The sequence below is a fragment of the Colwellia psychrerythraea genome, from assembly GCF_000764225.1.
In the GTDB taxonomy this organism is placed as follows: domain Bacteria; phylum Pseudomonadota; class Gammaproteobacteria; order Enterobacterales; family Alteromonadaceae; genus Colwellia; species Colwellia psychrerythraea_D.
Map to the genome: position 1 here is coordinate 1 of NZ_JQED01000031.1, position 57,671 is coordinate 57,671.

The following is a 57,671-nucleotide window of genomic DNA, read 5'->3' on the forward strand; positions in this document are numbered from 1 at the left end:
ATGCGAAAAAAACTAAATTCCTTGACTGATGCCGATCACTCAAGTTAGATTTTACTGAGGTCTACTGGCAGACAAAAAAGTGATCGGCTTGAATGGTATTGAGCGATCGGCATCATAGTATTACGCAGCTTTAGGTTTTGTGACTCCAGTCAAAACAAATGAAAGTAAAGTTCTTTCATTCATGAAGCATATAATTTTTCGGCGATCTTGAATGAAAATATTTGCCATCCAATTGCCAAGTGATGATTCTCTTTCTGAAACTTTACATAGGTTTTCTTTTTTAACACCGATGAAATCTTGAACCTTTTTAGTACACCGTAATTGAATCATAATTCTACTTTATCGACACATACGCCCAAATAACGGGCAATAAATAGTTGGTTATAAAAAGCGACGAAAGAACAAAAACCAACTGTTTTTTGTCCTGCTTTAACTACTTATTATATTTTTGAATCAAATTTTATCAACTGTGAATTTGAGATACTATGACTAACCTTTCGACTTTCTTTTTGAAAATATCAAGCAAAAAGTATGTTGAATTGATATTTCTAGACATAACATTTTTTTTACTTGTAGAGGTCCACATAATGAAGCCCCCACCATTAGAAGAAGTTATTTCACAAGGAGTCAGCTTACCTTCAATATGAGACATAAAAGATGGTCCACCTAAAGTCAAAACTGTCACAGAGCAAAAATAAGTGTTTTCAGTTTCAATATAGTTATTTATTTCATAATTAAAACTGAAACTATATTCTTCCCTCTGAGATTCGTTTGATTTTTTAATGGAAATGTCAGATATTTTTGCAGAACTTAACACGAAAGGAATACGCTCTGTAGTGGAACAACCACTAAGGATTATGAAAAATATTAAAAGGATAACTCTTATCACAGGAACTCCCTAAAAATATAACGCCGTTTTAAGCGGCGAGCTTCAGTTTGCTAAAATGTGAAACTAAGTGGAACCGAGCAAACTGTTATGAATCCGACTTTAAAACCCTTATTAGCCATATTTAGCCCTGTAGAAGAAATCTACGTAGGTCTCGTTCCTGCCTCATGACATGTAAAATATAAACGTTGTCGCTATCAATTTTATAGAAAATACGACAAGGGTTAATATTCACCTCTCGGTAATTTAAGTTAACTAACTCCTGTGGACTTTTACCAGATTCGGGATGATTTTCTAATCTGGATATTTTATCGAATACTTTTTGTACCAATTTTTTTGCTGCGGTAATGTTACTTAAAGCAATATATTCTGCTATATCATTTAAATCATCAAGGGCTGTCGATGTCCAAATTACTTCAGCCATTTGTTCATTTTCTCTTTTGCTTCTTGATTCGAGAATGTATTACCATTCTTAATTGCTTGCTCACCACGTGCAACACCTTCAAGAATTGCCATTCGTTGTTGCATAAATTCATAATCATCAACGTCAACTAAATAAGCTGACGGTTGACCGTGCTCAGTAATTAGCACTGGCTCTTTAGAAGTATGAAGATCAGCTAATATTTTGGTGGCTTGACGTTTAAGTGTCGTAACAAGTTCAACTCTCATGATAAACCCTATTTAGAATTTAAATAATGTATCACTATAGTATCACATAAGTTAAAGGTCACAACTATACGGCCAACGCCGTTTTAAGCGGCGAGTAACAGCTTGTATGGATAATACCTTAATCTACATTGCTATCTAAAACGGTTTTCGGGTAATGTGAGACCTAGGCTTAAGCAGCAACTTAAGCTTTCTTTATCGTAGTTCGATTAAACAGTGGATCCTCAGTTGAGAGCCCGATAACAAGAACGAACGCGATAAAGGACTCCAAGCACCACACTCGAATAGTCTACTGGGTCTCGAACCCGCATTACGCAAGCAAGAGTTAGTTTATTATGAATAACAAAAACTAATTAAAACATTAATGTAGCTGTTAATACTGGAAAGTTTCAACTCGATATTCTTTTCGCCATCGTGACAGCATAAATGGGTGTATGTCGAGCTTTTCAGCGACAGATTTGATTGTGACGCCGACAACAAAACTCAGTTGACCAGCATTGACTTTAAAGTCGTTTGAATACTTCCAAGTTCGTCTTGGATTGTTGTACTTTGGCATAAGACACCTCATCTTTAGTTAGATTTTGGTGTCCGTTTTATCGGGGAAGATCACTTTCCGTTTAATTGCCTTGTTAGGTGAAAAATTCCATGAGTTCATTTACGATCCCTGATGGGTCTTTAAAAGCGGCATAGCGACCCCACCTATTTTCATGAGGTGATTTATGTACAAAAACAACACCTTTTGATTTTAACTCTTCAATTTTTTCGTCCAAATTTCTAACAGTAAGCACCAATGATGAATTTGAATTAAATCCGTGCTTATAGTTTGCTGCCTCCATTGCTCCTCCAAACATGAACACATTATGTGAGCCATTTTTAAGTTTTAAACTGTCTTCATATTCTTCGACAAGAATTAGACCAAGGACATCAATGTAGAACTTTTTTGAAATAAGAAGGTCTTGAACGACTAATAAAGTAGATGGATTCCCCATATATGCTTAACCTCCTTTTCACCTTACGCCCGTTTAATGGGCAAATAATTAGCTTGGTTAAAATAGTGAACGTAGTGAACAAAAACCAAGCTTTATTTGTCCCTGTTAAAACACTTGTTAGTTTACAGTTACACCAATACTAATGAAAAGGCACTTAGCCACAATAACTGAAAGCCATAAGAAATACGTTGATGAATGCCCGGGTTACTTTGAGACTGTACAGCTTTAGCCATAGCAAAGAGATAATAAACAGCGGCTATAACAGAAACAACTGAAACAATACGGAAATATAGTGGGATGACTTCAGTTGTTGGACTTATAGCAATTAATATTGGTGCTACAACTAACGAAAGCAGCATAATTAAACCAGCCCAAGAATGTACCTTACAATTAAAAGTTGGACTCTTTGTAAAGGGATCTGCGTCCATAGGGAAATAACCTGCTACCCACGTACCAATTCCATGGATAATGACTAGCCAACCCGCGATATTAACTAAGATTGAAACGTCCGAGAGTTGTGCCAAATACCAACCAAAGAAGCAAAATAGAAAGCCTAGAGGGTAATTATTGATTAAGGGAGACAACTTTTCAGTTGGGCTGCCTGCTGCGCCTAACTCACTACAAAATTGAGTAGAATGGTTGTAACCAGCGTAAAATCTACTTGCTACATATACACCAATGAAAATCCAAATTGTTGCAATTAAGCCTGAATAGATCGCAATACTTTCAAACACCACCAAAATCCTTTTTGTAAACTAACAGCTTATTGGAAGGCATTGTGCCTTATTTAAACAAGGCACAACGCCTCCTTTCATAATTCATTGAACTCAACAATAACGGTTAATCGAATGATTTTCAAGGAATTACCAAGTACAAGGATTTATACCATAAGTTGAAAGAAGGCGTTATACCTGACTTCTCTCAAAAGGTGATACCACCTCTTAACCTGTACATAAAATCAGTAATAAATACAGGCGTAATGCATGAGAAAATATATGGCTAAAAGCTATAGGTTAATGTCGGCTAAGCGCACCAAAGAGACATCTAATTAAGGAATAAGTAGACAAGAATAAATTTAAACATTTACCATTCCTTTATCTGCTACACTGCTCTAATCCATGTTCCATAAATCGTTATTCGGCCATCGGGCATGCCATGATTTTTCACCTCAAGTGACGTTGAAAGGTATTACTACGCTATATAAATCAGCGTTTAAACGCCAAACCCATGAACCCCCATGACAAGGCGGGAATAACGGTTTCAATAACACTTGCAACAGTGACAATAAGTCAACAGATGTACTTTTCTGTGTTTACACTGAAGCTGCCATCTTTTCGCCACATTTCAACATTACTTTGCCCTTAAGCTGACACGAGTAACACTCATTACTTTGCTTTAATGCTCTATATCAACTCAAGACAAGAGCAAGCGATGTTTACTTCTAAGAAAAATCTACAACTTATTGATTATAAAAATTCGTATTATTGCCAACAACAGCGAAAAAAACGACGCTATAAATGGTTTAAAATTTCACTTTTGTTATTACTTATCATCTCACTTGCCTTGGTTTTTATGCCCTTTGCACAAAGTAGCCAACTTGATTCACCGGAACAAATAAACAGAAGCAATGCCCTTATTCATGGCCCGCAATTGCTATTTGAGAACCCTAATAAAAACCAGGATCCAAATAAAAGTCAAAGTACCAACTCAGCCATGCGTGCAACCTTCCCTGTCGATATTAAAGCCAACATTGAAATTAATGGTTTAGTTGCTTATGCAGAAATAAAGCAAACCTTCATTAACCCCTACACTATTGCGTTAGCGGGAAAGTATCAGTTCCCGTTACTTGAAAACTCAGCAGTTAAACAGTTAATGATAAAAATGGGTGATGTAGAAATACTTGGCGAAATAATGGAAAAAAGAGCAGCAAAAGCCATTTACCAAAAAGCCAAAAAACAAGGACGAAAAGCAAGCTTAGTAGAGCAACAGCGGCCGAATTTATTTACCAATAACATAGCGAATATTCCTGCGCAATCAACCGTTGTTGTTACGTTAAAATTTATCATGCCTGTCTCGTTCTCTCAGGGTAAATTCAATTTACGATTGCCCCTTGCCCTAACCGATAGGTACCAACCGAGATCAACATCCTACTCGTTTAATGAATCATCTGGGCACTCACCTGGCCATTCACCTGAACACTCATCCGAACGCTCGCCAAGTAATTTCACTCGCGACTTAACTTACGTTTCAGCTAATATTTCAACTAACCTTTCACCAAAAGAATTACCTGAGCCATTTAAAACATCAACGACACGTTCACCCACCACACACATTCGATCAGTTGCCCGTAGTCAATCATCAATAAACATTGTCTTAAACTCAGGTATTCCTATCACGTCTATTGTTAGTGACAGCCACAAAATTCAATTACGTGAGTTAAACAGTGAGCAAAACGCTTACTTTATTACCTTAGATAAAACCCATGTGATATCTGACAAAACATTTGATTTAACTTGGCAATTAATTGCCAGTAATCAGCCTCAAATCAGTAGTTTTACCCAAGAAGTTTCAGGTGAGCATTATACGTTATTGACCTTTTTCCCGCCTGAAACAGCCGTCGCGCAAGTGATTGCAAGGGATATCATTTTTATCATTGATACCTCAGGCTCAATGCAAGGCGGCTCAATGCAACAAGCGAAAGCCAGTCTGCAACTTGCCCTATTACAGCTTAACAATAACGACAGTTTCAATATTATCGCGTTCGATAATGAAACCGAATTACTGTTCCCCGTCACCCATATGGCCTCAGCAGACAATATCTCAACAGCGCAACAATTCATTGATAACTTAAGAGCAAATGGTGGCACTGAAATGTACCGACCATTAAGCAATGCGTTAATGATGAAAAAAGATAAAGCGCAGTCTGCCAAAGCAATTCGCCAAATCGTTTTTATTACTGACGGCGCTGTTGCTAATGAATTTGAGCTTATGCAATTACTGAACAATGCCCAAGAGAATTTTCGTTTAAACTTTCGCTTATATACAGTAGGAATTGGCGTAGCACCCAATGGTTACTTTATGAAAAAAGCAGCGCAATTTGGTCGTGGAAGTTATGTGTTTATTCAAAATAACCGTGAAGTGCAGCGAAAAATGAACCATTTCATGACAAAAATAAGCCAACCTGCACTCACTAATATTGACCTAATGCTTGATAACCAAATTCACCAGCAGGTTGAGATTTATCCTAAAAAGATCCCTGATTTATATTTTGGTGAGCCGTTGCAAATAGCCCTTAAATCTCAGTTCCCTATCACCAGTGTGCAATTAACCGCTGAAACTGCATCAACGCCTTTCTACCAACAATTAATCATTGATGATCGCCAGACCTCGAAAGGTATTTCATCACTTTGGGCACGAGGTAAAATAGAGGATTTAGTCGACAGCCTAATTGTTGGCGCTAATAAAGACCAGGTCAAATCGCAGGTTATCGCCACGTCGCTCAATCATCAAATAATATCGCCTTACACCAGTTTTATTGCGGTAGAAAAACAGCCTGAAGCTTCAGCTTTGCTGGCAAAAAACAACTTATCATCGGTCAAAAAACCTCAAGATAACGCGGTAAAGGCGCATGAGAGTTTACTGGTAGCTATGCCGCAAACATCCCTTGATTGGCAATTACAGTTTCTGCTTGGCATAGCGCTAATATTGCTTAACGTAGTGTTAATAAAGATTAGAAACATAGCTTGGTTGAAAAATGCTTGGCTGGCTAGTAGAGCTTTTAAGTTGGTGAGTGGTAATGAAAAAACTCATTAAAAAATCGCTACTTATTACGGGCAGCTTACTTTGTCTTCATGCGAGTTGGCTGCCAATCAAAGGCTGGCTCTCTGAGCAATTAATAAGTTACAGCTGGCATCAAACAATCGATTTAAAACAACAAATTAAACCTTGGCCGTGGGCAGATACTTATCCCATTGCAGAGCTTTCATTTGAACGCTTAAACAAGCAAGTGGTGGTACTTAACGGCGGCGACCCGACCACATTAGCTTTTTCAGCTGGTGCTATTGCGCCTTTTAATCAAGCCCTAAGCACTCAAGCTTTTGTTGTTGCAGGGCATAAAGACAGTCACTTTTCATTTTTAGACGAGGTAGTTATGAACGATATCATTTCATTAGCTGACAAACATGGCCAAAGCCAGCTTTACCAAGTTGAAGCCATAGATATTGTCGATGCTTCAACCGGCGAGCTACCCGTTTTGGGAGATGATTCGCAGCTCATTTTAATCACTTGTTACCCTTTTACTAATACTCGTAATATAGCGAATGTTGCAGGCAGCAATAGTAATGAAAGGTATGTGATAACAGCACGATTGCTTTAAATGCTTTAAATGCTTTTTGCAATAATCATCATATAAATACGATAATGAACTTACTCCGTTGTAATGAGACTAATACCTAAAGACAATGGACCTTCGACTAGAGACGTCAAAACAAAAGAAATAATTTTTCCCGATAAAGGTTCTATTATTAATATATACCCAAGCTCTGAAATATATATTTTCATGTCGTTTGGGTATAACCTTTACTTTCAGTATAAAAGAGCTGTGCCTATGAAATTAATTTACACTAATGAAAATACATTTTTAGTCAATAACGCTAAAAACATTCTTGAAAATCAACATATAGAAGTGACGTTAAAAAATGAGTTTGCCTCAGGTGCCGCAGGCGTATTAGCGCCAATAGATACTTGGGTAGAGTTATGGATAATTAATGATGTCGATGAACAGAAAGCGGAAACAATCTTAGCGCAGGCCTTAAAGCAGCAAGGAGAGCACGATTGGTTTTGTCAGCAGTGCCAAGAATACAATGATGCTTCTTTTGACTCTTGTTGGCAGTGCCAAACTGAAAAGGCATCCTAGCTCGCAGTCTATGTAGCTACGACACTTATGCCAACGTATTTCGTTTATAACGTATTTCACTTATAAAATACTGCATATCACCGTTGAATGACTTAAGTTATGCAACGGCTCGGGTAACCGCTAATACACTGGTCACAAGATAATCAATATCTTGTTCGGGAATTGAGGCAAGATTAATTCGACCGTTATTCAAGCCATATACCCCATAGTCAACTCTCAATAATTCCATTTGTTCTTCTGATGCAGGCAACATGGCAAACATGCCCTCTTGCGATAAAATATAGTCAAAATAATTATCACCTGAGTGTTGACGAAATGCTGCACAAAGCTTTGCTCTTATACCTTTAATTTTGACATTTATTTGCGACAGTTCATCTGACCACATTTTTTTCAATGCAGGGGTTTTCAAAATGGTTTTGACAATTTCAGCGCCGTTTGATGGCGGTACCCAGTAAGTCGTTTTACTCATAATGGCGAGTTGAGCTTGCACTGTGTTTGCCTCTTCTTCTGTCGGGCTTAAAATATAAGCCGCGCCGACTCTATCACTGTATACACCGAAATTTTTCGAACAGCTTACGCAAAGCGCTAAGCGTTCAACGGTATTAGCAACAGTCAGTAAACCCGCAGCATCTTCAGTTAACCCATCGGCAAAACCTTGATAAGCGGTGTCTATTAAAGGCAAGAAGTGAGTTGAGTTTGATAGTTGGGCAATTTGCTGCCAGTGTTGCGACGTTAAACGTAATCCTGACGGGTTATGGCAAGAGCCATGCAGCAATACCACGTCATTTTTGCCTAACTTTTCAAGTCTATTGAACATGCCCTGTTCATCAAGCATCATGGTTTTATGATCAATAAAAGGATATTCCTCATAAGCCAAACCTGCGGCGATAATGGTTGGAATATGATTGGCATACGTTGGATCACTGACCCAAATTTTGGCATCAGGGTTTGCCAGTTTAATGACATCTAAAATGGCGCGTAAACCACCACTGCCCCCTGCCGTTTGTACGCCGCTGATATAGCCATTAACGCTTTGGTTTGCAAGCACTAACTCTTGTAGTAGTTGAACATACTCAAGGTCGCCTTTTGAGCCAACATAACTTTTATTACGTCCTGCTTTGGCGAGAAGTTGGTCAGCTTCTTTCACCGCTTTCATTAACAAGGTATTGTCGTTGCTGTCTTTATAAACACCTACGGTTAAATCAACTTTAAAAGCTCTTTCATCGTTAGAAGAACGGGCCATTAAATCGATAATTTCATCGGAAGCTGGAGCAGGAATATTGGCGAACATAGGAGAATTTCAACTTTAGGTAAATAAATATCAGGGTAATTTAATACTGCTAAATCAAATATCTATTCTATCATCTGTTATTATTTTTTAAATGACTACTTGCTCTGTAAATCACACTAATTTAACCGCTAATCTTGTTTGATGAAGGAGGTTTCATCCTAAATTGTACCTTTTCAATAAAAAACAAATGACTACTGACACAATGCTGTCAGTAGTACAGTGCTATTGTTCTTTTTTCGCAATCAACCCGATTGTGAACTTATACCAATTTGATTAAATTTCTTCCCAACTCAGAGCTTTGCTCTATGTTCAATAACAAGGAAAATTTGTTTCGGTTTAGTCATTCTAAATCAAGTAAATTTAACGATGTTAGTGGGCATCGAGTAAGCTCCAAGAGAGCGAGTTTAAAAGGCTTACATACGACGTTATTGATTTTGACAAGGACGCTGCATGGATGCAGCTTATTAGAGAATGCAGGAGCATATTCTCCTGAATAACCATTCTCTTCAATCAATGCCTTGCCTCTAAGCCTTTTAATTCTCGCTGAGTGGGAAAGAACTTGATCAACTTGGTATCATTAATTAAAGGAATACAATATGTTAGAACATGCACCATTAGTCTGGGCCGAAATATCTGTTACAGATATGAACCGAGCAGTCACATTTTATCAAACGCATTTTGCTGTGACATTTAAGCAGGAAGTAATGAATGACATGGAAATGTCTATTGCTGAAACGGCCAACCTAGGTGACCCAAGTTTTGCCCTGTTAAAACACGATATGATGGTACCAAGTCGAGATGGCAGTACCGTTTATTTGCACCTTAGTTTGACGTTAAATGACAAAGTGAATGAGATTAAAGCAGCAGGTGTTGAAATTTTATTACCGCCAATGCCTATTAAAGATGGCGAATGTGGCTACATTGCTATTTTTGTCGATAGTGAAGGAAATAAAGTTGGGTTGTGGTCTCAAAATCTGTAATGATATCTTTCTTTCTATTGAGGGCTCATCAAGGTGTCTAACTCAACAACAAATTGCCTTTGTGGCGCTGTAAAAATCACGGTAGAGAACATTAATCCAAAATTTACAGTATGCCATTGCCAAATGTGCAGAACATGGGGTGGCGCACCATTTTTTGCCGTGAAATGTGGTAGCAAAGTAACCATCGAAGGTGATGATAAAGTGAACCTATTCAAGTCATCTTCTTGGGCATCTCGTGGTTTTTGCAGCGAATGTGGCACACATCTGTTTTATAAATTAAATGCAACAGGTGAATACAATATGCCCGTAGGTTTGTTTCCCGACTTGAAAGGACTAGTAATGGATATGCAATACTTTAGTGACATACGACCAAGTTATTACTGCTTTTCAAATGAAACAAAAGAAATGACAACCGATGAGATAATGGCGTATTTTGCCACTCAAATGTAGCTAAAATTCACTCTTAACTGTATATAAAAACAAATCATAAGCCCAGTTCAATGCTGGGTTTATGTATTAAAGCAAGAAATAATTATGCGCCGTGCAGACAGACTTTTTCAAATAATCCAACTGTTAAAAAACCGCCGTTTGACTACTGCGAGTTTATTAGCAGAAGTACTCGAAGTGTCGACCAGAACTATTTATCGAGATATTCAAGATCTCATTGCCAATGGCATTCCTGTAGAAGGTGAAGCCGGTGTAGGCTATTTATTGCGTCATGAAGTAGACGTACCACCACTTATGTTTGACGAGTCAGAACTTGAAGCGATTCAAGTAGGCATGAGAATGGTTGAAGCGTGGGGAGGTAGCGAGCTGGCCAGTGCCGCCAAACAAGCAATGATCAAAATATCGGCTGTATTACCTGACAGACTGCAAACATTTAACTCGTTAATGTTTGCACCTAAGTTTCATGCCAAATCAAATGAATTTCAATATCTAGACCTTATACGTAAAGCGGCCACAGATAGACAGTACATTCAAATGAATTATGAAGATGCTAACCAAGCACAAACCAGTAGAGAGGTACGCCCGCTCGCTATCCATTTATGGCGAGGTTGTTGGACACTATTAACCTGGTGTGAACTTAGAAATGACTTCCGAAATTTTCGCATCGACCGGATAATATTAATTAACCTCGTTCCGCGATTTTTTCCTGTGGTTGACGGCGAAGAACTCGACGACTTCATCAAGGAAATGCAGAGAAAATATGGCTAATTACCACCTGCCCTCTCCTTGATGCGTAGCATTTAATTGCTATTATTCTGGCTTAGAATAACCTGCCCAAATATCAGCATTGATAGTTTTTTTCTTTTTACGCTTTTTCTTCCCTGTGCCTTCTGGCGCTGCCATCGGTTTCTCTACCGCTAAAATGGAATCAGCAGCAATTTCATCCGCTTCAAACCCTTCAACTTGCTCACGCTCAAGCCTGATTTTGTTTTTCTTTTCGATGACTTTAAAGTGATGATAATCTTCATGATCGATAAGGGATAATGCTAAACCTACTTCGCCAGCACGGCCACTTCGACCAATACGGTGCATGTAGTCTGATGGGCTTCGAGGTAAATTAAAGTTAATAACCACTGGCAACTTTTCAATATCTAAACCACGCGCCGCAATATCTGTGGCAATTAACACGTCAATATCGCCGGCTTTAAAACCATCAAGCACACGATTACGTTCACTTTGGCCTTTATCGCCATGAAACACAGCGGCGGTAATGCCACGTTTAGCTAATTTTTCAGCTAAGTGTTCACAGTGATGTTTGGCATTAACGAAAATAAGCGCTTGTCGCCATTGATGTTGTTGAATTAAATGCGCTAGTACCGCTGTTTTCTCGCCTTTGTTCACGGTAAAAACACGCTGTACTAAGGTGCTGGCATCCGCACTTTGCAATTGTATTTCAACTGGATTATAGAGTAACTCTTGAGTTAAGGTTTGTACTTGTTCAGGAAACGTCGCAGAAAAGAGTAAGGTTTGTTTTTGCTTTGGCGTTAATGCTAACAATGACGTTAGCTCTTCAGTAAAACCTAGACTTAACATTCTATCGGCTTCATCAAGTACTAAGGTTTTAACCTTATCAAGCTTAATAGCATTACTAGAAATCAAATCAAGTAATCGACCTGGCGTTGCCACTAAAATATCGGTACCGCCACGTAAGGCAAGCATTTGAGTATTAACTGAAACACCACCAAAAACGGCAACGGTTTTAATATCACCATTAAAATGCACCGCGTACGATTTAATGCTGTCAGCCACTTGTTTAGCTAATTCACGGGTAGGCACCAAAATCAGTCCCGCAACAAAGTTTCCTTTACTGCCCTTGCCACTTACGGGTTTGTCTGCGCGTATTTGCTGCAACATTGGTAATGCAAAGGTAGCTGTTTTTCCCGAGCCGGTATTTGCCCCGGCAATTAAGTCACAACCCGCTAATACACTTGGGATCGCTTGCGCTTGAATCGGCGTAGGCTGTTGATATTCCAGCTCAGCTAATCGCGCTAATAAGGGAGTAATCAGGCCAAGTTCTGTAAAGGTGGCGGGCGTTGTAACAGTTGTCATTAAAATAAAGGGCTCAAAGGATAATTAATAGCCTGCTATTTTAACGTATTTATGCCTGAGTCAGTTAGTAAAATCGCGTCAACTCTGTGGTTATATTTTTCAGCCTAGTCGTATATCGGTATAACGGATGTTAACTTCCAAATAAAGTGGTAAGAAAGTGACCTAGGAATTATTGAAAACTACCTAACAAACAATCCCCCCTGTAATTGAACGATATAACATCGAGTTATTGTTGATGTATTAAGCCCGTTTCATCATTTTCAAAACCATGACAGATATAGCCACTTATCTTGCGTTTTTTCTTCGCTATTTGATGAAAATGCTCATAGCCGACTGAAAAGGCAAAAGGATTGGCATTATAGTCTGCATAAGATTGGTCACTACCGTTTTTAGCCTCCCGTATGCCCGCAGCGAAAGAGCTTAAAAAATCGTCTCGGTTGTTGATAAGAATAGTCGTAGCACCACTTCCCCCTTCAACCAATTCTAATGCGCCTAGGTCAATATATTTATCAACCACGGCATTATTAAAATAACCACTGTACTGCTCAGTTTCGACATCATAAGAAACTGGCGTATCATCTGCAGCTTCCATTAATGACACAAACAGCTCTCTTACTTTTTTTGAAATCACGCACTTTTCCTTGCTTAGTCCCTCATAAGGGATATTTATTATGCATGGATTTTACTGCTAATTTTTAAATTTAACTAGATTATTCCTTGTTAGTTGATGTAGATAACAAGGAATAACTTACTATAATTTATGATGTACAAAAGAACGGCTGCAATTATGGAAAATCATTAAGTCAATAATGTTAGCCATTTGCTACTGATAAATAAGTGAAAATCATTACGTTTTTTTGATTGAAATATAATGACCGCACTTATGAAGAAGCGGGCGATATGGTACTATCGGGGTTACTTAATGAGTGACTCGCCACTGGCAATTAGCCTTGAAGGCACTATTGCTGTAATTGATAACGACCCAGCTTTCAACTTACCAACCGATTTAAAGATTAATAATTGAATACCTATGGCCAAAAACACATTTACACCTGAGTTGCTTGAAAAACACTTTACCAAAAATGAATGGAAAAAAGGCGCAAGAATTTTTCAGGCAAATGGCGTTAAAACCTGCGCTCTTGACGGTGAAGTCATTCGCGGCGTAGTAGTTAGTGAGCGTTCACAAGAGTCGACTTATTTAACACGGTTAGTGCTTGATGGAAAATTTAGTGATATTGCCAGTTATTGTGATTGTTATGTCGGTCGAGACTGTAAGCATGGTGCGGCATTGGCACAGTGTTTTGTTCACGAACATTTTGACCAAAATAGCATAGCAACCTCAGAAAAAGTGATTGATAAATGGCTTGACCGATTTCAAGCTCAGCCAAGTAGATATCAACCGAATATCCAACAAAAATCATTATTATACTTTTTAAAGCCCAACCCTTATAACGAAGATGACTACTTTACCTTAGGCATTAAGTCAGCTAGACCAAAGGTGAGTGGTGGCTGGAATAGTGCCATTGGCAGTGAATCTTCAGCAGGTTCCTTGATTAACAGTGCTTATGCTAATGACGATGATGTTGCTGTACTCACCGAGTTGATGCGCACCAACCAGTATGGCGATACCGTTAAGTATTTTGATTTATTTGAGCGCATTATTAAAACAAATCGCTGTTTTTGGCATTCAACATACGACTTAAGCGACCCGGTGACCTTAAGTGAACCTATAGAAGCTGAGTGGCAGTGGTTTGCGCTAGGTAACAGTTTACATACCTTAAAGCTGGTTCTAATGCAGCCATCTGAGAGTATTCGTATCATCAAAGCCCAACCACTGTGTTTCTATGATGAAGACAAAAATTGCTTTGGCCAAATTAAGACCAATACGCAATGTGATTTTGAAGCCGGTTTACTCAATTCTCCCATTTTTGAAGAAGATAATTTACCTTGGATAATGAGTAAATTAACAATGTCATTAGGCGATGCAGTAAAACGATTGCCTAAGCCAAAAACGAAATACTCACAAGAGTTAACACAACCCGATGTGTACTTGCATTTTACTACGCCTGTCGCTTCAAACCGTCAAACAGGCTATGTGCAGGTTAATTTTTCCTATCAAGGTAATTTCGTTAACCCACATAACGAGCGCGTTACGATTACACCGGCCAAAGTAATAGATCAAAATAGTGAGCTGGATGCTGATAGTAAGATTGAGGATGTAGGTGAGCGTGAAAATGAAAGTTCACGCGAGATAAAAATTTATCGAGACTTGGCCTTTGAGCAAACAGTAATTGATAAATTAACAGCTCTGAAATTTAGTGTTCAACCCAAACCTAAGCGTTACACTTATACTAGTCAGAGCGATCTTAACAAAAGTAAAACAGCTGAATTTGCCATGCTGATGCAAGGCAGTTTTCATTGGCAACACTTTTTACATCAAGAATTATCAGCCCTTGAAAGTCTTGGGTGGCATACCAGCTTTGCTGATGATTTTTATTATAAAGCACTCTCAACCGATAGTGTCTTTGATGCCGAAGTCATTGAAACCGATGACCATGACTTTTTTTCATTAGGGTTAAATTTAACCATTGATGGGAAGAAAATGCCTGCGTTTCCCATTTTACTTAGCGCCATTGAGCAACTGCCAAGATCAGCATTGCTTGACCGTGAAAAAGAGCAACTTATCTCACCTGAATCCCCTATTTATGTTGATTTGGATAATGGAGGTTTTGTCGCTCTGCGGTATCAAAGCGTGCAGCCAATATTAAAACAGTTCATTGAACTGTTTATGCCTAACGCATTAAATGAAGATGGCACCATAGAGCTATCGCGCTTTCAAAGTCATCAAACCCTGTCAATGTTAGATGACCAAGGCATGATCGCAACAGGCACAAGTAAATTAAGAGCGCTGGCTGATAAACTGAAAAACTTTCAACAAGTAACCTCGATTGAAGTGCCAGACGGTTTAAACGCAACGTTAAGAACTTATCAGCATCAAGGACTAAATTGGTTACAATTTTTGCGTGAATATCAATTGGGCGGTATTTTGGCTGACGACATGGGGTTGGGTAAAACCATTCAAACCTTGGCGCACTTATTAATTGAAAAGCAGCAAGGCCGACTAACAAAACCAGTGTTAATTGTTGCGCCCACCAGTGTTATTTTCAACTGGGCTAATGAAATAGATAAATTTACCCCGCAGCTTTCTTATCAAGTATTACACGGCAGCAAACGTCATGAACATTTTGGCTGTCTTGAGGGCATTGGAAATGGTGAAAATCAGGTTGATATAATCATCACCAGTTATGCATTAATTACCAAAGATTTAGAGCACTATAGTGAGAGTAAATTTTATTATCTTGTGCTTGATGAAGCCCACTATATAAAAAATACTAAAACTAAATTATACAAAGCCTTTCTAACCCTAAAAGCGCAGCATAAGCTGTGCTTAACTGGTACGCCAATGGAAAACCATTTAGGCGAGTTCTGGGCGCAATTTAATTTTTTACTGCCTGGCTTTTTAGGGGGACAAAGACAATTTACCAAGCTCTTTAGAACACCGATTGAAAAACATGGTGAACTAGAGCGCAAGCAATTATTAAATCAACGAATTAAGCCATTTATTCTGCGCAGAACCAAAGATAAAATCGCCACTGAGTTACCACCAAAAACTGAAATAATTCAAACCTTACGTATTGAAGGTAAGCAAGCTGAGTTGTACGAGTCAGTACGTTTAGCCATGGATAGTCGCTTAAAAGATATTATTGCTGATAAGGGCTTAAAACGTAGTCAGATAGAAGTATTAGATGCCTTATTAAAGCTAAGACAGGTATGTAATCACCCTAAATTATTATCACTTGATGGCGCGAAAAAAGTAAATCAATCAGCAAAACTTGATTATTTAATGGAAACCTTACCAGAACAAATTGATGAAGGCCGTAAAATATTAATCTTTTCACAGTTCACTAGTATGCTCTCTTTAATAGAAGACGAACTGATAAGTGCCGAGATTGGCTATGTTAAATTAACGGGTTCAACCACCAAGAGACAAGAAATTGTTGATAAATTTCAGTGTGGTGAAGTGCCGGTATTTTTAATTAGCTTACGCGCTGGTGGCGTGGGATTAAACTTAACCGCAGCCGATACGGTAATTCATTTTGATCCTTGGTGGAACCCTGCAGTAGAAAATCAAGCCACTGATAGAGCTTATCGGATCGGACAAAGCAAACCGGTGTTTGTTTACAAATTGATTATTGAAAACTCAATTGAAGAGAAAATCCAAAAAATTCAGCAAAATAAAGCTGAACTAGCGAAAGCCTTGTTATCTGAAGAAGTCAGTGATAATAAACTGAGTTTAACGGATGATATATTAGATTCTCTACTTACACCGCTGAGTTAACTAAACTAAGTGAGTATAAAGATAAAGACCGATACAAATCGTATCGGTCTTATAAAATAACGTTAGATTGATCTCATAAACAGCAGCACCGTATTATAATTAATGAAAACCATAACACAGCAATGACACACGACAGCTCTCTTCCTTTGCAGCTGAATCAAAGTATAGCCTAGCGCTGATAAATCACTTCGCCGTTAAATACCGTTGTAACAACTTTTGTTTGGTTAATAGTATTAGGCTCAATATTAAATAGATTTTTGTCTAAAATAACGAAATCTGCGAGTTTACCAACTTCAATACTACCCACCTTATTTTCCTGTCTCATGACATAAGCACCATTAAGGGTATATGCCTTAATAGCTTTGGCTATCGTTAATTCTTGGGGTGCTCGAGTTACTGCATTTTGTAAACCAATGAATGGGTTATAAGGACTAACATTCCAATCACTACTTAAGGTAACTCGCGCTCCAGCGGCATCTAATGATTTAATAGGTACCGCATTATCCGATCTAACTGCACCGATTAATTCGTCATTTTCATGCCAATGTTCAGGGTTAGTATAATCACCAGCAACTTGTGCATCGGCAGTAACATTTAACTGAGCAAACCTTGGGATATCAACAGGATCAACTATTTCTACGTGGGTAATTCGATGACGGCCTTTATCAGAGCCTGAGTTTTCGACTGCATTAAGGGCTTCTCTAATACCGCGGTCACCAATGGCATGCATATGAAAGTCAAAGCCTATTGGCTCAAGTGCTGTTATATATTGCTCAATGCGTTCTTGAGAAAAATAATTGAGACCTTTATTTTCAGGAATGCCAATTAAGTCTATGTTGTATTTAGCTAACATTGCCGACGTACCGTTAACAGTAATGCCATCCGAATAAAGTTTGATTTGGTTAAATTTCAAAAAACTGTCTTGCTTATTACTATATAACGCTGTTAAGTCAGCTAATTGTGCCGTGTCATCTGCCGTTGGATACGCCCAAAGACCAACCGAAACCCGTGCAGTTATGGCATCATTTTTTTGTGCTTTAAGCCAAGTTTTATGATCATCTCTTTTCCAAAAACTTCTGGCATCACTAATTGAAGTAATGCCATGTTTAGCTAACTCAGGTAAGGTAAATTCAATTAAACCATCGTAATCTTTTTGCAAACTTTCATTGGCTGGCGCCATCGCTATGTCCATGACCATATTGCCAGCATTATCAATTAATATACCATTCAATTCTCCTGTGTTTTCATCACGTAGAATTCTTCCTCCCGTAGGGTGCGGAGTATCTTTAGTGAATCCCGCTAATGCAAGCGCTGCAGAATTTACCCACATAGAATGAGAGGATTGCTCCATGATGATAACAGGACGGTCAGCTACCGCTTCGTCAATAATAGCTAATGGTGAACGCGCAGAATCAAGCAAGGTAAAAATAGAATGACCAAATCCAATTAACCAGCCTTTACCAGGATTTTCTAGTGAGGCTTTTTTAATCGTTGCAATGAAATTTTCAGGATTTGTTTCTTCAACACTAATCGCAAATTGAATATTTTCAGAGGCGGATTCAATCGGGTGTATATGCACATCATGAAAGCCTGGCATCATCATCTTTCCAGATAGATCAGTCACTTTAGTTGAAGAGTTAACATAACCTTGTACTTCATCATTACTCCCAACAAATATGATTTTATTGTCTTTTACTGCAACCGCATCAGCCCATTCTTGTTGCTCGTTTACTGTATAAATTTTGCCATTTTTATAAACTTGAGTAGCAATTTCACTCGTTGGTTTGGTCGTATCATCCGTTGTCGCTATATTGTCAGTTTCAGTACCTGAGCTACCGCAGCCCGCTAATAACAAGTTTGATATCATCAGCGTTGTAATGATTGATGAGCTATTTCTATTTACTTTTTTCATCTAGGTAGTTCTCGCAATAATTAGTTAATTCAATTCCTGTTGAACAGTTTAATCAATGCTAGGTAACCAAAAGGTAACGGACGATGTTGTGCTATGTGATAACCTTAGCAAGTATAGTGATCTTGTCACTAATTAAAGGAATGCATAGCATGTATTTTACACTCCATAACAAGGCTAAATTATGCTGATATTATTAGTTGAAGATGAGTCCGACCTTGCAGAGTTGACGATTGATTTTCTAGAAACCCTTAATATTGAATGTGACTATGCATTTGATGGTGCCAACGCGCTAACTTTGATTGAGAAGAATCATTACGATGTTATTGTGCTTGATGTGAATATGCCTCGTATGGACGGTTTTTCAGTGTGTGAAAAAGTCAGATCACTTGGTATTGCTACACCAATTATTTTTCTAACTGCTCATGATAGTTTGGCTGACAAACTCAATGGGTTTTCTCTCGGAGCTGATGATTATTTAACGAAACCTTTTGAGCTAGAAGAGCTCGCAGTTAGAATTCAAGTACTTGCAAAACGTGAGACAAAAGCAGAAATACCTGATCTATTTGCTTTAAATACTTTATCCATAGATTTTCAACAGCGCTGTGTTAGTCGGTCAGGTCGTTTAATCGCCCTATCTCCAACCCAATGGCAATTATTGGGATTGCTTGCTAAAAACAGCCCTCACATTGTTGATCGTATTACCATAGAAGATGAAATATGGCCCGATCAAACCCCCTCTAAAGACATGCTAAAAACATTAATCTTTAGGTTGCGAAATTTAATCGATAATGCAAATGAGCCTAAGTTAATTCATACCATTCGAGGCGCTGGCATTTCATTAAAAGAGCTAGCATAGTAGCTAAGAAAAAATACTATTAGCATCATAAAAATATCGGATACTTCCTATGATTAGTCAGTCTAAACATTCATTACATCAATTCTTAAATCAACGCTATTTAACCATTTTAGTGTTATTAATCATTGTGTTTAGTGCCGTGATTGTATTTATGCGTTATAGCGCTATGGACGATACTACTGACTATTATATGTATTACGATGCACAGGTACTGAGTGAATACTACCAAGTAACAGATGACATTATCGAATTTGATGCCGGACGAAAAGAATATTACTGGGGCGTAAAGCGTTTACCTAAGCGCTACCAAGCCTTGTTAGAAATTAATGACGATCAGAACAACTTAGCCCTCGATGAAAGCCAGATCTATCAGTTAGAAGATAAAATAATCTATATTTTGCCTTATTACTCAATTGAAAAAGCTGAAATATTCTTTGTGCTGCACTTATTTGATCTCAAAGATGAGGCTATGTTTTATCAGTCTTGGCAGAATGCTGTTATCTTATTAGTCACTTTATTTTTATTGGTAGTCATTTTTTATAGTTTGCATACTAACCGGCAAATAACGCGACAAATGGCTGATTTCTCCCTTTGGGTTCAGTCAATGAGTCACCTTGAATATAAGGCGTTACAACAGCAAAAAATGCCTGAATCGTTGAGTTTTGCAGAGCTTGTTAATAGTGCTAAATTTTTACAATCAAGCCTATTAACTCAGTATGAATTACAACATAAAGAACAAGCCCTCTTGACCCGAGAAAAACATTTTCTTAGCAGTTTAAGCCATGAGTTGAGGACGCCTATGGCGATTATGGCGGCAGCACTGACACTATTGAATAACAGTGATGCAATAACAGCTACCGACAAAAGCAAGTTAGTAAAGCTGAATAAGGCTCACCTAACAATGAAACAGCTGACAAATACGTTATTACAGCTTTGGCGCGGACAACAAGAGTTAACCCAACAAAAACAAGTTTCACACGCATTGCAAAACAAAGTATTCCTATTAGATGAAATAGTTGAAAATTCAGTCTCGGCTTGCGAGGAACATTTTTCTAAAAGAAAAATCTGCTTTGCAGTAAGGATGCAGGGTAATACCAGCTTATTTGGTCAATTAGAATTAGCAGATATCTTAATCACTAATTTACTTAAAAATGCCTGTCAATATAGCGTATTAGGTAAAGTAAAAGTTGATATAAGTGACCACACATTACTCATTGAGAATGACCTTTTAGCGGTCGGTGCAGCAGAGAACAACACGTTAGAGCTTGAGGAAGCAGGCGTGACTTACGGTTACGGAGTAGGACTCTTTTTGGCTGAAACTATTTGCCAACAGCAACAGTGGCAATTAAACATCAGTTCAAACGCACAACGATTTACTGTGGAAGTGGTTTTTCATGATGCGTTAGCGCACTGAGCTAAGTCAAGTCAACAGAGCTAACGTTAGGCTAAGTATTCTATTACTTAGCCTGTCATTGCTGAATAAATTTTTGCTTTATCAAAATGCCATCGTCTAGCCACTTAAGAAGGTAATCTAAGGCGAGAGGACTTGCCTGCTCTTCAGACACTTCTTGCAGTAAAAAATCACATAAATCAGCAAAACTTGCGCCCTGTAGAATCATATTAATGAGGTCATATTCTTGCGCCGGTAGAGAACGAAATTGTGTTAAACGCTCTTTATTGCGCCATAGTAACCAATCGCTGGGTTGCTCTTTTGCTGGCTCAGGTGCTTGCTCTTGTTTTAGTGCTTGCCAAGTTTCCACACTATTGTAATGAAAATGCGCAAGTTGCACACTCGGATGAAAACGAAATACTAAGTCTGGCCACTGCTCGGGCGGTGTATTTGCCAGTAGGTCTCGAGTAAATAACGCCGCATCAGCCGCATCAAATGCAACCATAAGGAAGCGTTCAAAATGCGCCAATTCACTAATAATGGGGTGATCTTTAAACGGGGGGGTATTGGCCAAAAACAAAGGCAATTTATCTGCAAAGTGCCTTAGAGAAGTATTATCAGAGGGATAAGCGTTGATATAACCTAACACCATTTGATCAAATAAATCATCGCCGAGAAAAAAACCTAACATTTCGTGATCGTTTTCAATGGTTTCTTTCAATCTTACTTGATAAGCGTTCTTGTATATATTTAGACGAACATCACGAGTAATCCTACCGTGGTCCTTAATCTGCTTCATGATAGTAGAAGTGACATTGGGATCATCATTTACTAAATAATTAATCATTTTTTGCTGCAATGAGGCTAATGGTAATTTATCCACTTAGGTTACAATCTCCCCTTGCTTCAGTGGTTGCAGTCGACCTAATGTGTCGTATGCAATATTGCGTGCTGTTTCCACTTCAGCTAATAACTCAGCCAGCGGCGGAATATTATCATCACGCTCAATCATAGTACTAACCCAACCAAACCTTTTCAGTGCTTGTTGATATAAAGCCCAAACAGGATCAGCTACCGGATGATCATGTGTATCAATAACATAATTACCGTAATCAGTATGACCTGCTAAATGAAATTGCTTTACCTTGTCTTTATCGATGCCTTCAAGATAATCTTGCGCATCAAATTCATGATTTCGTGCACTGACATAAATATTATTAATATCTAACAGTATATTACAGCCAGATTGACGAGCAACTTGATTAAAAAATTCCCATTCACTCATGTCTGATTCTTTATAAGTGATATAGCTAGATAAATTTTCTAATAAAATAGGACGCCCTAAAAAATTTTGCACTTGATCAACACGATCACAAACATGATTTAATGCTTCTTCATTATAAGGCAAAGGCAATAAGTCATGACTATTCGTTTGATTTACACCTGTCCAGCAAAGGTGATCGGATATCCATTGCGGTTGAAGCTCATTTACCAATACTTTTAATTGCCGTAAGTACTGCATATTTAATGGATCAGTAGAGCCAATAGACAAGGAAACCCCATGCATCACCATAGGATAAAGCTCACGGATTGCATGTAAATAGTGCTTAGGTTTGCCACCATCCACCATAAAATTTTCAGAAACCACTTCAAACCAGTCAATATCGGGGTTAGTTGATAGTACATCTTGAAAATGATCTGTTCTTAGCCCAAGACCAAAGCCGAGGAAATGCTCTGGTGGTGCAATACCCTCAGCAGCGCTAGAGAGTGAAAAATCTCTAGCGCTGGCTTGATTCTTTATTAAATTATGAACCAACAGTGCCACCTACATCTTCACAAGTCTTCGCTGGCAGTGCGACAAAACCATGACCTTTACACACTGCTTGACCTTTACAGGCATTTTCAGCTGTTTTACAGTCGTTATGACCGTTACATTTGTTTACACCATAACAATGCGTTAATTCAGCCGTGTCAACAACGCCACGCCAATCATCTTGCACAGTACCGCCAATGTCGTCACAGGTTTTAGTCGACATGGCAACAAAACCATGTCCCTTACAAACTGCTTGTCCCTTACAGGCATTTTCAGCCGTTTTACAATCATTATGGCCATTACATTTATTTACGCCGTAACAATGTGCCATTTCAACCGCATTGGTTGCGCTAGTTTTAGCGGTTTTACTACTTGAGTCGCCTGCCACGGCAGTACATCCCATTAAACCTGCAACCGCTAATGCTACCGCGGTACCTTGAAGTTTTGTTTTAGTGCTCTGATTCATTGTATTCTCCCATTATTTTAAAAAATCTATTTTTTATATATCAGGCCACATTTTGCTTTAAGCTAATTTACATAAGTTACATACGAATCATGTTCAGTTTAAATAAAAATATTGCCTACAGCACCTTTAATCTTAGTTCAATCTCATTCATTGCTTATAATTAATTATGAGAAAATCATAAAGGTAACTTCCTAATTTGACCTGCTAATGCATTTTTAACTTTCAGTTTTTCTTTGAATAAATATTTTTTATTTTTTGAAATTTTTTTGGCTTTTTGCTGTTCGCCCCCGATAAAACCGCCTTGATTAGTCTGTTTATTTTCGTTAAAAACAATGCAATTTAATGCCATTAATTGAGTGTTTTTAAAATAGTGCCAGAACTTTACAATGCAGATGATAATCAGCTAAAACCCTGATTAATAATAATTTTAAATTAAACCGAATGGATATTTATATTATAACTCCAACGAACGCCTTTGCTGGCCTGGATAAATTAACACCTTGTTGCGATAAATTTATGTGCAGCCTTTACTCGAGATATCATCACTGTTTAAAAGCAGCCTAGGCAATAAAACTTTATCGGGATGATGTCCCTTAACCTGATTTATGGTCGCACTAAATCTTGAGTTTTTTAACTAACAATGGAGTCGTTGTTGCTTGAATAATAAGAGTAAAAAGTACAATACCAAAACCAATAGATTGAATCGTCCACCAATAGGGTAATTCTGTTGGCAATGACAAGACTAAGGCAATGGTGACCGCTCCTCGTAATCCTCCCCAGATCATAATAGCTGGATACTTTGGGTTAATGGCTTGCCCCACGGTGGCCTGATTTAGCCATACCGAAAAATAGACCGCAATAATGCGTGCTATAAAAGCACCTACGATGGCAAAAAGTATTGCAAGCCACATCTGGGTAAACATATTAAGACTGACCACTAAACCCAGTAAGACAAAAACAAAAATATTGGCGATAAAGCCAAGTGATTCCCATATATTATGAAGGCCAGCATGAATCGCTTTTAATTGCGTGTGTGCATATTTTTTAAATAAAAGGGCCGCAAACATAACGGCTACAATACCTGATACATGAAATAAGTGCTCTGCAATATAAAAAGTTCCATAGGCAAGAAATAGTGTGATAACCACCATATGAGGCACTGATATTTCAATTAATTTAACCAGTAACGCAATGAAAAATCCTAAAACACTGCCGACAATGATGCCACCAAAAAAAACGTTGCAAAAGGTTAGCACTGCAGACGTTAGATCTGGTTCACTTTGTCCTAAAGCAATGCTGAGAATGATACTAAATAAAACAATGGCGGTTGCATCATTAAACAAGCTCTCCCCTTCAATTAATACGTTTAAGTCATCTGGCGCTTTAAGTGCTTTCAATTGACCAACGACAGCAACGGGATCTGTTGCAGAAATAACCACCCCAGTTAATAACGCGGCAATAAAAGGAAAACCGGGATGGTCGATACCAAAATAAAGGAACACTGCGATAACGACTGTAGAAATGATCAAGCCAAGGGTTGCAAGGGTTAGGACATTTGGTAAGTATTTAAGCAATAATTGGGTATTTAGAGCAAAAGCCGCTTCAAATATTAACACTGGCAGAAGTATAAACAGCATTAAGTCCTGAAAATTACTCGCTCGAACGCCAGTGTCGATACCAAAGGCTACCGTGAATAAAGATAAAATAAAACCGAGTATCACTAAGAGTAATGTGTAAGGAATGCGTATGAATCGAGCAAGAACAATAGCAAGTACACCAACCGCTAACAGCAGTAAAGTGATAGAAACAATCATATGAATATTCATGGCTTATCTATACCCTAATTAGGTTGAGTAATTATTTGAGAGATATAGCTAAGCTTAGTCGATTTAGCAAAACTCGACGATTAGGGAGTATGTGTTGAGTATTCTGTGAGATATAAAAAAGCTTCAAGGGAATTGAAGCTTAAGAAGTCAGTGTTCGAATTAGTGTAGTCTTTTCCGCTCATTTCATTACTTGATTAAGGTAAGTATTTCCTTAAACACAGGTGTTCGACAGTCTTTGACTAATTCAAATAAGCACATCTCTAACCCTGTTAACTCTACACCATTGTTCACGAGTTTGTTGATCGCTAACGTTTTATTAGCAAGTTCACGAGAAGAAACACAATCTGAAACGATTTGTACTTTAAACCCCATGTGTTTCAAACTTAATGCGGTTTGATACACACATATATGTGCTTCAATTCCACAAACAATCCAAGTATCAACGTTAGTGTCTTTAACAGCGTCAATAAACTGAGCATTTTCACAACCGTCAAAAGTATATTTTATGATAGGTTCTTGATGATTAGTTGGTGAACTAAGGAGAGTAGACAACTCTTCAACTGTTTCACCAATTTTTTCTGGGTTTTGTTCTAACCATAAAATGGGTAACTCAAGCGCTTGCACACCTTTGATCAGCTTCTCGCAATTTGACACCAAAGCATCACTATCATGGACTAAACGCGTTAACCTACCTTGAATATCAACAACAATCAGACCGGTACTTTCTTTTTTTAACATGACTAGCTCCTTGGGTTTATGTCTTTATAATACCCTTTAAAATAAAACTTATGCGAGTATTTATTGAGCCGAATTTAAGTTATTTCTTTGGTGCCATAGTTTCAGGCATCAAGACTGCAATAACTTGTCCTTTTGAGCAAATAACACCACCAGCCGACAAGGTAATATCTACGACTATTTTTCGCTCTTTAACTTGACTAAAACGGCCAATTAATTCTAATTCAACACCTTGTGGAGTTGGCGCCAAGAAATTCACATTTAAGGCTCCAGTAACAAAGCGTAATGCCGGCGAACTGCCCATTTCGCGATTTTGTGCGAGATAAGCCATAGCAGAGGCACTGCCCGTACCGTGGCAATCAATCAATGAAGCGGTCATGCCACCATAAACAAAACCAGGTATTGCGGTGAACACTTCTGAAGGGGTGAAACGAGCAATAGTCACACTAGCTAACAAGTCATTCTTATCAATATGCTGCCAGAAGCTTTTTAACTGATGACCATCTTTGTTGTTTTTGCCGCAGCCGTAACAATGGCTTAGCTCTTCAGGATAACAGTCTTGGAATGCTTGTTCGTTCATAAGAAACCTTATTTAATATGATGAGAAACCTAGGCAGCTTTGTGGTACAAATTTGCCTAGGTTGATAGTTTTAGGAGTTTCACTTTTGAGAAAGTGGCAGATAAAACCATGACTACAATAACAATAGCGCTAACTTAGCCAACAGGTCGTAAGTCTTCGATGACTTTACCATCATCGGCTAAAGTGCCAATAGAAACTAATTCAACCGAGCCATTTAGCTTCGTTATTTTCTTCAAACTAGAGCCAATATTCTCAATTGCACCGGCAATATCAGCTTCAGAGTAACCACTAGTATCTAACTCACATTGCAAATTCATTTGATCGTTATAATTAACCTGAGACACTGACAAACGCATTTTGGCAATGTGCGAGTAAGATTGTCTTACCTGCTCTATCTGCTCTGCGTGCACGAACATGCCTTTGATTTTAGTCGTTTGATCTGCGCGGCCTAACCACCCTTTAATGCACATATTAGTTCGACCACAAGCACTTTCACCCGATTTAACTGCAGACAAATCGCCGGTAGCAAAACGAATGAGTGGGTAATCAATATTGAAACTAGTCACCACAACTTCACCAATTTCGCCATCTGCAACAGGATCTAAAGTACCTGGGCGTACAATTTCTACCAACAAATCTTCTGCAATAATGAAACCATCATCAGCTTTAGATTCAAAGCCAATCAGGCCAACATCAGCACTGGCATAGGCTTGTAGGGTGTTAATACCTGCAGCATCAAATTCAGCTCTTAGGCCCTTAGGTAATGCTTCACCTGTCACTAACGCTTTATTAAGACTTGAAATATCTCGGTTTTCAGCGTTAGCTTTATCCAATAAAATTTTCAAAAATGATGGCGTTCCGCTATACCCCTGGGGCTTTAAATGCTCGATAATATCGAGCTGTTGTTCTGTTTGTCCAGGACCTGCTGGAATAACAACGCAACCACAAGCTCTTGCGCCAGAATCAAGAATAAATCCACCTGGTGTTAAATGATAAGACAAGCAGTTTTGTACTATATCACCAGCTCTAAACCCAGCAGCATAGAATGCTTGACCGACACGCCACCAATCATCACTGGTATTTTCGGGATCATAAATAGGTCCAGGAGATTGAAAAATTCTGCCAATGTTAGCTTTGCTTGCATTTAACCCACCCAATGGTGAGTTTTTTGCTTGTAGCTTCATTAAATCTGATTTACGCGTAATGGGAAGTTGCGCAAGCAATTCTCGGCTAGTAATTTTTTCCGCATCAATATGCTGTAAACTCTGCCCATAATGCTGACACTCTTGCTTTGCATAGGTGATAAACGAAGGTAAACGCTCTAATAGAGACTGTTCTCGCAATTCAGGGTTTTGACATTCTCTTTCGTAAAAATATTGTTTCATGGTAACTCGATAATTTTTCAAATATGATCATTTCTAAATATGATAACGTTAATTTTTAATGCTTTTTTTATATCGTTTTTCATGTACTTTCAGAAAGCAGCCAGTTCGTTCTATTTTTGGGAGATAGCGCGGAGCTTACGAATGTAAGTGAGCACTTTCGACAACAAAATAGAGTGAAATGGCAATAAGCTGGAATGTACATAGGTTATAACCAACGTTTACGTCGTTTATAAGACTTTAAGTTTTTAAAGCTTTTACGTTCTTCGTTGCCGCCACCTAAATAGAATTCTTTAACATCTTCATTGCTAAGTAATTGCTCTTGTGTTCCATCCAGTACAATTTTACCTGATTCCATAATGTAGCCGTAGTCAGCTGCTCTAATTGCATAGTTAGCATTCTGCTCAACCAATAACATGGTAATACCCTGATCTTGGTTGATTTTTTTAATTATTCCAAAGACTTCTTTAACCAGTAATGGTGATAGCCCCATCGATGGTTCATCTAAACAAATCATTTTTGGACGAGCCATTAATGCCCTACCTATGGCTAACATCTGTTGTTCACCACCGGATAAGTAACCCGCTAAACCAGTACGCTCTTTTAATCGAGGAAAGTAATTAAATACCATTTCAAGATCTTGATTTATTTGCGCATCATTACGGGTGTAAGCACCTAATTTAAGGTTTTCAATTGAGGTCATATCTTCAATAATGCGACGACCTTCCATGACTTGGATCAGACCGCTACGTACAACATCTTCACCATTTTTCTTGTCAATACGCTCGCCCATAAAGGTAATATCACCTTTAGTCACTTCACCATATTCACTTTTAAGTAAGCCTGAAATCGCTTTTAGCGTTGTTGATTTTCCCGCGCCATTTGGCCCAAGTAAGGTGACTACTTCGCCTTCTGGTACATCTAATGTAACCCCACGTAGTACTTGAATAACTTCGTCATAAACCACTTCAATGTTATTAACCGATAACAAAGGTGTAGCTGTTTGAATTTTTGCTGCCGCCTGAGACATATATATACTCCGTTGAAACTATAACTACCCAGCTTATGTAAGCTGAATAGTTATCAGATAATTAAAATATACTTGCCTAATTTATTCTTGCTCAATAATAAATTAGGTTTTGCACCTCTAAATAATTGGTGCTGTAGTGAAGCCGTCAAGTTGCGAGCCAGATGAACTTAGTACACTAAGTGATTGTGGCGAGCAACGACGACAATAAAGCTATTGCGCCAAGTATGACGAGGATGATACCAATTCCGATAAGTTTCTTCCTACTCAGCGAGAGTTAAAAGGCTTAGGGGCAAGGCATTGATTGAAGAGAATGGTTATTCCCTTATCAAAATCAATAACGATGACAGTGAGCCTTTTAAACTCGCCCTTTGGGAGCTTTCCAGCGATATGATAATTTCACAGAATTTCTTTCATATAGAGTGACTATATGTAAAAAATTCTATTTATTCTCAAACCGCTGGCTAGCTCTGAGTGGGAACTAACTTAATGGGTTTGGTATTAGTAACCTAACCAATCATCACGACGTTCCAAAGTAACTTGTGATACTTTTTCAACTTTAACATCACCTTGTTCGTAGTTACCTTTATAGATATTTACTTGGTTAATGCCACGGTGATCTTCGTTGCTCCAGTTAGCCGCTAAACAAACACCTTCTAAGCCTTTTGGTACCCAATTTTTCTTAACGTACATACCTTTTTTAACGTTCTCTCCGGTAATACCGCCGTTATCTTTCGCCCATTCCATCGCTTCTTTCATGAAGTAGGTAGAACATACGCCACGCATATAGTGATGAACACGAGTTTCTTCACCTGATCTATCAGACATTTTTGAAATTTCACGTACCAACTTCATACCTGGTACATCGTCACTCCAAAATGGTGTCATGGTTGGGAACACATAGTTTTTGATGCCTGAGCCAGCAGCATTAAACATATTGGCATCGCCACCCCAGATACTTGACATAAATTGAATATCTACACCTACGGTGTCACAAGATTTAATTAACGACAGTACTGAGCCACCTATATTTGCCACATAACCGTAGTTTGAACCAGAGCTTTTAATACTCAAACATTGCGCTTTAAAATCACCTGGTTTCATCGAAACAACGACGGGTGATTGTACGTCAAAACCAAGCTCTTCCGCATATTCTGCACAAGCCGCTTTAGGCGCATTTGGGAAAGGATGGTTGGCACCGATATGGGTAAATTTTGGCTTGCCTTTACTACCTTTGTTTTTCCAGTCATCCGCCGCCCACTGCACTAAACCACGACAAGCATCTGAGTAAGATGCACCATAAAAGAAGTTATAAGGCGCTGGTTTTTTAGTGTGTGGGTTTTTACCGGTAGGGTCTGTTAAATGACCCGAATAAGAGGCTGAGAAAACCGGTGTTTTATCACGAGCAACAAAGGAGATTAATGCTTCAGTATCCGCAGTTCCCCAACCTTGCATAGCTACCATGCCTTCACGTGATTTCCATTTTTTATAAGCAGCAATGGCTTGTGGAACTTTATAACCATAATCAATGGTTTCTGATCTTAATTTTGTACCATCAATCCCACCATGGGCATTGATATAAGCAAGTGAGTCACGCACACCATTGGCATAGTTTTTACCAACAAAAGCAGTAGGGCCTGACATGTCAGCTAAATGGCCAACAAAAACAGAATCTTCTGCTTGAACTTGGCTAGTAAAACTTAAAGCAATACAAGTAGTAATTGAACTTAGTAATAATTTTTTGTTTTTAATGCTATTCATTTGAACGTTCCTCAACTTTTTATTTAGTACTTATCTAGGTAAACAACCTGTTTATATAGATAGGTAAGCAGTATTATTTTTATGTTTATATTTACGCTTATTTTTCGCAGTTACCTTATTACGTCCCTAAATAACTGCGACTTATTCATCCTTCATTTATTAAGTGCTTTATAAAGTCACTTAGTAAGCAAATGGATAGAATTTCCAATAGTTCTTAATTTGTGTCCAACGATGTGCCAATCCTTCTGGCTCAAAAATTAAGAAACCGATAATAACTAGGCCAATAGCCATTTCTTTGATGTAAGCTAGACCATCAACCACCATAGGGATATTGCCCCAATCGGTCATTTTCATCACACCAACGCCGCTTTCTAATACTTCAGGTAAGAACACCATGAAGATGACCCCCATCAAGGTACCTTTTATCGAACCTAAACCACCGATAATGATCATGGCTAAGAATTGAATTGACATCATGATGGTGAAACCTTCAGCAGATACATAACCTAAGTAGTGAGCGTATAGCGCACCGCCTATGCCGGCATAAAATGAAGAGATACCAAATGAAAGTAAGCGATATTTATTTAACTTTACGCCCATGATTTCAGCAGATAAATAATGGTCACGTACGGCTACAAACGCTCGGCCATCGCGGCTACGCATTAAGTTACAGCCCCAGATAAACATGAACACTAATGAGAACAGTGCTACATAGTAGAAGCTTTGGTCAGTATCAAAAGCAAAACCAAATAAGCTTACTGGGTCTGCCATTGAACCTGCCGCACCACCAGAGAACCACTCTGCTCTAGCAAAGAAATCTTCAATAATAAATTGTGAAGCAAGGGTTGCTATCGCCAGGTACAAACCTTTAATACGTGCAGCTGGCGCACCAAACATCATGCCAACGCCCATGGTTAAGAAACCTGCTAAAGGAATACATAAAAACACTGGGATATGTAAACTGGTGTTTAACCAGGCCGAGGCAAACGCACCAAAGCCAAAGAAAGCACCATGACCCAAAGATATTTGTCCGGTGTAACCCACTAAGATATTCAAGCCTAATGCGGCGATGCCTAAATATGAGATTTGAATTAATAGTGTTATAAAATACCCATCAACAACTAACGGTGCAAAGCACAAGGCTATGATGGTAAAAATGGTCACCCAACGGATGGTGTTTGTTTCAAAAATTGTCGTATCTTGTTTGTAGCTTGTGCGGAAATCTCCACACGGGCGCATACTTAAACTAGACATAAGTCACTCCTAATAAATATTCGTTTTATTCGTATTGATAATTAAATTCGCCAGAGTGTACTAAATACGCTCAATGTCTTTGGTGCCAAATAGACCGTAAGGTTTGAACCAAAGAATAATTAACAACACATAAAATGGTGCGATATCGTACATATTGCCAATGTGTAAATATTGACTATCAAAAAACTCTGCTATGTTTTCTAATACGCCGATAATAAGACCACCAACAATAGCGCCAACAATTGAATCTAGCCCACCTAAAATAACCGCTGGGAAAACTTTGATACCCATAATAGAAAGTGAATCTGAAACACCATTAACCATACCAAGTACTATCCCTGCGGTAGCTGATACCGTTGCCGCAATTCCCCAGCTCATTGCAAAAACATGTTTTACTGAGACACCTAGACTTTGAGAGGCTTGTTGATCAAACGCTGTTGCTCGCATTGCTAAGCCATGCTTAGAATGTTTAAAGAACATATAGAAAGCGACCATGATAATTAAAGCGATTACCGTACTCATTAAGTACGCCATTTCGACATTCAATCCAAAAATGTTAAGGCTCTGTGTATCAAATACTTGCGGATAACTTTGTGGTGAAACACCAAATATCCATTTCATTAACGATTGGAAGAAAATAGATAGGCCAATAGTGACCATGATTACTGAGATGATCGGCTCACCAATCATTGGACGCAGTACTATCATTTGTAATAGCACACCAAAGGCAGCCATGAATAACAGTGATAATACAAACCCTAGAAAGAATGGTAGCTCTAAGTAAATCAGTGAAGCCCAACAAACCCAGGCACCAATGAGTAAGAACTCACCTTGAGCGAAGTTAACAATTTGAGTCGATTTATAAACCAACACAAAACACATGCCAATAACACCGTATAACAAGCCAACTATCAGGCCGTTGACGATTAATTGGATTAAGAGTTCAAAATTCATGATGCTTTCCTCTGAGTTTGACTACTTGTTGATGAAACAGCACTACCATCATTTTCAATTACCGTAGCAACGTTAAGTGTTGTTTGAATACGTGAGCTACCGCCATCTTGGAAGGTAATAACCGTATCTATATCAACCGTCTCTTTGTTGTCATAAATTGAGTCGATAATATCGCCATACTTATCAGCAATAACCGTACGTCGTACTTTACGTGTACGAGTTAATTCACCATCATCCGCATCAAGTTCTTTATAAAGTAAAATAAATTTATTGATTTTTTGTGCATCAGGTAATGTTGCGTTAACTTTTTCAACTTCTTCTTCAAGCTTTGCGTAAACTTCAGGTAAGGCTGAAAGACTGGTGTAGTTAGTGAACCCTAATCCTTGCTGTTCTGCCCACTTAGAAACAATAGAGAAGCGAATACAAACAATGGCACTTAAGTAAGGTTTGTCTTTACCTAAAATAACGGCTTCACCGATAAATGATGAGAATTTCAGTTTGTTTTCAATATATTGCGGTGAGTACTGCACACCATTGCTGGTTTTGGCTAAATCTTTAATTCGATCGATGATAACTAAATGCCCTGATGGCTTAAAATAACCGGCATCACCAGTATGCATCCAACCATCTTTAACATCTTCATCATAGGCTTCTTGGTTATCTAAATAACCGGTAAACATACCAACAGTTTTAGCGATAACTTCACCAACGCCTTCTTTATCAGCGTTGATAACTTTCACTTCGGCGCTGTCAAAAGCAACACCAACACTGTCGTAATCAACATCATTTTCTTCATGAACTGTGTAAGCTCCACATAACTCTGTTTGGCCATAAAGTTGACGTAACGGCACACCGATAGTTTGGAAGAATCTGAATGTATCTGGACCCATTGCAGCGCCACCGGTTGCGGCTGATTTCAAATTAGTGAAACCCAATCTATCTTTTAAGGCATTCATCAATAAAAGATCGGCAAAAGCTGAACGTTTTCCTTCGGCCTGAGCTTTTTCAGAGATAGCAAAAGCGTAATCAAATAATTTTTGTTTAAGTGGGGTTGAGTCCATCATTCGGGCTTTTACATCGGCTAAAATACCTTCCCAAACACGTGGTGCAAGTAAAACAAAGTTTGGTCCAATTTCACGTAAATCGGCCATCAATGTTTCTTGTCCCTCAACAAAGTTAACTATTTGGCGTGCAATTAAAGCTTGGCCAACAGCATAGACTTGTTCCATGATCCATGGCAGTGGTAAAACCGAGACATAGTTATCGCCAGGCTGGCGAGGATCTGCACGTAAATATGAGCTACAGTGCTTAACAAAATTACCACCACATAAAAAGGCTATTTTAGGTTTTGAGGTTGTGCCTGACGTTGTACAATAAATTGCCGTTTCTTCGGCGTTAGTCGCATCAACATAGGTGTCATATAACTCGGGAGACATTTTCTCAATGGCCTGCCCTTCTTTATATATATCTTCAATGCTAATTAGGCGTTTATCGTCATACTTACGCATGCCACGAGGGTCACAGTAAATAATCATTTTCACGTCAGGAATTTCTTCACCTAATTCAAGTAATTTATCACACTGCTCTTCATCTTCAGCGATAACAACAGTGGCATTACTTTTGTTCAGTAAGTAAACAACTTCTTCATGTAAGGAGTCTTGGAAGATACCGATTGAGTAACAGCCCATTGCATGTGCCGCTACTTCACCCCAGACCCATTCAGGTCTGTTATCACCTAACAAGGCAATCGCTTCTTTTGGGTTTACACCTAATTTGATTAACGCCAGTGATAACCACTTAACGCGGTTGTGATAATCTAGCCAGGTAAATTCATTCCAAATACCGAATTCTTTTTCACGCATGGCGATATCATTTGGCCAGCTCTTAGCGTTCTCTCTCAGTATTTTTGGGAAAGTATCTAACTCCCCCATTTCAAAATCTTTTGTTACTGCTTGTAAGTTAGACATTAGCTAGCCTCCTTTACGGTTTCTTCTTCATCATCTTCGATACCAAGGTAAGCACGTTTAACATGTGGATCAGCCATCACTTCATCAGGTAAACCTGACATCAGTTTCTTACCAAAATCTAGCACCATTACTTGGTGTGAAATATCCATTACTACGCCCATGTCATGCTCAATCATCACTACCGTAATACCGAACTCTTCATTCAAATCGAGGATATAACGCGCCATATCTTCTTTTTCTTCTAAATTCATACCAGCCATTGGTTCATCAAGAAGAATTAACTGGGGTTTTAATGCCATGGCACGTGCTAGCTCAACTCGCTTACGTAAACCATAAGATAAGGTGCCCGCAACAGATTTTCTGATATGAGAAATCTCTAAAAAGTCGATAATTTCTTCACAATAACGGCGGTGTGCAAGCTCTTCTTTTTGCGCTGGTGATGCCCAATATAGTGGTCCAGTTAACCAGTTGTTTTTCAATAAGTGATGACGGCCAACCATGATGTTGTCTAACACCGACATATGACCAAATAAGGCTAAATTTTGAAAGGTACGCCCCATACCAAGATCTGCCCTGTCATTTGGACGTAAGTCAGTGACAATTTTGTCATTGAAAATAACGTTGCCAGAATTTGGTTGGTACCGTCCAGAAATACAGTTAAGCATGGAAGTTTTACCAGCACCATTAGGACCGATAATGGAAAATACAGAGCCACGGGGAACTTCAAAGCTAACGTCGGTTAATGCTTTAACACCACCAAACGCTAATGAAACATTCTCTACTTTGAGTATTGACTCAGTCATACTCACACTCCTCAATTGATAAAAAAATATATGCGTTTTAATACGCTTGAAACATCAAGACAATGTGCATCAGGATAATTGCTCCTGCATTAACTAATAAGGTACTTCCTGTACGGTCTGCACTGTCTAAAAACTAAATCCGTATAGTGTTTGTTATTGTCAGATACTTTATATCTTGTATCTAAAAAAGAGGGGGGGAACTGCCCCCCTCAAAACGTAACAACAAAATGGGAGTTGTCACGTGTACTAAGATAAAACTAAAGTACGTACTTCATTGTTACTTGTGCATAATTTGAATCTGCATCTAAGTTGTCCTGTCTGTACTGACCTACTTCAACACCTACCGCTAATTGCTTAGTTAGGTTTTCAAATAAGTTAACACTCCATTGACTACTTTCAGCGCCTGAATAATCAGCTTCAGCTGCACCGTAAAGCACTGTAGATCTTAATGTTTCAGTCCAGTAATGACGGTACGCTGCTAGATAAGCGGTAGTGTCTTCAACTTTTTCAACACCATTACCGTCAGTATTGATATCTTTAGTGAATGCAACACCCACATAACGGCCTACTTCGCCTTGATGGAATTGGAATCTAAAATCATCTTTACCAAAGGTTTTAATACGACCTGCAATTGAACCGCCAATGGCTGTTTCAGATTTACCTAAATTAGTATTAAGTTGACGACCTAAAGCAGAGAATGAAACCGAGCCCCAGTCACCTTTTAAGTTATAACGTGCGACTACATCTGGAACGCTGTCATTGGCAGTATCACCACCCCAAGATTCAGGGTTCTCTAGTGAGAATTGGAAATCGCCCATGGTATAACGAATTTGACCTTGACGAATAAACACTAAGCCTTGTGTTGCACCAGCAAAATCTGCTGACTCAGGAATAGCACTGGTATTCATAAAAGTTGACCAGGTTTGACCGGCGATTACGTTTTTATATTTGATAAACGCGTGGCGAATACGAGGATGAGCAGAGTTTGAAACGATTTCGTTACCACCGCCGCCCCAAAAATCCATTTCGATGAAGCCCATCACTTCACCATGGGTATATTTCATGTTGAAACGAGTTTCATTGGCAAAAATATTGAATTGTGTAGCATCTTCAGCAAGTTTAGTGCCTGTACCAATCCAGAAAGGTTTATAGGCTACATTACCATCAACGTAGCGCGCATCTACTTTGATGTACCCACCGAAAGATATTTTATCTTCATCTGATATTTTTATGTCATAACCAGCACTTGCTGCGCTTGCAGCAACAAGTAAAGGTGAGGCGAGTAGTAGTTTTTTAAATTTATTGCTAACCATTGCTATTTCCCTTGTTATATTTGTTTTTTATTTGAACTTATTATGTTTATCGAACTCAGGTTTACCTAATCATCATAAGCCAGTACAAAAATGTAACAATCGGAAATAAGACTTAGCACCTAGCACCTAGTCCTTTAGTCGTAGGAAATTATTTAGTCAAAGACTAGTCCTTAAGTTGTAGAAATATAGAGATTTTTATCTGAAGAAATATGCTAGATTGACAAAGTGATAAGCAGTTGAATAGTTAAGTAGGTTTAATTTTATGTTTGCAAATTGGTTGTTAGTTAGCGTAAGTATTGGCTATATAGGTCTGTTGTTTCTTATTGCGCATTTAGGTGGGAAATATCGCAATAAATTAGAAGCAAAACAACAAACTATAATCTATGCATTATCCTTAGGTGTTTATTGTACTTCGTGGGGTTTTTTAGGCACAACCGCACAAGCCGCTGACCACTCTTTTACCTTCCTTTCGGTTTATTTAGCGCCCATTGTACTGTTTGTATTTGCTTGGCCTTTCATTCAACGTATTATAAAAACCAGTTTACAGCTCAAGATTACCTCAATTGCCGATCTGCTCTCAGCACGCTTTGGTAAGTCACAAACGTTAGCCATTATTATTACCATAGTCGCTTTAATTGGCACCATGCCCTATATAGCACTGCAGCTCAAAGCGATTGTAAATTCCTATCAAATATTGCAAGAAACCCAAGACCTACCTATATGGCAAATAGGCCTAGTGGTTAGCATCATCCTTGCGGTGTTCACTATTATTTTTGGCATTAGAACTATCGACATAACCGAACGTCATCCTGGCGTCATGATTGCGATTGCCTTTGAATCGCTTGTGAAATTAATTGCTTTTCTTTTAGTAGGTCTATTCGTCAGCTTTATTATTTATGATTCACCAGTCGATATATGGGAGCTATCCAAAGATCAGTTTGATATGAGTAAACAATTCGAGTTCAATAACCTTTTTGGTTTGTTCGGCATGTTAATTATCGTCATGTCTGCTTTTTTATGCTTACCAAGACAATTTCAAGTGATGTTTGTTGAAATAAAAGATAAAAAAACAAGCGGTATGGCAAGGTGGGTTTTACCGGTTTATTTACTCATTTTTGGTTTTTTTGCTGCCGTGCTCGGTTTGGCTGGCAACTTAAATTACGGTAGCTCACTCGCCCCAGACGCCTATGTGCTTTTCTTACCAGCGTTAGATGGCCAGGTATTATTATCTCTATTCGCTTTTTTAGGTGCGGTATCGGCAGCCAGTTCAATGGTAATTGTTTCAACCATTGCCCTGAGCACTATGCTCAGTAATGAAATTGTTTTTCCTGTGATGTTTAACTTCTCACGTAAGAAACAGCAAGACTTTAACCACTTTCAATTACAATTACTATTTATCCGTAAGGCTTTGGTGTTGTTGGTTATTTTCTTAAGTTATGGCTTGTTGTTATTATCCCCTCCCGACACATTATCATCCTTAGGTGAAGTTGCTTTTGGCGCAATAGCCCAAATTGGTCCCGCACTGTTTGTCGCCTTTTATTGGCGTAAAGCAACCCTTGCTGGTGTGCTTGCTGGCATAAGTTGTGGCTTTACTATTTGGACACTCTTTAATTTATTACCCCAGTTAGGTATTTATGCTCACCCTTTTGCAGACACAGACTTACCTAAAACAACCGTCATAACCCTTATTGGTTTGCTCATTAATGTTATCGTGCTATGGCTGGTTTCTTTGGGCACAAGACAAAGTATTAGAGAGCAGATGCAAAGTGAATTTTTCTATAAAGACAGAAAAAAGGTCAAATGGAGCTTACCAACGCAGCCCAAAGTTGACGTAGTCGAGTTAGAGCTTTTAGTGGCTCGATTCATCGGTGAAGAAAAAGCTAATCACTGCTTTAAACAATTTCATTCAATGAATCAGACTAAAGACAATAAAAAATTTAATGAAGCAATATTATTTCATGCAGAAAACACCCTAGCCCGTGTTTTAGGCTCAGCCTCAGCAAAATTGGTTACCTCTTTGGCGATCAGCAGTCGCGGTATGGCCTTTGATCAAGTCGCCAAGTTAGTTGAAGATAACTCTACTCAGCAATTGGATTTCAGTCGCACCGTCCTACAAAGTGCTATTGAAAATGTCAGTGAAGGCATTTCAGTTATTGATAGTGAGCTAAAACTCGTCGCTTGGAATAAACAATACTTAGATATTTTTGGCTACCCTGAGGAATTTATTTATATTGGTTGCCCTATCAGTCAGCTAATACATTTCAATTTAAGTCAGCAAGGGTATTTTGCTAAAGATATTGATTTACAAGTTAAAAAGCGTATTCAGTATATTATGGAAGGTAGTCGTCATAACACTGAGTATAAGCTTAAAAATGGTAAAAATATTCGTATAGAAGGCAGTCCCATCCCTGGAGGTGGTTTTGTCATGATCTTCTCTGATATTACCCAGTACCGTCAAACAGAAGAGGTATTGAAAGAAGAAAATACTGATCTCGAATCAAGGGTGCAATTTCGCACCGCTGAGCTGGAACAGGCTAACAAAGAGTTGGCGCTTGCTAACCAGGAGCTACTACAAGCACAAACTAAAGCAGAGCAAGCTCACATAAAAAAAAGTCAGTATTTAAAAGCCTGTAGTCATGATTTATTACAACCGCTCTCTGCTGCAAGATTGTTTTCTTCTGCTATTTCTTTAAGTCCGCGTGTCACCCATGAAGAACGCGAGCAAATCAAAAAAATAGATAATTCTTTAGAAATAGCGAACAGTTTATTGCTTGATTTGAATGAAATTGCCCGGATTGAAAGTGGTAATATCACGCCAACTATTGAACCAATAGAGATCAAAGAATTGTTCACTATGTTAGCGAATGAGTTTAATGCCTTAACAGAGGAATACCATGTAGAGTTTCATTGTAAAATGAGCAAAATTTATGTGGCGAGCGATATCACCTTGCTGGCAAGAATTATACAAAACTTTCTCAGTAATGCTTTTCGTTATGCCCATAAGTGCGACAAGAGCAGCCAGAGTAAAGTGTTGTTGGGTTGTCGCCGACAAGGTAATGAAATATCTATCCAAGTTTTTGATAACGGTCCAGGTATTCCGGTAGACAAACAACAGCAAGTTTTTGACCAGTTTACTCAATTAAACAACAGCAATGTTATGGGTCCTAAAGGCCTCGGCTTAGGACTAAACATAGCGCAAAGTTTGGCCAAAATTCTTGAACATAAAATTGATTTAAAATCTAAACCCGGTCATGGTTGTTTGTTTAGTGTTAACGCCCCCATGACCTTACCGCCCGTGGCCAAAGAGCAAGTACTGCCTCCCGCCAGTATGAGTTTGCATGGCGTTGGTGTTTTGTGCATAGACAATGAACCGGCAATACTTGATGGCATGACTAAATTATTAAGTGTATGGCAATGTCAGGTTTTCACCGCAGTTGATGCGCAACAAGCTAAAGAGCTTTATGCAAAACACGAAGATGAGATTGATATCTTGCTAGTAGATTATCAACTAACCGGTAGCCAAGAAGATAATATTATTTTGGCTACTGAATTGTTGATTAATGAAAGGAGTAACAGCTCATTAGCAAATGAAACTGTCAATGGTATAGGCCTTATTCAGCAATTAAGAGCCATGAGTCCTTATGCCCTGCCTGCTATTCTTATTACGGCAACTACCGATGAAAACCTGATGGCATTAACCAAACAGCATAATATTGGTTATTTACGCAAAATTATCAAACCGCTGGCGTTACGTTCATTGATGAGTGCATTACTTACTGAAGCACTTGCCAAGAATTACTCTCAACATTCAATATAAAAATTCCGTTACCAATCGAGCTTAATGATGGGTAACGGATAGATGACTGTGCTTTGAATTTTGTCTTGAATTACTGACCAAAAGTACTTTGATTCAATTGCAGTTCATTTAACGTGATCACCGCTTGAGTGCGGTTTCGTACACCCAATTTTAAAAAGATAATACTCGCATGGCTTTTGATGGTTGATTCTGATGTACCAAGCTGAGACGCTATTTGTTTGTTGAGTAACCCGTCAGCAAACATTAATAAAATCTGGTGCTGTTTAGGGGTTAATGAGGCAATTTTATCATCAATATCATGATTTTTTTCACTCGGATTAAACTCCCCATCGGGTGTCCATAAAGTACCATTAAGTACCTCTTCAATCGCCACCACCATTTTGGGAACCGGTGTCGATTTAGGAATAAAACCCGCAGCGCCAAAACTCATGGCCTTATGAATAGTCTCTTTGTCTTCAAAGCCAGAAATAACCACGATGCCTAAATCAGGATGTGAGCGCCTAATGCTAATTAAACTATTAAAACCATGTGCCCCTGGTATATCTAAATCAAGCAAGAGTAAATCAGCCTTTTCTTCACTTTCTAAATGCTGCTCAAGCTCAGGAATATTTTCCGCATCAACAATGACGGCACTAGTGAAGTGGGATTTTAACGTGATGGTTAGTGCTTGGCGAAATAGAGGATGATCGTCAGCCAATATTATTTTCATGTTATCGAACATAATTATATCCATCCTTCAATCGACTATGATTATTAGTATATCGATTGTTTTTTATTAAATGAAAACTTTTACTGTTACAAACACAATAACAAAGTCTGTATAAAGCTGCTAGGGAGATTTCGAATTTATCTTCGATGGAAAGATCAAAAAATCGCGCTGATGTGTACAATAATTCACGGTTTTTACAGAGTAAAAATGAAAGGAATTTTAAAATAGAATTGATGTTATTCTGTTGGGTTTAACAAGTCAGCATGGTCTATAACCAGTTGTTTTAAGTATTGCCACACGGTATTTACATGGGACAAACGTTTACTCTCTGGGTGAGTAACCAACCAAAAACTTCTCGTGATCGTGATTTCTTGGCTGTGTAGTTTAATCAGGTTTTTATCTTGATCAGCCAAAAAGCAAGGCAAAACGCCAATACCTAAACCACTTTTAATGGCAAAATACTGGCTGATAATACTGGTGCTACTAAAACTTGCTTTTAGCTCACTTGCTAAATATTGATCCAATTCTTTTATATAAGAAAGTTGGTCGGTAAAGATTAAATTATCCACATAAGTAACCCATTTATGATCGGCTAAATCCTCTAATAATATTCCTTGTGGATATTGCTCTAAATTCTTATCTAAGTAATCCTGATGTGCGTAGAGTTGCAATTTATAATCGCAAAGTTTTGATACTATCATCGAGGTACTTTTAGGTTTCTCGACCGCAATGGCAATGTCCGCTTCATTTCGACTGATTTTTACATAACGTGAAAAGAGCAATAAATGTACATCAATATTGGGATGTTGTTGTTGTAATGCCAAAAGGTTCGGAGAAACAAAAAAGTTACCTAATGCTTCAGTCACACCAATGCGAACTAAACCACAATTTTCTTCATTGTTATTATGGATGCTCGAAAGTGCATGTTGTGCATCTTGCTCCATTTTACAGGCAGAGTTGAGTAACATCTCGCCATCGGGCGTTAATACATGCCCCTCTTGTGTCCGGTCAAATAGCTTTGTCGCTACACTTTCTTCGAGTTTATGCAAACGCCTAGACACAGTAGACGCATCCATTGCTAAACGTTTTGCCGCTGTCGATAGCCGCTCTGCGCGAGCAACTTCAAGAAAAATTTTAATATCGTCCCAATTCATCTAGCTAGTCTACTATTTTCAAAACACCATTGCAAAAATGCAAAGCGCGTTGCACCTATGTTTATTGTGACCAGTTTAAGAAAGGCCTATCTTGATTATAGATATTTTCAATTTATTAATCGAGGTTGCTATGAGTATTACTGAAGTTCCACTAATTATTAATGGTGAAAAAGTTCGTTCACAAACTACCGAGTGGTTAGATGTTTTAAACCCTGCTACTCAAGAAGTTGTCGCTCGTGTACCTATTGCAACACCAGCAGAAATAGACCAAGCAGTTCAAAGTGCACAAACAGCCTTCAAAACCTGGTCTAAAACGTCATTAACTAACCGTATGCGCATTATGGTAAATTTCGCCCATTTAGTGCGTGAAAATACGCAAGAACTCGCTGAACTAGTAACGCTAGAGCACGGTAAAACCTTGCCTGATGCTGAAGGTGAAGTAGGTAGAGCCTTAGAAGCGATTGAAAATGCTTCTTCAGTTACTCGTTTGCAATTAGGTGATATGGGTAACAATGTTGCTTCTGGCGTAGATACTTATACCTTAAATAAACCACTAGGCGTAGGTTTAGGTATTACCGCTTTTAACTTTCCATTAATGCTTGCGGCCTTTATGTTTCCACCTGCAATTGCTTGTGGTAATACTTTTGTACTTAAACCTTCTGAGCAAGCGCCTTCATCAACAGTACGCTTTGTTGAACTTGCGATTGAAGCAGGTTTACCTGCAGGTGTTATCAATGTTGTTCATGGCGGTCCTGATTCAGTCAATGCCTTAATTGAACATGAGCATGTTAAAGCGGTATCGTTTATTGGCTCTACCCATGTTGGTACGCATATATACAATCATGCGAGCAAACACGGCAAACGTGCACAATCTATGATGGGCGCTAAAAACCACATGGTTATTATGCCTGATGCCAATAAAGACAGAGCGATTAATGACTTACTTGGCTCAGCTTTTGGTGCTGCCGGTCAACGTTGTATGGCTAACCCTGTCACTATTTTAGTTGGCAAGTCTCGAGACTGGTTACCTGAAATAGTAGAACGTGCAAAATTAATGAAAGTAGGTCCTGGCTCTCAGCGTGATGCTGACCTAGGTCCAGTCGTATCGCCACAAGCCAAAAAACGTATTATCAGCTTACTTGATAGTGGTGTTGAGCAAGGTGCTACTCTGCTAGTTGATGGCAGAAACTGTCAAGTTGAAGGTTATCCAAATGGTAACTTTGTGGGTCCAACATTATTTACTAATGTGACTACTGACATGGATATTTATACCCAAGAGATATTCGGCCCGGCATTATGTGTTTTAGAAGCTGAAACATTAGAAGAGGCTATCGCAATTATCAACGCTAATCCTAATGGCAATGGTACCTCTATTTTCACTTCATCAGGTTGGAATGCACGTTTATTTGAAAATGAAATTGATGTTGGCCAAGTAGGTATTAACGTGCCGATTCCAGTGCCAGTTGCCTTCTTTAGCTTTACCGGTTCAAGAGCTTCAAAATTAGGTGATTTAGGTCCAAACGGTAAACAAACTATTAGCTTCTGGACACAAACTAAGTCAGTCACAGCACGTTGGTTTGAACCAGATCATGAAGATGGTCAAGATGTTCATACCACTATTAGCATGAAATAGAGCTTCAACTATTGCTCGATGCTTATTCCTCAACGTGCACTTATACTTATAGATGCATGTTGAGGACATTTTAATTCAAACCTAGTGTCTGGTCTTAGCGCTGCGGTTTACAATAATTAAGTACAAACAAAAGGAGAACGTCATGGCGAATATTGCTTTCATCGGTTTAGGAAATATGGGTGGCCCAATGGCCATCAACTTAGTCAAAGCCGGACATCAAGTTTGTGTTTTTGATTTATCAGAGCAAGCTGTTGCTCACGTGGTAGAACAAGGTGCAACGACACAATCACAAGCCAGCGATTGTGTAAAAGATGCTGAATTTATTATTACCATGCTGCCGGCAGGCAAGCATGTTGAGGCAGTACTTCTATCAGAAAATGGCTTAATAAATCATATCGCTAAAGGCGCTTTAGTTATTGACTCTTCTACCATTGATTCTGCCACTTCGATTAACGTTGGTACTGTTTTGTTAGAGCAAGGTATCAACTTTATTGATGCACCTGTCTCTGGTGGCGTAGGTGGTGCAACCGCCGGTACGTTAAGCTTTATGGTAGGTGGTAATGAAGCTGACTTTAGCCGAGCGAAACCTGTTTTAGATGTTATGGGTAAAAATGTTTTCCATGCCGGTGATCATGGTGCGGGTCAGGTAGCGAAAGCTTGTAATAACATGCTGTTATCAGTGCTAATGCTAGCAACTTCTGAAGCATTACAATTGGGTATCAGTAATGGTTTAGATCCGTCTGTCTTGTCAGACATTATGAGTAAGAGTTCAGGCAGCAATTGGACGCTTGATGTCTACAACCCTTGTCCTGGTGTGATGGAAAATGTGCCATCATCTAACGATTATCAAGGTGGCTTTATGGTTGACTTAATGGCCAAAGATTTAGGCCTAGCGATGGACACGGCATTAAAGAGTCATTCATCAACACCCATGGGCGCATTAGCACGTAGTTTATATGCTATGCATGCTGCCAATGGTAATGGTGCTAAAGATTTCTCAAGTGCTTTTAACCTATTCAATCAAGCTAAATAGGCTATTTTTCCTCTGTTATAAATAACTATTGCTACCCTGAGAGTATTCCAAAGAAAAGGCCGATACACTATGTATCGGCCTTTTATTTTACGACTCCACAGCCGACAAATTAATGAAAGCAAAGAGTTCGCAATAAAATTATCTTAACTCTCTGCGCAATAATTTACCGACACTCGATTTAGGTATTTCGTCAATAAAGACCACATGTTTAGGCGCTTTATATGCGGTTAACCCTTGACGACAAAAGTTGATAACATCATTTTCAGTAATGTTGGCATCGGCTGAGCTTTTATCTGTCACAATGAAAAGCTTCACCGCCTCACCCGTTTTCTCATCATCGACACCGATACAAGCAGACTCTAATATACCCGGCATTTTTGCCACTTCAGCTTCTATTTCATTCGGGTAAACATTAAAACCGGAGACATTGATCATATCTTTTATGCGATCAACAATATGAAAGAAACCATGTTCATCAAGCATAGCTACATCACCGGTTTTGAAATAACCATCATGAGTCATACATTCAGTGGTTGCTGCAACATTATTCCAATAACCTGACATCACTTGCGGACCTTTAGCGCATAATTCACCTGACTGACCTTGTGCAACACTCTTGCCCAGCTCATCACGAATGGAAATATCGGTATTAGGTACCGGCACACCAATGCCAGGCACATCATCAGGGTGATCTGTGCTACCAAAATTTAACGTTAAAATTGGTGAAGTTTCTGACAATCCATACCCTTCTTGCAGTTTAACACCAGTAACTTGTCGCCATTTATCAGCCACCGCTTGTTGAACGGCTGCACCGCCGCCAATACAAAGTTTCAATGAAGAAAAATCGACCTCATCAAAACCTGGCGTGTGTAATAGGCCATTAAATAAAGTGTTAACACCGGTAAACATGGTTGCCGGAGTATTTTTCCAAACCTCAACAAAACTGGGCATATCACGTGGATTAGTGACTAAAACATTTTTTGCACCAAAGCTAAAGTAACTTAGTGTATTCGCCATTAACGCGAAGATGTGGTACATCGGAATCGCCGTGATAACAACGTCATTACCGTAATCAATATGCGCTTTAGCAAACTCTTTATATTGCAATATATTTGCAATCAAATTGCCATGACTCAGCATAGCCCCTTTAGACAAACCGGTAGTACCTCCAGTATATTGTAGGAACAGTAAGTCATCTTGACATAAGGCAGGCTCATTGAGGCCAAGATTTTTCCCTTGCTCAAGTGCCTCAGTAAAACTAATCGTATTGGCTAAACGTTTGTCTACTTCAGCACAAGGTAAGCCTTTATTGATCAAGTCATCTAAATCAACCGTGATAATATGCTTGATGCCCGTATTATCTATAATCTCAGCTAACATTTCAGTAGAAGGAGAGAAGATTATAATGGTATCAACTTGCGCATCGTTCAGTTGATGTTCTAATTCTCTTGGTGTGTACATAGGATTGACATTCACTTGTACGCCACCAACACGAACAATGCCCCACATGGCTATGGGAAAACATAAGGTATTAGGACACATGAGTGCCACACGATCATTTTTAACAACGTTCAACTTATTCTGTAAATAAGCAGCAAAATCGCGGGACAATTCATCTACTTGTTCAAAAGTCAGTTCCGCACCAAAATTACTGTAAGCCGTGTTTTTCTGATATTTTGCAGTGGTTTGTTGCAGTAAATCTGTTAATGAAGAATAACGGCTTAAGTCGACAGTATGTGCCACATTTTCGGGGTAATTGGTAAACCAAGGTTTAGTCATGTGCTTTCCTTAAGTAATTAGCTTTGTTTAAATAGTAGAACAAGCAGTGAAACAAAACAGTATTAAATAGTATTAAAAAGTAAAAGTTGTGTCGTTATTTCTATCGTTAAATAACTAACGAATAAATAATTTATAAACAAGTTGATGAATTTTTTTGCCAAACGGTGGGAATAACAATGAGCCCAAACTAATGCGACCACGCGAGAGTACCGCTTTGCCATGAGAGAAGGTTTTAAATCCTTCACTGCCATGATATTGCCCCATGCCCGAGGCACCTATGCCGCCAAAAGGTAAGTCATCGTTAATCACATGAAATGCCGCATCATTAATACATACACCACCAGCATGGGTGTTGAGTAGAATATTCTGCTGAAATCTTTTGTTAAAACTGCAAATATACAAAGCAAGTGGTCGTGGTTTATTGTTGATGTAAGCGATTGCCTCCTCAACGTTGTTATAAGCAATTATCGGTAATAAAGGACCAAAAATTTCTTGCTGCATCACACTCATATCATCATTTACATTAGTGAGAATTGTTAACGGCATTTTTCTCGATGCACCATTGTTATTGTCTGCGGCTAACGGGATGATAGTAGCCCCCTTCGCTTTAGCGTCTGCTACTAAACTATCTATGCGTGCTTTCTGCGCATCATTGATGATGCAGGTACAATCGATATTCTCCTGTGGATTGGGATACATGTTTTGATAAGCATCTTTAAACGCTTGTGTTAGCTCTGCGACTTTATTTTCAGGGCAAAAGAGATAATCTGGCGCGACACATGTCTGCCCTGAATTTAGTGTTTTTCCTAACACCAATCGGCTCACCACCGTTTTTATATCAATGTCATCATCAATAATGGTCGGAGACTTGCCACCCAACTCTAACGTGACCGGAACTAAGTTTTCCGCAGCCGCTTTCATCACCAATTTACCAACACCGGTCGAGCCCGTGAAGAATAAATGATCAAATGCCACGCTGGAAAAGGCAGCAGCCATATCAGCCTCGCCACATACAATAGCCACTTTTTTACTTGGGAAGTGCTTCGCCACTAATTCAGCCAATAGAATATTGGTATGGGGCGTATACTCACTCATCTTTATCATGGCGGTATTACCCGCAGCCAAGGCGGTGGTTAACGGGCCAAAGGCAAGAAAGATGGGGTAATTCCACGGGGCAATAATGCCCACCACTCCTTTGGGTTGAAAAACCACTTTACCTTTTGCTGGTTGAAATAATATGCCGATATGCTTTTTTTCAGGCTTCATCCACCCCTTTAATTTTTTTATCGCATAATTAATCCCCATCACCGAACTAAGAATATCGCCCAGCTTAGTATCATCAGCACTTCGGTGACCAAAGTCTTGACTCATTGCGTCAATAAAGGCTTGTTGATTATCAACAAGAATCGCCTTTAATTTTGTTAAGTCACTGATTCGATCTTGGTAACTTGGGTAAGCATTGCTAGCAAAATGTGCTTTTTGTTGTAAAAACGTTTCTGCTAATGCTGTTTGTGAGGTGATTTCGACCATTATTTTTTACTCCGATCAGAGCCAATATTAAGTAACCAAGCAATAGCTGGAACAAGCGTAAGCGCACCCAACATGTTAAAAATAAACATAAAGGTGAGTAATATCCCCATATCCGCTTGAAATTTTATCGGTGAGAATACCCAAGTAGCGACACCGATAGCTAAGGTTATACCAGTGAAAGCCACGGCTTTACCCGTTTGGTTTAACGCGTAGCGATAGGTCATGTACAAGGACTTTCCTTGACCTAGCGCTTCTTTCACTTTACTGAATATATAAATACCGTAATCAACACCAATACCAACCCCTAAGGCAATAACAGGTAGGGTTGCTACTTTGACGCCAATGCCTAATATGCCCATTAACCCTTGGCTCATAATACTGGTTAAAATTAACGGCGTGATAATGCAAATAACGATACGGCCACTTCTGAAGGTGATTAAACAAATGATGATGACGATGGAGTAAACCCAAATTAACATTTCAGTTTCGGCTTCTTCTATTACCATATTCGTGGCAGATTCAATCCCTGCATTACCCGCAGCCATCAGAAACTCAACGCCTTCAATATGATTTTCAGTATTGAATTTTTCCACCGCTTTTACGACGTTATCAAGTGTTTGCGATTTATGATCGTTGAGGAAAACTAATACCGGCACCATAGAGCAGTCTTTATTCATCAAACCTTGTGGCGTTTTAGCTAAAGAAGCATTAGTCATTAACTGGTTACGGTTTAGTCCATACCACTTTAACGAGCCTTCGTTCATGCCAAACAAGCCAAATTTTGAAACATCAGCGACCGATTTAACCGCTTGAACACCTGCAACATTGCGCAGTTGCCATTGGAATTGATCTACCCAAACCAAGGTTTGATATTGCGAACACTGCTCGACATCCGTTTTGACCATGATGACAAATAAGTCAGTACTGGTACTGTAATTATCAACGATGTAGGCGTTATCTAGGTTATAACGAGAGTCTGGTCTTAGCTCTGGCGCGCCAGCATCTAAGTCGCCAATTTTCATCGATTGTGCGAAATAAAGTCCAAGAACTAGACAAGCTATACCGACAACCAATGCCACTTTTGCCAGCGGCGGTTTGGCGAAGTTTTTAAACAAACCTTCAACAATACCTGTTTTATGGGCCGATTGCTGCGCGTATTTCAGGCCTGCAGAAGAAACGCCGATGTAACTCATTAAAATGGGCAAGGCGATCAAATTGGTGACAATAATAATAGCAACACCAATACTGGCAGCGATGGCTAATTCTCGAATGACCGCTATATCGATGATCATCAAAGTAGTAAAGCCAATGGCATCACTAACTAACGCCGTAATACCCGCAATATAAAGTGAGCGAAAAGCCAACTTGGCAGAATCAATATTACTTGCGCCTGTGACGCTGTGATGAATAATGGAATTAATAATCTGTACGCCATGACTGACACCTATAGCAAAGACTAAAAACGGCACCAACATAGAATAAGGGTTAATACCAAATCCCAATAAATTTAAAATGCCTAACTGGCAAAAGACAGCAAAAATTGAAAAGACTAAAACAGAGATCGTACTGCGTAAACAACGAGAATATAGCCACAGTAAAACAAAGGTAATAAGAACAGCTAGGCCAAAAAAAGCAACCACTTGTAAAGCGCCGTCGATTAAATCACCGACCACTTTTGCAAAACCAACAATGCGTATCGTGACATTTTCATTGCTGTATTTGTCTCTAATTTTCTCTTCTAAAACGCTCGATAATTCTCGGTAGTCCAGCGGCAAACCTGTTTCAGGGTTAATGTCTTGCAATGGTGCGATGATAATCGCCGATTGAAAGTTGTTCGCGACTAACACACCGATTTGTCCTGACTTGAATACGTTGGCTTTTACCCGTTCAATCATCTCGGCCGAGCCATCATAACCATCGGGGATCACAGCGCCACCAACAAAGCCTTCTTCAGTGACTTCTTGCCAGCGAACATTAGGTGTCCATAACGACTTTAAACCATCGCGACTTACACCAGGGATGTAGAAAACTTCATCAGTAACTTGTTTTAATGTCTGTTGAAATTCGGCATTGAAAATATCACTTTGATTACTATCGTCATTAGTATTTTCCACCACAATACGTATAACATTACCTAAATCAGCAAGCTCTTTTTTATAGGTTAGAAAATTGGTCACATAAGCGTGAGAGCCGGGGATCATTTTAGTGAAACTAGCTTCGGGTTTAACTTTAACGGCTTGAATAGTTAACAAGGCTATGCAGGTCACTATTATTGTCATCATCAATGCGCGATGTTTAAAAACAAATTTTTCTATTATTTGCTCTAATGCACTAGGTGAATGGGAATTTTTTTTAGTCGACATAAGTTTATTCCTCTTCCTTATTAGGCCATTGTGATATACCAAATTGCCCAGCAAGAATTAACGAATTGTCTTTAACTAAAATACTCGACAGTGCCGCGCCTGATGGGTGCTTTGTGATCTTCAAAGATGTTAAGTTTTTAGGGTCAAAACTAACAATGACACCACCATGCCCCACTAAAAAGGCTTTGCCCTGCTTAGAAAAGCTGCCCCCTAGCAAACTGGTATTACTTGGTAGCTTTTCATGTTGCCAATGCCCTCCCCCATCAAGGGATACCATGATATTTCCTTGTAAACCAAATGCGACCAGCTGTGTTTTATTTTTCATTAACTTGCCATCGTCAGAGCTCGAAGTGTCAACGTTGACAGGGTTGGCAACAATGCCGAATAAGCTGCCCGAATAAGGTAATGTCATAACCGACCATGTTTGGCCAAGATCAGCAGAATGAAAGCCCGTGCCATTTTCGCCAACAATATAAAGTCGGTCATCGCGTGTGGTGATAACTGAATTGAGGTGATAACTATCGGGGTTTTCAAGTTGATTGCTGATTAACTGCCAGCTCTCACCTTTGTCATTACTACTAAGTAAAGTTCCGTAGGCACCGGTAGCAAATAACGTATCATTAGACGTACTCGTGACAGATAACAGCGGTTTATTTGGTCCCGATTTTAATTCTAATTGGTTATCTTCAATAGCAAAGATTAAATCTTCAAGTTGGTAGGTTAACTCTTCGAGTTCATCCTCATCCTGAGTCGTTGATATCACTTGTTCTAAGGATTGATGTTCCTGTTTCAACTGTGCAATTTTAAATTGTGTTATCTCCTTACCCGTGAACACTTTACGCCATGAGGTACTATCGTTATCAGCTTTAAGAATAACACCATCATGTCCAACAGCTATTTTACTGCCATCCGAGAGTATAGTAACGTCGGTTATCGCAACGCTGACCGGTGATTTTTGTTGTTGCCAGTGACTGTCATTTTGCCAGTTTATGATATGTCCACGTTCACCTACCAGAAGAATAGCGTCATTATTTGGCGTCATCGCCATCAAGACACTTTTAGTGGCTAAAGCACTGCTGGTTGAAGGTAGTTTTAGTAAATCGGGGGAGCTTTTTGCCTGCGCTAGAGTAGAAACTGAACCAAGCAAAGTAACAAGCAGTATGCTCTTCATGCCGCAGGCAATATGAGGTGTACGCATAGAAAACCTAATAAGTAAAAGTTTGATACTTATTAGTATTGATGAATAAAGTTAGCTTGAGATGTGTTAAACGTGCCAAATGATTATCTTTGCAACACAGTTAACTTTGGCTTCTTTTTATTGAACGGCTGTCGAAAGCATTAGGATTTTTTACCTTGTCGGTAGTCGCCAGGTGTTTGATTTGTCCAACGTTTAAAAGCACGATTAAAATTACCTACACTGGAAAAACCGACCAAATAGCCAATTTCACTCAAACTCAAATGCTGCTGCACAATGTAATCCATTGCCAATTTTTTACGGGTATTTTCTAATATCTCTTTATAACTTGTACCTTGATCATGTAGCTTTCTTTGCAAGTTACGTAAACTCATACCCAGGTAATCGGCAATGTCAGTTTGAGAGGGAGCCCCTAAGGGTAATAGCTCAAATATTTTATTTTTTATAACATGGGTTAAATCATTTTTATCCACTCTTGCCATAAACTCATCAAGCATTTTTTCATGGCTTTGAGTAATAAGTGGATTACCGCACATTAATTTTTCTTGTGTTTGCTCAAGATCGAAATAGATAGCGGTTTTGTCGCTAGAAAACTCTATTTCACAGTTGAAAAAATCTTCAAGGTAGCTGATATCATGATCGGGTTTTGCGTAGGCAAAACAAACTTTGATTGGTGAAAAGTCTAAGGTAACTAACTCTCGAGAAAAACGAATAATGGTGGCTAAAAACGTTTCTACCGTTACCAATGATAAAACAGGTCGATTGGTTGTTTCATAGGTAATGATTTGCATCTCAAAAACAAACTGATCATCTTCTTCATAATTGACTAACTTACAGGTGTTTGACACAACTCGTTTGTAATGCGCAATACGCTGCAATGCATCTTGTAAGGTATTTGACGACATCATGGCGTAACCCAGAGCATGAAACATACCGGGATGAAATTGCTCTGCAATTAAAATAGAAAAATCATGCCGCACTAACTGGGCGTTGCAGTAATGAATAAGTTGGGTAAGTTTTTCTGCAGCAATGCGAGATTCTTGATCTGCCATCACATCTTGAGAGATATCACATTCTTTTAATGCCGCTGCGATATCAATACTATGCGCATCCATCGCCTTAGAAGTAGGGATCATCCAACCGGTTAATGTTGAGTAATAATTTTGCACTGAGTTGTCTGAATTTTTCATATTTTTATATTCTACGAGTTTTGCACGAAATGACAAGAGGTTGGCACATTTAGCGAAATATTAAACGAATCATTGTCGTAATGTAATGATGAAACGAACATTACAATAAGTATTATAACGATAATAACAGGCGAATAATATGCTAAATAATAATCATAAAATCAAGCCGTTAGCTCTGGTTGTCGCGATGGCATTTAGTGCTTCATCAGCGCACGCTGTCGACTTCAATTTTGGTGAAGATGACGACATTCTATTGCAAATAAATTCACAATTGGATATTGGTTCTAGCTGGCGACTAGGCGATGCTGACCCTAGATTCATTGGTAAAACCAATGGCGGAACTGGCGCGACAAGTACCACAGATGATGGCAATTTAAACTACGGAAAACATGATGCCTACTCTCAAATAATCAAAGGCGTGCATGATATCCAATTAAGCAAAGGTGATTTTGGTGCCTTTGTCCGTTTTAAATATTGGTACGATTATGCGCTTAAAGAAGGTGATGTGAATCATGGTAATTCAGGGAATGCTTATGTACCCAATACGCCATTAAGTGATGATGGTTTTGAAAATAATACCAAATTTTCTGGTGCAACCTTATTAGATGCTTATGTTTATGCGTCGTTTGATTTAGGAGAGACCCCAGTAGACATTCGCCTAGGTAGACAGGTGGTTAGTTGGGGGGAAAGTACCTTTATCCAAGGTGGCATGAATTCATCGAACCCTTTTGATGTAGCAGCCTTAAGACGTCCTGGTGCCGATTTAAAAGAAGGTATATTACCTGTTGGCATGCTTTACGGTAACGTAGGTCTTACTGAAAACCTCAGTGTTGAAGCTTTTTATCAATACGAGTGGGAAAAAACCCAAATTGACGGTTGTGGTACCTATTTCTCTGGTGCAGATTTTGCCGCGACTGGTTGTAATTATGTGTCAGTCGGGCCTTTAGGTGATCAAGCAGGATTGGCTGGCGGTTTTGCTGCTGAGCGAAAAGCGGATGTAGAGCCTGATGACGGCGGTCAATACGGTTTAGCCGCGCGTTATTATGCTGAAGCATTAAATGATACCGAGTTTGGCATATACTACATGAATATCCATTCTCGCCTGCCACTTATTAACACGGTACGGACAAATATCCCGCCTACTTATGCTGAAATTACTGGTGATGATATTGCTAATTCACCTGTTTTTGTACCCAAAGCACTTGATCCTACAGGTGGCGCTTTTTCCGCACAAAACCCGGGTTATGACATTGAATTTCCTGAGGACTTAAAATTTTATGGCGTTAGCTTTGCTACCAATGTTGGCGGCGTAGCACTATCGGGTGAAGCCTCTTATAAGCCGGATACACCGATACAAATCAGCGGACCAGAATTACTCAACGGTACCTTATCAGAAGCACCATTTTTACGCTTTACTCCAAGAGTGACTGCCGTTGGTTATGGTGAAGAAGTCAAGGGTTGGGACGAGTTTGATGTAACCCAATTGCAGATGACCGCCATTCAGTTTTTTGAAAATACTATGGGGGCTTCACGCTTCACCCTTATTGCCGAAGTTGGCATGATTTTGACTGATGGTGTTGAAGATTCTGATCAACATTATGGCAGAAATTCCGTCTTTGGCTTGGGAGATTTTGGTGGTGATAGCGCCTTTAATTGTACCAACCTTATCGGTGCCGGGGTGTTATCAGGTGATTGTCGCACTGATGGCTTTGTCACTGATAGTGCATGGGGATATCGTATGCGTGGTGTGTGGCAATATTCTGATGTATTTGCTGGCATATCATTAAAACCGACCCTTTCTTGGGCCCATGATGTCAGTGGTTACTCGCCAGACCCTGGTCAACAATTTCATGAAGGACGAAAAAATCTAGGCTTTTCTTTGGAAGCTTCCTATCAGCAAAAGTATACGGTCACCGTAGGCTACAACAACTATTCAGGTGGTAGCCATAATATTCTGGAAGATAAAGACTTAGTATCGCTGTCATTTGGCATTTCGTATTAATTATCGTGTAAACACATTAAGAGAATCATCATGAAAAAATATACTACAACCGCAAGTTTATTAATTTTATCACTGGTAAGCAGTGCTGCATTTGCAAAAGTTAGCCCACAAGAAGCCGATAAATTGGGAAATTCACTTACCCCTTTAGGGGCTGAAATGGCTGCTAATGCTGCCGGCACTATCCCTGCATGGAACGGTGGATTAACGAGTAAAAACTCAACTAAAAGTAAAGATTCTGGTCGTCCTGCAAATCCCTTTACTCAAGATAAACCGTTATTTGAAATAACGCGCGCCAATGTTAATGATTACAAAGCAAACTTAAGTGCTGGCCAAATTGCAATGTTTGAAAAATACGCAGATTATAAAATGCCTATTTATAAAACCAGAAGAACAGCCGCCTACACTACTGAGCTTTATGATGTTGTTAAACAAAATGCAACAACCGCTGAACTCGTACAATCGGGCAATGGTATTGAAAATTTTGAGACAACAATCCCCTTCCCTATTGCGCAAAATGGTTCAGAAGTTATTTGGAACCACATCACCCGTTTTCGTGGTGGCACAGCGAAACGTTTTACAACCACTATTCCAGTGCAATCTAATGGCTCATTCGTCCCGGTAAAAATGAATGATCAGTTGGTATGGCCTGAGTTTTTAAAAGGCGGCCGTGATGCTAAAAAAGATAACAATATATTATTTTATTATTTACAACAGATCACAGCGCCTTCTCGTTTAACAGGCACATCATTATTAGTACATGAAACCATGGATCAAGTTAAAGAAGCACGTAAAGCCTGGGTTTATAACTCAGGTCAACGTCGTGTTCGTCGTGCGCCTAATGTGGCTTATGACGGACCTGCGGCCGGTACAGATGGTTTAAGAGCCTCTGATAACTATGATATGTACAACGGAGCGCCTGATCGTTATGACTGGAAGTTAGTGGGTAAAAAAGAGCTTTATATCCCTTATAACGCTTATAACTTACTTGATACCACAGCAAAATATGATGACGTAATACAAAAAGGTCATTTAAATGCCGATTATTTACGCTACGAGTTACACCGTGTTTGGCAAGTTGAAGCGACATTAAAAGAAGGCTCAAGACATATTTATGCCAAGCGTACCTTCTTTATTGATGAAGACACCTGGGGCGCCTCTGTTATTGATCAATACGATGGTCGTGGTGAACTATGGAAATTATCAGAAGCGCATAACATTCAATTTTATGATGTTGATACCCCGTGGATGGTTGCTGAAACCTTATATGATTTAGACTCTGGACGTTACCTAGTCACAGGGTTAAGCAATGAAGAGCCAACCTTCATGGTGTGGGGTAAAAAAGTTAAACGCAAAGATTTTTCTACCTCAGCGCTAAGACGTTTAGGACGTTAACCTCAACACGCATTTTCAAACAACTTGGGTAGATGTTAACGACTTTTACCCAAGGGACATGCTTAAGAGTCTTTACGCATGAATAGTAAAATTTAAGGCAAGGTATATGAATAAATCACAAGGTAACAACTTTGACTACATTATTGTCGGAGGTGGTTCAGCTGGCTGTGTTTTAGCGAATAGGTTAACTGAAAACGGTAAATTTAACGTCTGCTTATTAGAAGCTGGTAGTGATAATAACTCTCTGTTAGTCAAAACGCCGGGGGCATTTTCAGCCTTCATGTTTTTAAAAAAATTCAATTGGAGTTTTGATGCGAAACCTAAAAAGGATATTCGCAATGGTACGCCACTTTTTGTCCCACGCGGACGAGGCTTAGGCGGTAGCTCAGCGACCAATGCCATGCTCTATATACGTGGACAAAAAGAGGATTACGATCATTGGGCAGAATTAGGTAATAACGGTTGGTCGTTCAACGATATTTTACCTTACTTTAAGAAATCAGAAACCAATAGCCGCGGCGAAAGTGAACTGCACGGTGGTGCAGGTCCATTGCAAGTTACGGATCGCCCTGCTTTTTATGAGATCAGTCAGCGATATATTGAAGCCAGTCAACAGGCAGGTTTCCCCCTTACCGATGACTTTAATGGGCGTGAGCAAGAAGGTGTTGGTTACTATCAATGCACGATAAAAGATGGCAAACGTTGCTCTGCTGCGCATGCCTATTTGTTACCCGTACTATCTAGGCCTAATCTGACGGTATTAACCCACGCACAAGTGAGTAAGGTGCTACTTGAAGACAAAAAAGCTTATGGTGTCGATGTATATATTAAGGGCAAAAAGAGAAGCTTAACAGCGAATAAAGAAGTGTTATTAAGTGGCGGCAGTATCGCTTCACCACAGCTATTAATGTTATCTGGCATCGGAGATAAAAGTGAATTAACCCATCACGGCATTGATTGTGTGCATGAGCTTAAAGGTGTTGGCAAAAACTTACGCGAACATGTAGATGCTTGTGTATTAGTCAAAAGTAAAAAAACAGACGGTTTTACCCTATCGATATCAGGCTTACTGAAGATGGCACCGGATGCCATAAACTACGTCACAGGTAAAAAAGGTAAACTTGCCAACAGTATTCTAGAAGCCGGTGGTTTC

Annotated in this window: 46 protein-coding genes and 1 pseudogene (1 of these 47 running past the window's edge); 15 read left to right on the forward strand and 32 right to left on the reverse strand. The window is 39.0% G+C overall.

The genetic code is table 11. The annotated features are described in order from the left end of the window. Nucleotides 1–120 precede the first annotated feature (120 nt). The 6 genes and pseudogenes from ND2E_RS23605 to ND2E_RS09270 all read right to left on the reverse strand — a co-directional run bounded on the left by ND2E_RS23605 (nt 121) and on the right by ND2E_RS09270 (nt 3,275). Nucleotides 121–330, reverse strand: a complete 210-nt coding sequence (locus tag ND2E_RS23605; RefSeq protein WP_052056596.1) for a DUF6933 domain-containing protein — start codon at nt 328–330, stop codon at nt 121–123. 680 nt (nt 331–1,010) lie between these two features. After that, nucleotides 1,011–1,310, reverse strand: a complete 300-nt coding sequence (locus ND2E_RS09290; protein WP_033094205.1) for a type II toxin-antitoxin system RelE/ParE family toxin — start codon at nt 1,308–1,310, stop codon at nt 1,011–1,013. After that, on the reverse strand, nt 1,298–1,555 hold the full coding sequence (locus ND2E_RS09285; RefSeq protein WP_033094206.1) for a type II toxin-antitoxin system Phd/YefM family antitoxin: 258 nt from the start codon (nt 1,553–1,555) through the stop codon (nt 1,298–1,300). Before ND2E_RS09285 ends, ND2E_RS09290 begins: the two co-directional genes overlap by 13 nt. A gap of 391 nt (nt 1,556–1,946) precedes the next feature. After that, nucleotides 1,947–2,108 (reverse strand): annotated as a pseudogene (locus ND2E_RS09280) (transposase); the annotation flags it as partial. A 73-nt stretch (nt 2,109–2,181) separates the two neighbouring features. Then, the gene (locus ND2E_RS09275) at nt 2,182–2,541 is read right to left on the reverse strand and encodes a VOC family protein (protein WP_033094207.1); all 360 of its coding nucleotides are present in this window, start codon (nt 2,539–2,541) and stop codon (nt 2,182–2,184) included. A 128-nt stretch (nt 2,542–2,669) separates the two neighbouring features. After that, nucleotides 2,670–3,275, reverse strand: a complete 606-nt coding sequence (locus ND2E_RS09270; protein ID WP_033094208.1) for a DUF998 domain-containing protein — start codon at nt 3,273–3,275, stop codon at nt 2,670–2,672. Between the two features lie 697 nt (nt 3,276–3,972). Here ND2E_RS09270 and ND2E_RS09265 point away from each other — a divergent pair. The 3 genes from ND2E_RS09265 to ND2E_RS0121585 all read left to right on the forward strand — a co-directional run bounded on the left by ND2E_RS09265 (nt 3,973) and on the right by ND2E_RS0121585 (nt 7,456). After that, nucleotides 3,973–6,354, forward strand: coding sequence for a marine proteobacterial sortase target protein (locus ND2E_RS09265; protein WP_033094209.1), 2,382 nt, complete (start codon nt 3,973–3,975; stop codon nt 6,352–6,354). Next, complete coding sequence (locus tag ND2E_RS09260; protein ID WP_033094210.1) at nt 6,338–6,916, forward strand: class GN sortase; 579 nt, start codon at nt 6,338–6,340, stop codon at nt 6,914–6,916. The genes ND2E_RS09265 and ND2E_RS09260 overlap by 17 nt, the downstream gene beginning before the upstream one ends. 231 nt (nt 6,917–7,147) lie before the next feature. Further along, nucleotides 7,148–7,456, forward strand: a complete 309-nt coding sequence (locus ND2E_RS0121585) for a putative signal transducing protein (protein ID WP_033094211.1) — start codon at nt 7,148–7,150, stop codon at nt 7,454–7,456. A gap of 97 nt (nt 7,457–7,553) precedes the next feature. Here the strand turns inward: ND2E_RS0121585 and ND2E_RS09255 are convergent, their stop codons facing one another. Further along, nucleotides 7,554–8,747, reverse strand: a complete 1,194-nt coding sequence (locus ND2E_RS09255) for an aromatic amino acid transaminase (RefSeq protein WP_033094212.1) — start codon at nt 8,745–8,747, stop codon at nt 7,554–7,556. A gap of 596 nt (nt 8,748–9,343) precedes the next feature. On the opposite strand from ND2E_RS09255, the gene ND2E_RS09250 reads away from it, so the two are divergent. The 3 genes from ND2E_RS09250 (at nt 9,344) to ND2E_RS09240 (ending at nt 10,942) form a co-directional block, all read left to right on the forward strand. Then, a complete protein-coding gene (locus tag ND2E_RS09250) occupies nt 9,344–9,727 on the forward strand; it encodes a VOC family protein (RefSeq protein ID WP_033094213.1) in 384 nt (127 codons plus the stop codon). A 33-nt stretch (nt 9,728–9,760) separates the two neighbouring features. After that, nucleotides 9,761–10,177 carry a GFA family protein gene (locus ND2E_RS09245; protein WP_033094214.1) on the forward strand — a complete coding sequence of 139 codons (417 nt, stop codon included), beginning with the start codon at nt 9,761–9,763 and terminating at the stop codon, nt 10,175–10,177. A gap of 84 nt (nt 10,178–10,261) precedes the next feature. Beyond that, complete coding sequence (locus ND2E_RS09240; protein ID WP_033094215.1) at nt 10,262–10,942, forward strand: helix-turn-helix transcriptional regulator; 681 nt, start codon at nt 10,262–10,264, stop codon at nt 10,940–10,942. Between the two features lie 42 nt (nt 10,943–10,984). Here the strand turns inward: ND2E_RS09240 and ND2E_RS09235 are convergent, their stop codons facing one another. Continuing rightward, nucleotides 10,985–12,283 carry a DEAD/DEAH box helicase gene (locus ND2E_RS09235; protein WP_033094216.1) on the reverse strand — a complete coding sequence of 433 codons (1,299 nt, stop codon included), beginning with the start codon at nt 12,281–12,283 and terminating at the stop codon, nt 10,985–10,987. Between the two features lie 226 nt (nt 12,284–12,509). Continuing rightward, a complete protein-coding gene (locus tag ND2E_RS09230) occupies nt 12,510–12,914 on the reverse strand; it encodes a hypothetical protein (RefSeq protein WP_033094217.1) in 405 nt (134 codons plus the stop codon). A gap of 399 nt (nt 12,915–13,313) precedes the next feature. Between ND2E_RS09230 and ND2E_RS09225 the strand changes: the two genes are divergently transcribed. Continuing rightward, nucleotides 13,314–16,682 carry a DEAD/DEAH box helicase gene (locus ND2E_RS09225; protein WP_033094218.1) on the forward strand — a complete coding sequence of 1,123 codons (3,369 nt, stop codon included), beginning with the start codon at nt 13,314–13,316 and terminating at the stop codon, nt 16,680–16,682. 169 nt (nt 16,683–16,851) lie between these two features. On the opposite strand, the gene ND2E_RS09220 is transcribed toward ND2E_RS09225, so the two are convergent. Next, nucleotides 16,852–18,594 (reverse strand): amidohydrolase, encoded by a 1,743-nt coding sequence (locus tag ND2E_RS09220; RefSeq protein ID WP_052056598.1) that lies wholly within the window; start codon nt 18,592–18,594, stop codon nt 16,852–16,854. 181 nt (nt 18,595–18,775) lie between these two features. Between ND2E_RS09220 and ND2E_RS09215 the strand changes: the two genes are divergently transcribed. Beyond that, the gene (locus ND2E_RS09215; protein WP_033094219.1) at nt 18,776–19,450 is read left to right on the forward strand and encodes a response regulator transcription factor; all 675 of its coding nucleotides are present in this window, start codon (nt 18,776–18,778) and stop codon (nt 19,448–19,450) included. Nucleotides 19,451–19,499: 49 nt separating this feature from the next. Continuing rightward, nucleotides 19,500–20,864: a sensor histidine kinase gene (locus ND2E_RS09210; RefSeq protein WP_033094220.1), complete on the forward strand. Its 1,365-nt coding sequence runs from the start codon at nt 19,500–19,502 to the stop codon at nt 20,862–20,864. Between the two features lie 55 nt (nt 20,865–20,919). Here the strand turns inward: ND2E_RS09210 and ND2E_RS09205 are convergent, their stop codons facing one another. The 15 genes from ND2E_RS09205 to ND2E_RS09140 all read right to left on the reverse strand — a co-directional run bounded on the left by ND2E_RS09205 (nt 20,920) and on the right by ND2E_RS09140 (nt 36,721). Beyond that, nucleotides 20,920–21,723 carry an HvfC/BufC N-terminal domain-containing protein gene (locus ND2E_RS09205; protein WP_052056600.1) on the reverse strand — a complete coding sequence of 268 codons (804 nt, stop codon included), beginning with the start codon at nt 21,721–21,723 and terminating at the stop codon, nt 20,920–20,922. Beyond that, the gene (gene bufB / locus ND2E_RS09200) at nt 21,724–22,587 is read right to left on the reverse strand and encodes an MNIO family bufferin maturase (RefSeq protein WP_033094284.1); all 864 of its coding nucleotides are present in this window, start codon (nt 22,585–22,587) and stop codon (nt 21,724–21,726) included. A gap of 58 nt (nt 22,588–22,645) precedes the next feature. After that, nucleotides 22,646–23,119: a BufA2 family periplasmic bufferin-type metallophore gene (gene bufA2 / locus ND2E_RS09195; protein ID WP_033094221.1), complete on the reverse strand. Its 474-nt coding sequence runs from the start codon at nt 23,117–23,119 to the stop codon at nt 22,646–22,648. Between the two features lie 175 nt (nt 23,120–23,294). After that, nucleotides 23,295–23,468, reverse strand: a complete 174-nt coding sequence (locus ND2E_RS23105) for a hypothetical protein (protein ID WP_190277835.1) — start codon at nt 23,466–23,468, stop codon at nt 23,295–23,297. Between the two features lie 265 nt (nt 23,469–23,733). Beyond that, nucleotides 23,734–24,945, reverse strand: coding sequence for a cation:proton antiporter (locus tag ND2E_RS09190; protein WP_033094222.1), 1,212 nt, complete (start codon nt 24,943–24,945; stop codon nt 23,734–23,736). A gap of 186 nt (nt 24,946–25,131) precedes the next feature. Then, nucleotides 25,132–25,683, reverse strand: coding sequence for an isochorismatase family protein (locus ND2E_RS09185; protein WP_033094223.1), 552 nt, complete (start codon nt 25,681–25,683; stop codon nt 25,132–25,134). 79 nt (nt 25,684–25,762) lie between these two features. Beyond that, nucleotides 25,763–26,260, reverse strand: a complete 498-nt coding sequence (locus ND2E_RS09180; protein ID WP_033094224.1) for a PaaI family thioesterase — start codon at nt 26,258–26,260, stop codon at nt 25,763–25,765. A gap of 134 nt (nt 26,261–26,394) precedes the next feature. Beyond that, on the reverse strand, nt 26,395–27,645 hold the full coding sequence (locus ND2E_RS09175; protein ID WP_033094225.1) for a phenylacetate--CoA ligase family protein: 1,251 nt from the start codon (nt 27,643–27,645) through the stop codon (nt 26,395–26,397). A 205-nt stretch (nt 27,646–27,850) separates the two neighbouring features. Then, entirely contained in the window at nt 27,851–28,672 is an 822-nt protein-coding gene (locus tag ND2E_RS09170) for an ABC transporter ATP-binding protein (protein WP_033094226.1), read from the reverse strand. Between the two features lie 498 nt (nt 28,673–29,170). Then, nucleotides 29,171–30,430, reverse strand: a complete 1,260-nt coding sequence (locus ND2E_RS09165; protein ID WP_033094227.1) for an ABC transporter substrate-binding protein — start codon at nt 30,428–30,430, stop codon at nt 29,171–29,173. A 180-nt stretch (nt 30,431–30,610) separates the two neighbouring features. Further along, nucleotides 30,611–31,684: a branched-chain amino acid ABC transporter permease gene (locus tag ND2E_RS09160; protein ID WP_033094228.1), complete on the reverse strand. Its 1,074-nt coding sequence runs from the start codon at nt 31,682–31,684 to the stop codon at nt 30,611–30,613. Between the two features lie 60 nt (nt 31,685–31,744). Beyond that, nucleotides 31,745–32,638, reverse strand: a complete 894-nt coding sequence (locus ND2E_RS09155) for a branched-chain amino acid ABC transporter permease (protein WP_033094229.1) — start codon at nt 32,636–32,638, stop codon at nt 31,745–31,747. After that, the gene (locus ND2E_RS09150) at nt 32,635–34,605 is read right to left on the reverse strand and encodes a long-chain fatty acid--CoA ligase (protein WP_033094230.1); all 1,971 of its coding nucleotides are present in this window, start codon (nt 34,603–34,605) and stop codon (nt 32,635–32,637) included. Before ND2E_RS09150 ends, ND2E_RS09155 begins: the two co-directional genes overlap by 4 nt. Further along, nucleotides 34,605–35,408: an ABC transporter ATP-binding protein gene (locus tag ND2E_RS09145; RefSeq protein ID WP_033094231.1), complete on the reverse strand. Its 804-nt coding sequence runs from the start codon at nt 35,406–35,408 to the stop codon at nt 34,605–34,607. The genes ND2E_RS09150 and ND2E_RS09145 overlap by 1 nt, the downstream gene beginning before the upstream one ends. A 257-nt stretch (nt 35,409–35,665) precedes the next feature. Then, nucleotides 35,666–36,721: a DcaP family trimeric outer membrane transporter gene (locus ND2E_RS09140; protein ID WP_033094232.1), complete on the reverse strand. Its 1,056-nt coding sequence runs from the start codon at nt 36,719–36,721 to the stop codon at nt 35,666–35,668. Between the two features lie 262 nt (nt 36,722–36,983). Between ND2E_RS09140 and ND2E_RS09135 the strand changes: the two genes are divergently transcribed. Next, nucleotides 36,984–40,538 carry a hybrid sensor histidine kinase/response regulator gene (locus tag ND2E_RS09135; protein ID WP_033094233.1) on the forward strand — a complete coding sequence of 1,185 codons (3,555 nt, stop codon included), beginning with the start codon at nt 36,984–36,986 and terminating at the stop codon, nt 40,536–40,538. 70 nt (nt 40,539–40,608) lie between these two features. On the opposite strand, the gene ND2E_RS09130 is transcribed toward ND2E_RS09135, so the two are convergent. Together ND2E_RS09130 and ND2E_RS09125 are read right to left on the reverse strand one after the other, a co-directional pair. Continuing rightward, nucleotides 40,609–41,259 (reverse strand): response regulator transcription factor, encoded by a 651-nt coding sequence (locus tag ND2E_RS09130; RefSeq protein ID WP_033094234.1) that lies wholly within the window; start codon nt 41,257–41,259, stop codon nt 40,609–40,611. A gap of 224 nt (nt 41,260–41,483) precedes the next feature. Next, complete coding sequence (locus tag ND2E_RS09125) at nt 41,484–42,401, reverse strand: LysR family transcriptional regulator (RefSeq protein WP_052056602.1); 918 nt, start codon at nt 42,399–42,401, stop codon at nt 41,484–41,486. Nucleotides 42,402–42,531: 130 nt separating this feature from the next. Between ND2E_RS09125 and ND2E_RS09120 the strand changes: the two genes are divergently transcribed. Continuing rightward, nucleotides 42,532–44,034: a CoA-acylating methylmalonate-semialdehyde dehydrogenase gene (locus ND2E_RS09120; RefSeq protein ID WP_033094286.1), complete on the forward strand. Its 1,503-nt coding sequence runs from the start codon at nt 42,532–42,534 to the stop codon at nt 44,032–44,034. 142 nt (nt 44,035–44,176) lie between these two features. After that, on the forward strand, nt 44,177–45,067 hold the full coding sequence (gene mmsB / locus ND2E_RS09115) for a 3-hydroxyisobutyrate dehydrogenase (protein ID WP_033094235.1): 891 nt from the start codon (nt 44,177–44,179) through the stop codon (nt 45,065–45,067). A gap of 138 nt (nt 45,068–45,205) precedes the next feature. Here mmsB and ND2E_RS09110 read toward each other — a convergent pair whose 3' ends face one another. The 5 genes from ND2E_RS09110 to ND2E_RS09090 all read right to left on the reverse strand — a co-directional run bounded on the left by ND2E_RS09110 (nt 45,206) and on the right by ND2E_RS09090 (nt 53,124). Beyond that, the gene (locus tag ND2E_RS09110; RefSeq protein WP_033094236.1) at nt 45,206–46,846 is read right to left on the reverse strand and encodes an AMP-binding protein; all 1,641 of its coding nucleotides are present in this window, start codon (nt 46,844–46,846) and stop codon (nt 45,206–45,208) included. 114 nt (nt 46,847–46,960) lie between these two features. Then, the gene (locus tag ND2E_RS09105) at nt 46,961–48,376 is read right to left on the reverse strand and encodes a coniferyl aldehyde dehydrogenase (RefSeq protein WP_033094237.1); all 1,416 of its coding nucleotides are present in this window, start codon (nt 48,374–48,376) and stop codon (nt 46,961–46,963) included. Further along, entirely contained in the window at nt 48,376–50,739 is a 2,364-nt protein-coding gene (locus tag ND2E_RS09100; RefSeq protein WP_052056604.1) for an efflux RND transporter permease subunit, read from the reverse strand. The genes ND2E_RS09105 and ND2E_RS09100 overlap by 1 nt, the downstream gene beginning before the upstream one ends. Before the next feature lie 4 nt (nt 50,740–50,743). Beyond that, entirely contained in the window at nt 50,744–51,937 is a 1,194-nt protein-coding gene (locus ND2E_RS09095) for a WD40/YVTN/BNR-like repeat-containing protein (RefSeq protein ID WP_052056606.1), read from the reverse strand. A gap of 140 nt (nt 51,938–52,077) precedes the next feature. Beyond that, complete coding sequence (locus ND2E_RS09090; protein ID WP_033094238.1) at nt 52,078–53,124, reverse strand: AraC family transcriptional regulator; 1,047 nt, start codon at nt 53,122–53,124, stop codon at nt 52,078–52,080. A 139-nt stretch (nt 53,125–53,263) separates the two neighbouring features. On the opposite strand from ND2E_RS09090, the gene ND2E_RS09085 reads away from it, so the two are divergent. The 3 genes from ND2E_RS09085 to ND2E_RS09075 form a co-directional block, all read left to right on the forward strand. Beyond that, on the forward strand, nt 53,264–55,126 hold the full coding sequence (locus ND2E_RS09085; protein WP_033094239.1) for a DUF1302 domain-containing protein: 1,863 nt from the start codon (nt 53,264–53,266) through the stop codon (nt 55,124–55,126). A 30-nt stretch (nt 55,127–55,156) separates the two neighbouring features. Next, entirely contained in the window at nt 55,157–56,518 is a 1,362-nt protein-coding gene (locus ND2E_RS09080) for a DUF1329 domain-containing protein (RefSeq protein WP_033094240.1), read from the forward strand. 106 nt (nt 56,519–56,624) lie between these two features. Further along, nucleotides 56,625–57,671, forward strand: partial view of a GMC family oxidoreductase gene (locus tag ND2E_RS09075; protein WP_033094241.1) — the 5' portion only. Its footprint extends 573 nt past the window's final position; only the first 1,047 of its 1,620 coding nucleotides appear in the window; its start codon is at nt 56,625–56,627; its stop codon lies off the right edge, out of view.

What these genes read in the sequence shown, in the direction of transcription:
- ND2E_RS09095 (WP_052056606.1), bottom strand. Translation starts at nt 51,937, where the DNA reads ATGCGTACACCTCATATTGCCTGCGGCATGAAGAGCATACTGCTTGTT.
- ND2E_RS09290 (WP_033094205.1), bottom strand. Translation starts at nt 1,310, where the DNA reads ATGGCTGAAGTAATTTGGACATCGACAGCCCTTGATGATTTAAATGAT.
- ND2E_RS09120 (WP_033094286.1), top strand. Translation starts at nt 42,532, where the DNA reads ATGAGTATTACTGAAGTTCCACTAATTATTAATGGTGAAAAAGTTCGT.
- ND2E_RS09140 (WP_033094232.1), bottom strand. Translation starts at nt 36,721, where the DNA reads ATGGTTAGCAATAAATTTAAAAAACTACTACTCGCCTCACCTTTACTT.
- ND2E_RS09135 (WP_033094233.1), top strand. Translation starts at nt 36,984, where the DNA reads ATGTTTGCAAATTGGTTGTTAGTTAGCGTAAGTATTGGCTATATAGGT.
- ND2E_RS09145 (WP_033094231.1), bottom strand. Translation starts at nt 35,408, where the DNA reads ATGACTGAGTCAATACTCAAAGTAGAGAATGTTTCATTAGCGTTTGGT.
- ND2E_RS09260 (WP_033094210.1), top strand. Translation starts at nt 6,338, where the DNA reads ATGAAAAAACTCATTAAAAAATCGCTACTTATTACGGGCAGCTTACTT.
- bufA2 (WP_033094221.1), bottom strand. Translation starts at nt 23,119, where the DNA reads ATGAATCAGAGCACTAAAACAAAACTTCAAGGTACCGCGGTAGCATTA.
- ND2E_RS23105 (WP_190277835.1), bottom strand. Translation starts at nt 23,468, where the DNA reads ATGGCATTAAATTGCATTGTTTTTAACGAAAATAAACAGACTAATCAA.
- ND2E_RS09090 (WP_033094238.1), bottom strand. Translation starts at nt 53,124, where the DNA reads ATGAAAAATTCAGACAACTCAGTGCAAAATTATTACTCAACATTAACC.
- ND2E_RS09240 (WP_033094215.1), top strand. Translation starts at nt 10,262, where the DNA reads ATGCGCCGTGCAGACAGACTTTTTCAAATAATCCAACTGTTAAAAAAC.
- ND2E_RS09150 (WP_033094230.1), bottom strand. Translation starts at nt 34,605, where the DNA reads ATGTCTAACTTACAAGCAGTAACAAAAGATTTTGAAATGGGGGAGTTA.
- ND2E_RS09210 (WP_033094220.1), top strand. Translation starts at nt 19,500, where the DNA reads ATGATTAGTCAGTCTAAACATTCATTACATCAATTCTTAAATCAACGC.
- ND2E_RS09125 (WP_052056602.1), bottom strand. Translation starts at nt 42,401, where the DNA reads ATGAATTGGGACGATATTAAAATTTTTCTTGAAGTTGCTCGCGCAGAG.
- ND2E_RS09255 (WP_033094212.1), bottom strand. Translation starts at nt 8,747, where the DNA reads ATGTTCGCCAATATTCCTGCTCCAGCTTCCGATGAAATTATCGATTTA.
- mmsB (WP_033094235.1), top strand. Translation starts at nt 44,177, where the DNA reads ATGGCGAATATTGCTTTCATCGGTTTAGGAAATATGGGTGGCCCAATG.
- ND2E_RS09155 (WP_033094229.1), bottom strand. Translation starts at nt 32,638, where the DNA reads ATGAATTTTGAACTCTTAATCCAATTAATCGTCAACGGCCTGATAGTT.
- ND2E_RS09215 (WP_033094219.1), top strand. Translation starts at nt 18,776, where the DNA reads ATGCTGATATTATTAGTTGAAGATGAGTCCGACCTTGCAGAGTTGACG.
- ND2E_RS0121585 (WP_033094211.1), top strand. Translation starts at nt 7,148, where the DNA reads ATGAAATTAATTTACACTAATGAAAATACATTTTTAGTCAATAACGCT.
- ND2E_RS09185 (WP_033094223.1), bottom strand. Translation starts at nt 25,683, where the DNA reads ATGTTAAAAAAAGAAAGTACCGGTCTGATTGTTGTTGATATTCAAGGT.
- ND2E_RS09225 (WP_033094218.1), top strand. Translation starts at nt 13,314, where the DNA reads ATGGCCAAAAACACATTTACACCTGAGTTGCTTGAAAAACACTTTACC.
- ND2E_RS09170 (WP_033094226.1), bottom strand. Translation starts at nt 28,672, where the DNA reads ATGTCTCAGGCGGCAGCAAAAATTCAAACAGCTACACCTTTGTTATCG.
- ND2E_RS09110 (WP_033094236.1), bottom strand. Translation starts at nt 46,846, where the DNA reads ATGACTAAACCTTGGTTTACCAATTACCCCGAAAATGTGGCACATACT.
- ND2E_RS09160 (WP_033094228.1), bottom strand. Translation starts at nt 31,684, where the DNA reads ATGTCTAGTTTAAGTATGCGCCCGTGTGGAGATTTCCGCACAAGCTAC.
- ND2E_RS09165 (WP_033094227.1), bottom strand. Translation starts at nt 30,430, where the DNA reads ATGAATAGCATTAAAAACAAAAAATTATTACTAAGTTCAATTACTACT.
- ND2E_RS09130 (WP_033094234.1), bottom strand. Translation starts at nt 41,259, where the DNA reads ATGTTCGATAACATGAAAATAATATTGGCTGACGATCATCCTCTATTT.
- ND2E_RS09100 (WP_052056604.1), bottom strand. Translation starts at nt 50,739, where the DNA reads ATGTCGACTAAAAAAAATTCCCATTCACCTAGTGCATTAGAGCAAATA.
- ND2E_RS09105 (WP_033094237.1), bottom strand. Translation starts at nt 48,376, where the DNA reads ATGGTCGAAATCACCTCACAAACAGCATTAGCAGAAACGTTTTTACAA.
- ND2E_RS09235 (WP_033094216.1), bottom strand. Translation starts at nt 12,283, where the DNA reads ATGACAACTGTTACAACGCCCGCCACCTTTACAGAACTTGGCCTGATT.
- ND2E_RS09285 (WP_033094206.1), bottom strand. Translation starts at nt 1,555, where the DNA reads ATGAGAGTTGAACTTGTTACGACACTTAAACGTCAAGCCACCAAAATA.
- ND2E_RS09220 (WP_052056598.1), bottom strand. Translation starts at nt 18,594, where the DNA reads ATGAAAAAAGTAAATAGAAATAGCTCATCAATCATTACAACGCTGATG.
- ND2E_RS09180 (WP_033094224.1), bottom strand. Translation starts at nt 26,260, where the DNA reads ATGAACGAACAAGCATTCCAAGACTGTTATCCTGAAGAGCTAAGCCAT.
- ND2E_RS09080 (WP_033094240.1), top strand. Translation starts at nt 55,157, where the DNA reads ATGAAAAAATATACTACAACCGCAAGTTTATTAATTTTATCACTGGTA.
- ND2E_RS09190 (WP_033094222.1), bottom strand. Translation starts at nt 24,945, where the DNA reads ATGAATATTCATATGATTGTTTCTATCACTTTACTGCTGTTAGCGGTT.
- ND2E_RS09275 (WP_033094207.1), bottom strand. Translation starts at nt 2,541, where the DNA reads ATGGGGAATCCATCTACTTTATTAGTCGTTCAAGACCTTCTTATTTCA.
- ND2E_RS09250 (WP_033094213.1), top strand. Translation starts at nt 9,344, where the DNA reads ATGTTAGAACATGCACCATTAGTCTGGGCCGAAATATCTGTTACAGAT.
- ND2E_RS23605 (WP_052056596.1), bottom strand. Translation starts at nt 330, where the DNA reads ATGATTCAATTACGGTGTACTAAAAAGGTTCAAGATTTCATCGGTGTT.
- ND2E_RS09085 (WP_033094239.1), top strand. Translation starts at nt 53,264, where the DNA reads ATGCTAAATAATAATCATAAAATCAAGCCGTTAGCTCTGGTTGTCGCG.
- ND2E_RS09265 (WP_033094209.1), top strand. Translation starts at nt 3,973, where the DNA reads ATGTTTACTTCTAAGAAAAATCTACAACTTATTGATTATAAAAATTCG.
- ND2E_RS09175 (WP_033094225.1), bottom strand. Translation starts at nt 27,645, where the DNA reads ATGAAACAATATTTTTACGAAAGAGAATGTCAAAACCCTGAATTGCGA.